This is a genomic window from Pseudonocardia sp. MH-G8 (assembly GCF_002262885.1).
GTDB lineage: Bacteria > Actinomycetota > Actinomycetes > Mycobacteriales > Pseudonocardiaceae > Pseudonocardia.
The window spans coordinates 167995-218388 of sequence record NZ_NKYF01000014.1 but is presented as its reverse complement, the minus strand read 5'-3'; the positions used below and the strand labels follow the sequence as shown (position 1 = coordinate 218388).

General features: G+C 70.2%; 53 protein-coding genes and 1 tRNA gene (1 of these 54 only partly in view). 14 read left to right on the top strand and 40 right to left on the bottom strand.

The features are described 5' to 3' along the window. Together CFP66_RS28060 and CFP66_RS28055 are read right to left on the bottom strand one after the other, a co-directional pair. A partial coding sequence (locus tag CFP66_RS28060) for a Gfo/Idh/MocA family oxidoreductase (protein ID WP_158228239.1) occupies positions 1-266 on the bottom strand: 266 nt, incomplete at its 3' end. Continuing rightward, on the bottom strand, positions 263-460 hold the full coding sequence (locus tag CFP66_RS28055; protein WP_143517404.1) for a hypothetical protein: 198 nt from the start codon (positions 458-460) through the stop codon (positions 263-265). The genes CFP66_RS28060 and CFP66_RS28055, both read right to left, overlap by 4 nt. 442 nt (positions 461-902) lie before the next feature. Here CFP66_RS28055 and CFP66_RS50415 point away from each other — a divergent pair, with 442 nt between their 5' ends. From CFP66_RS50415 to CFP66_RS28045, 3 genes are all read left to right on the top strand, one after another. Beyond that, complete coding sequence (locus tag CFP66_RS50415) at positions 903-1250, top strand: aldo/keto reductase (protein ID WP_369805180.1); 348 nt, start codon at positions 903-905, stop codon at positions 1248-1250. Further along, positions 1148-1825: an aldo/keto reductase gene (locus CFP66_RS28050; protein WP_369805182.1), complete on the top strand. Its 678-nt coding sequence runs from the start codon at positions 1148-1150 to the stop codon at positions 1823-1825. Before CFP66_RS50415 ends, CFP66_RS28050 begins: the two co-directional genes overlap by 103 nt. Before the next feature lie 342 nt (positions 1826-2167). After that, on the top strand, positions 2168-2869 hold the full coding sequence (locus tag CFP66_RS28045; protein WP_094928172.1) for an alpha/beta hydrolase: 702 nt from the start codon (positions 2168-2170) through the stop codon (positions 2867-2869). Between the two features lie 30 nt (positions 2870-2899). On the opposite strand, the gene CFP66_RS28040 is transcribed toward CFP66_RS28045, so the two are convergent. From CFP66_RS28040 to CFP66_RS28010, 8 genes are all read right to left on the bottom strand, one after another. Beyond that, a complete protein-coding gene (locus CFP66_RS28040) occupies positions 2900-3097 on the bottom strand; it encodes a hypothetical protein (RefSeq protein WP_094928171.1) in 198 nt (65 codons plus the stop codon). Between the two features lie 922 nt (positions 3098-4019). Next, positions 4020-5384 carry a PIN-like domain-containing protein gene (locus CFP66_RS28035; RefSeq protein ID WP_255413900.1) on the bottom strand — a complete coding sequence of 455 codons (1365 nt, stop codon included), beginning with the start codon at positions 5382-5384 and terminating at the stop codon, positions 4020-4022. A gap of 158 nt (positions 5385-5542) precedes the next feature. Continuing rightward, positions 5543-6982 (bottom strand): hypothetical protein, encoded by a 1440-nt coding sequence (locus CFP66_RS28030; RefSeq protein WP_198961704.1) that lies wholly within the window; start codon positions 6980-6982, stop codon positions 5543-5545. A 2113-nt stretch (positions 6983-9095) separates the two neighbouring features. Beyond that, the gene (locus CFP66_RS28025) at positions 9096-9923 is read right to left on the bottom strand and encodes a helix-turn-helix transcriptional regulator (protein ID WP_158228238.1); all 828 of its coding nucleotides are present in this window, start codon (positions 9921-9923) and stop codon (positions 9096-9098) included. 16 nt (positions 9924-9939) lie between these two features. Further along, positions 9940-10500: a DUF6879 family protein gene (locus CFP66_RS48045; RefSeq protein WP_158228237.1), complete on the bottom strand. Its 561-nt coding sequence runs from the start codon at positions 10498-10500 to the stop codon at positions 9940-9942. 2 nt (positions 10501-10502) lie between these two features. Further along, positions 10503-10724 carry a hypothetical protein gene (locus tag CFP66_RS28020; RefSeq protein WP_094928167.1) on the bottom strand — a complete coding sequence of 74 codons (222 nt, stop codon included), beginning with the start codon at positions 10722-10724 and terminating at the stop codon, positions 10503-10505. A 733-nt stretch (positions 10725-11457) separates the two neighbouring features. Then, positions 11458-11530 (bottom strand) — tRNA-Asn (locus CFP66_RS28015). An 81-nt stretch (positions 11531-11611) separates the two neighbouring features. Next, the gene (locus tag CFP66_RS28010; RefSeq protein WP_094928166.1) at positions 11612-11809 is read right to left on the bottom strand and encodes a hypothetical protein; all 198 of its coding nucleotides are present in this window, start codon (positions 11807-11809) and stop codon (positions 11612-11614) included. 228 nt (positions 11810-12037) lie between these two features. On the opposite strand from CFP66_RS28010, the gene CFP66_RS28005 reads away from it, so the two are divergent. The 4 genes from CFP66_RS28005 to galK are packed head-to-tail and all read left to right on the top strand — an operon-like array spanning position 12038 to position 17017. Continuing rightward, a complete protein-coding gene (locus CFP66_RS28005) occupies positions 12038-14035 on the top strand; it encodes a beta-galactosidase (protein WP_094928165.1) in 1998 nt (665 codons plus the stop codon). Beyond that, positions 14035-14799, top strand: coding sequence for a DeoR/GlpR family DNA-binding transcription regulator (locus tag CFP66_RS28000; protein WP_094928164.1), 765 nt, complete (start codon positions 14035-14037; stop codon positions 14797-14799). Before CFP66_RS28005 ends, CFP66_RS28000 begins: the two co-directional genes overlap by 1 nt. Next, positions 14796-15890, top strand: a complete 1095-nt coding sequence (gene galT / locus CFP66_RS27995) for a galactose-1-phosphate uridylyltransferase (RefSeq protein ID WP_094928163.1) — start codon at positions 14796-14798, stop codon at positions 15888-15890. Before CFP66_RS28000 ends, galT begins: the two co-directional genes overlap by 4 nt. Beyond that, entirely contained in the window at positions 15887-17017 is a 1131-nt protein-coding gene (galK, locus tag CFP66_RS27990) for a galactokinase (protein WP_233159770.1), read from the top strand. Before galT ends, galK begins: the two co-directional genes overlap by 4 nt. Before the next feature lie 68 nt (positions 17018-17085). Here galK and CFP66_RS27985 read toward each other — a convergent pair whose 3' ends face one another. The 12 genes from CFP66_RS27985 to CFP66_RS27930 form a co-directional block, all read right to left on the bottom strand. Further along, the gene (locus CFP66_RS27985; RefSeq protein ID WP_094928162.1) at positions 17086-17490 is read right to left on the bottom strand and encodes a type II toxin-antitoxin system VapC family toxin; all 405 of its coding nucleotides are present in this window, start codon (positions 17488-17490) and stop codon (positions 17086-17088) included. Continuing rightward, the gene (locus CFP66_RS27980) at positions 17487-17714 is read right to left on the bottom strand and encodes a hypothetical protein (RefSeq protein ID WP_094928161.1); all 228 of its coding nucleotides are present in this window, start codon (positions 17712-17714) and stop codon (positions 17487-17489) included. Before CFP66_RS27980 ends, CFP66_RS27985 begins: the two co-directional genes overlap by 4 nt. Before the next feature lie 438 nt (positions 17715-18152). Then, positions 18153-18758, bottom strand: coding sequence for a hypothetical protein (locus CFP66_RS27975; protein WP_094928160.1), 606 nt, complete (start codon positions 18756-18758; stop codon positions 18153-18155). 22 nt (positions 18759-18780) lie between these two features. Further along, positions 18781-19026 carry a hypothetical protein gene (locus CFP66_RS27970; RefSeq protein ID WP_094928159.1) on the bottom strand — a complete coding sequence of 82 codons (246 nt, stop codon included), beginning with the start codon at positions 19024-19026 and terminating at the stop codon, positions 18781-18783. A 2-nt stretch (positions 19027-19028) separates the two neighbouring features. After that, complete coding sequence (locus CFP66_RS27965; protein ID WP_233159769.1) at positions 19029-19739, bottom strand: iron-sulfur cluster assembly protein; 711 nt, start codon at positions 19737-19739, stop codon at positions 19029-19031. Then, the gene (locus CFP66_RS27960) at positions 19736-20785 is read right to left on the bottom strand and encodes an amidohydrolase family protein (RefSeq protein ID WP_094928202.1); all 1050 of its coding nucleotides are present in this window, start codon (positions 20783-20785) and stop codon (positions 19736-19738) included. The genes CFP66_RS27965 and CFP66_RS27960 overlap by 4 nt, the downstream gene beginning before the upstream one ends. A gap of 16 nt (positions 20786-20801) precedes the next feature. Continuing rightward, entirely contained in the window at positions 20802-21830 is a 1029-nt protein-coding gene (locus tag CFP66_RS27955; RefSeq protein ID WP_094928158.1) for an NAD(P)-dependent alcohol dehydrogenase, read from the bottom strand. A gap of 42 nt (positions 21831-21872) precedes the next feature. Next, entirely contained in the window at positions 21873-23561 is a 1689-nt protein-coding gene (groL, locus tag CFP66_RS27950) for a chaperonin GroEL (RefSeq protein ID WP_094928157.1), read from the bottom strand. 114 nt (positions 23562-23675) lie between these two features. Then, a complete protein-coding gene (mimD, locus tag CFP66_RS27945; RefSeq protein WP_094928156.1) occupies positions 23676-24047 on the bottom strand; it encodes a propane 2-monooxygenase effector subunit MimD in 372 nt (123 codons plus the stop codon). Beyond that, complete coding sequence (locus tag CFP66_RS27940; RefSeq protein WP_094928155.1) at positions 24044-25234, bottom strand: toluene hydroxylase; 1191 nt, start codon at positions 25232-25234, stop codon at positions 24044-24046. Before CFP66_RS27940 ends, mimD begins: the two co-directional genes overlap by 4 nt. 21 nt (positions 25235-25255) lie before the next feature. Then, positions 25256-26299 carry an FAD-binding oxidoreductase gene (locus tag CFP66_RS27935; protein ID WP_094928154.1) on the bottom strand — a complete coding sequence of 348 codons (1044 nt, stop codon included), beginning with the start codon at positions 26297-26299 and terminating at the stop codon, positions 25256-25258. Positions 26300-26400: 101 nt separating this feature from the next. After that, positions 26401-28038, bottom strand: coding sequence for a methane monooxygenase (locus CFP66_RS27930; RefSeq protein WP_198961710.1), 1638 nt, complete (start codon positions 28036-28038; stop codon positions 26401-26403). Positions 28039-28329: 291 nt separating this feature from the next. Here CFP66_RS27930 and CFP66_RS27925 point away from each other — a divergent pair, with 291 nt between their 5' ends. Beyond that, positions 28330-30204: a sigma-54-dependent Fis family transcriptional regulator gene (locus CFP66_RS27925; RefSeq protein ID WP_233159768.1), complete on the top strand. Its 1875-nt coding sequence runs from the start codon at positions 28330-28332 to the stop codon at positions 30202-30204. Here the strand turns inward: CFP66_RS27925 and CFP66_RS27920 are convergent, their stop codons facing one another. The 16 genes from CFP66_RS27920 to CFP66_RS27845 all read right to left on the bottom strand — a co-directional run bounded on the left by CFP66_RS27920 (position 30205) and on the right by CFP66_RS27845 (position 41888). Continuing rightward, entirely contained in the window at positions 30205-30489 is a 285-nt protein-coding gene (locus CFP66_RS27920) for a gas vesicle protein K (RefSeq protein WP_369805181.1), read from the bottom strand. It lies immediately after the preceding gene. A 5-nt stretch (positions 30490-30494) separates the two neighbouring features. Continuing rightward, the gene (locus tag CFP66_RS27915; RefSeq protein WP_094928151.1) at positions 30495-30677 is read right to left on the bottom strand and encodes a gas vesicle protein; all 183 of its coding nucleotides are present in this window, start codon (positions 30675-30677) and stop codon (positions 30495-30497) included. Further along, positions 30674-31432, bottom strand: coding sequence for a GvpL/GvpF family gas vesicle protein (locus CFP66_RS27910; protein ID WP_094928150.1), 759 nt, complete (start codon positions 31430-31432; stop codon positions 30674-30676). Before CFP66_RS27910 ends, CFP66_RS27915 begins: the two co-directional genes overlap by 4 nt. Beyond that, the gene (locus CFP66_RS27905; RefSeq protein WP_094928149.1) at positions 31425-31769 is read right to left on the bottom strand and encodes a gas vesicle protein; all 345 of its coding nucleotides are present in this window, start codon (positions 31767-31769) and stop codon (positions 31425-31427) included. Before CFP66_RS27905 ends, CFP66_RS27910 begins: the two co-directional genes overlap by 8 nt. An 11-nt stretch (positions 31770-31780) precedes the next feature. Beyond that, entirely contained in the window at positions 31781-32137 is a 357-nt protein-coding gene (locus tag CFP66_RS27900) for a gas vesicle protein (RefSeq protein WP_094928148.1), read from the bottom strand. Positions 32138-32152: 15 nt separating this feature from the next. After that, entirely contained in the window at positions 32153-32386 is a 234-nt protein-coding gene (locus CFP66_RS27895; protein WP_094928147.1) for a gas vesicle protein GvpG, read from the bottom strand. Next, positions 32386-33123 (bottom strand): GvpL/GvpF family gas vesicle protein, encoded by a 738-nt coding sequence (locus CFP66_RS27890; protein WP_094928146.1) that lies wholly within the window; start codon positions 33121-33123, stop codon positions 32386-32388. Before CFP66_RS27890 ends, CFP66_RS27895 begins: the two co-directional genes overlap by 1 nt. Next, on the bottom strand, positions 33120-33566 hold the full coding sequence (gene gvpJ, locus CFP66_RS27885) for a gas vesicle protein GvpJ (RefSeq protein ID WP_094928145.1): 447 nt from the start codon (positions 33564-33566) through the stop codon (positions 33120-33122). Before gvpJ ends, CFP66_RS27890 begins: the two co-directional genes overlap by 4 nt. Next, positions 33563-34795 (bottom strand): SRPBCC family protein, encoded by a 1233-nt coding sequence (locus tag CFP66_RS27880; RefSeq protein WP_094928144.1) that lies wholly within the window; start codon positions 34793-34795, stop codon positions 33563-33565. The genes gvpJ and CFP66_RS27880 overlap by 4 nt, the downstream gene beginning before the upstream one ends. Continuing rightward, positions 34788-35456 (bottom strand): hypothetical protein, encoded by a 669-nt coding sequence (locus tag CFP66_RS27875; RefSeq protein ID WP_143517402.1) that lies wholly within the window; start codon positions 35454-35456, stop codon positions 34788-34790. Before CFP66_RS27875 ends, CFP66_RS27880 begins: the two co-directional genes overlap by 8 nt. 221 nt (positions 35457-35677) lie before the next feature. Then, the gene (locus CFP66_RS27870) at positions 35678-36115 is read right to left on the bottom strand and encodes a hypothetical protein (RefSeq protein WP_094928142.1); all 438 of its coding nucleotides are present in this window, start codon (positions 36113-36115) and stop codon (positions 35678-35680) included. Positions 36116-36483: 368 nt separating this feature from the next. Next, positions 36484-37389, bottom strand: coding sequence for a hypothetical protein (locus CFP66_RS27865; RefSeq protein WP_094928141.1), 906 nt, complete (start codon positions 37387-37389; stop codon positions 36484-36486). Between the two features lie 82 nt (positions 37390-37471). After that, positions 37472-38284, bottom strand: coding sequence for a class I SAM-dependent methyltransferase (locus tag CFP66_RS27860; protein WP_094928140.1), 813 nt, complete (start codon positions 38282-38284; stop codon positions 37472-37474). 78 nt (positions 38285-38362) lie between these two features. Further along, positions 38363-38779, bottom strand: coding sequence for an OsmC family protein (locus CFP66_RS27855; protein ID WP_094928139.1), 417 nt, complete (start codon positions 38777-38779; stop codon positions 38363-38365). Then, positions 38776-40218 (bottom strand): ATP-binding protein, encoded by a 1443-nt coding sequence (locus CFP66_RS27850; protein ID WP_094928138.1) that lies wholly within the window; start codon positions 40216-40218, stop codon positions 38776-38778. The genes CFP66_RS27855 and CFP66_RS27850 overlap by 4 nt, the downstream gene beginning before the upstream one ends. Next, positions 40215-41888 carry an FAD-dependent oxidoreductase gene (locus CFP66_RS27845; RefSeq protein WP_094928137.1) on the bottom strand — a complete coding sequence of 558 codons (1674 nt, stop codon included), beginning with the start codon at positions 41886-41888 and terminating at the stop codon, positions 40215-40217. The genes CFP66_RS27850 and CFP66_RS27845 overlap by 4 nt, the downstream gene beginning before the upstream one ends. A gap of 167 nt (positions 41889-42055) precedes the next feature. Here CFP66_RS27845 and CFP66_RS27840 point away from each other — a divergent pair, with 167 nt between their 5' ends. The 4 genes from CFP66_RS27840 (at position 42056) to CFP66_RS27825 (ending at position 46088) form a co-directional block, all read left to right on the top strand. Further along, a complete protein-coding gene (locus tag CFP66_RS27840) occupies positions 42056-42718 on the top strand; it encodes a FadR/GntR family transcriptional regulator (protein WP_094928136.1) in 663 nt (220 codons plus the stop codon). After that, positions 42715-43479 carry a creatininase family protein gene (locus tag CFP66_RS27835; protein WP_094928135.1) on the top strand — a complete coding sequence of 255 codons (765 nt, stop codon included), beginning with the start codon at positions 42715-42717 and terminating at the stop codon, positions 43477-43479. The genes CFP66_RS27840 and CFP66_RS27835 overlap by 4 nt, the downstream gene beginning before the upstream one ends. A 111-nt stretch (positions 43480-43590) precedes the next feature. Then, positions 43591-44553, top strand: a complete 963-nt coding sequence (locus CFP66_RS27830; protein ID WP_094928134.1) for a PHB depolymerase family esterase — start codon at positions 43591-43593, stop codon at positions 44551-44553. Beyond that, positions 44550-46088 (top strand): AbgT family transporter, encoded by a 1539-nt coding sequence (locus CFP66_RS27825; RefSeq protein ID WP_094928133.1) that lies wholly within the window; start codon positions 44550-44552, stop codon positions 46086-46088. The genes CFP66_RS27830 and CFP66_RS27825 overlap by 4 nt, the downstream gene beginning before the upstream one ends. A 70-nt stretch (positions 46089-46158) precedes the next feature. Here the strand turns inward: CFP66_RS27825 and CFP66_RS27820 are convergent, their stop codons facing one another. Further along, entirely contained in the window at positions 46159-47622 is a 1464-nt protein-coding gene (locus tag CFP66_RS27820) for an aldehyde dehydrogenase (NADP(+)) (protein ID WP_094928132.1), read from the bottom strand. Next, a complete protein-coding gene (locus CFP66_RS27815; RefSeq protein WP_094928131.1) occupies positions 47619-48524 on the bottom strand; it encodes a fumarylacetoacetate hydrolase family protein in 906 nt (301 codons plus the stop codon). Before CFP66_RS27815 ends, CFP66_RS27820 begins: the two co-directional genes overlap by 4 nt. Before the next feature lie 61 nt (positions 48525-48585). Here CFP66_RS27815 and CFP66_RS27810 point away from each other — a divergent pair, with 61 nt between their 5' ends. After that, entirely contained in the window at positions 48586-49251 is a 666-nt protein-coding gene (locus CFP66_RS27810) for a GntR family transcriptional regulator (RefSeq protein WP_198961703.1), read from the top strand. Between the two features lie 303 nt (positions 49252-49554). Continuing rightward, positions 49555-50394: the 5' portion of an FAD-binding oxidoreductase gene (locus CFP66_RS27805; protein ID WP_094928129.1), read on the top strand. 534 nt of this gene lie beyond the right edge of the window; 840 of the gene's 1374 nt are visible here — the first part of the coding sequence; the start codon lies at positions 49555-49557; its stop codon lies beyond the right edge, outside the window.

The following is a 50394-nucleotide window of genomic DNA, read 5'->3' as shown; positions in this document are numbered from 1 at the left end:
TGCCGAGGCACCTTGACCGCAACGACGACCAGATCGACACCCCGATCCCTCGCGAGCTGCTCGACCGAGGCGTACCCGGGCACCCCGTAGACCTCGCTCGCGGCGCGCGCCGACGCAGCAGAACCCGTCGCCAACGCTCGAAGTTCGATCCCGTCCACGGCCGACAGCGCAGGCACGTGCCCTCCGGCCGCCCAACCGCCCGACGCACTCAGACCCACGATGCCGACACCGATCCGACGACTTGCGCCCAGGTTGTCGGTTGTCATTGCTTCTTCCTCCGTCTGACAGATCGGACCGGACCGATCTGCGGATGCTGCTTGCCGCTGGACTGCTCCTGGGTCAGCCGGCCAGCTGCCGCTGTGGTCTCGTCGTTGATGAACTCGTCCACGCGGTCGAACTCATGGGCGTTGAGCGCCTCGATGTAGCGCCGGTAGAACTCGCGCACGTCGACGTCGGACACGATGGTCTCCGTGCCGCCCCGGAGCCGGGACTGCACTCGGCTGCGATGAACCGGGCGACACACTGCGACCTCTCATCGCGGAGCCGCCCTGGCGCGAGCAACCCCGACCGCACGATTTCCATTCCGATCGGTACAGAAAAGAGGTCTGGATCGATCGAGCCGCGGCCACCGCCTACGCCGCGGGGTCGTGCAACGCGACGGCACGAAGAATTGCAGGTTGACAGGGTGTCAGCCCACCGAACAAGGGTGGCATCGAAAGTACCTGTACCAGGAGGGACTCCCTGCCGCCCGCAAGGCGGACCTAACCTGCCGTGACCGGTTCCGGCTGAACAGCGGGAGCAATGGGCGCAGATGACCTTTACCGAAGGAGCCTTTTCCAGTGCAGAAACGCAGACTCGGACAGCACCTCGAAGTTTCAGCCCTCGGACTCGGCTGCATGGGCATGAGCTTCTTCTACGGTTCACCCCCGGACCCGGTCGAGATGACGAAGCTGCTGCGGGCCACGGTTGACCGCGGCGTGACCTTCTTCGACACGGCCGAAGTCTATGGCCCTTTTACCAATGAAGAGCTGGTCGGTCAGGCGCTGGCGCCGGTCCGCGACCGGGTGGTGATCGCCACCAAGTTCGGCTCAAGCACGGAGAGCACGGGCCGACCCCGACGTCGGGGCTCGATAGCCGACCCGAGCAGATCCGTCGAGCGACCGAGGCCTCGCTCCAGCGCCTGCAAACGGATTGCATCGACCTTCTTTACCAACACCGCGTCGATCCCGACGTGCCCATCGAAGACGTAGCAGGCACGGTCAAGGAGCTGATCACCGAAGGTAAGGTCAAGCACTTCGGTTTATCGGAGGCCGGCGCGACGACGATCAGCCGCGCCCACGGCGTGCAGCCTGTGACGGCGCTGCAAAGTGAATACTCGCTCTGGACGCGAGACCACGAAGCCGAGATCATTCCGACCCTGGAGAAGCTGGGCATCGGTCTGGTTCCATACAGCCCACTGGGCAAGGGCTATCTGACCGGCACAATCGACTCCCGCACATCGCTGGCCGACAACGCCCTCCGCCGCATGCTGCCGCGCTTCACCCCTGAAGCACGGCAGGCCAATCAAGCACTGGTCGATTTGCTGAAGGAGATTGCCGACGACAGGGGAGCCACGCCAGCCCAGATCGCCCTCGCCTGGGTGCTGGCGCAGAAGCCGTGGTTCGTGCCGATCCCCGGCACAACCAAGCTGCATCGTCTGGAAGAGAACCTGGGAGCGCTCGATGTCGAATTGACGTTGGTCGACCTGCAACGCATCGAGGCGGCCGCGACCCAAATCCAGGGTGAGCGCGTCCCCGAGCGGTTGAAGTCTGTGTTCGGCCGCTGAGAGCGACCGGCGATAGAGGGGCCGGTGGAGTGGGAACCGCACTGATCATGGAGTCCTCCACGGTTCCGGACGACACCCACCGCCCGTCGACACGTTGCGTGTATTGCGATGCCGGTAGTGAGCTGTCAGGCTGTATCGGCGGGCGATCCTGGGAGTGCTGGTGGCCGACCCACCCACCGTCGGAAGACTGCACCCGGACCTCGTCCGCGTCGATCGCCTCGGCCACCGACGGTCAAGAGGAGGACCAGGTGGGACCCAGTGACCGCCTGGCTCCGGAGTAACGCCTCGGGCGATGTGTCACCCCTGAACGCTGGACACCGGCCGGAGCACTAGTGTCGAAGAGTGTCGAAACCCACGCTGGTCCTCGTCCATGGCTCCTGGCACGGGCCATGGGTGTGGGACGCGGTGATTCGTGAGCTGCCAGATCTGAATATTCGGACGGTGGCGTTGCCGTCGTCCGGGCCCGATCCGACAGCGCTGGGCGACATGTACGCCGACGCCACGGCGATCCGGGATGTGGTCGCCGAGATCGAAGACCCGGTTCTGGTCGTGGCGCATTCTTACGGCGGGGTACCTGCGACCGAGGGGCTCAGCGGTCTTTCGCAAATCTCCCGACTGATCTACCTGGCCGCGTTCCAGCTCGATGTCGGTGAGTCGCTCCTCGGGGCGGCAGGAGGCGAGCGGCCGGATTGGTGGGACGTCCACGAGGCTGAGGGCTATTTGAATGCCTTGCGCCCCGAGGAGGTGTTCTACGGCGACGTCGACGAGGCGACAGCACGATCGGCGATCGCGCTTCTGGGCCATCAGTCCTTGCCCTCGACGGGCCAACCCCTCACCAGTGCGGCATGGCACACGATCCCGAGCACCTACGTGGTCTGCGAGCAGGACGCCGCGATCCCGATGCACGCTCAGGAAGCGATGGCGCAGCGAGCCGGTCGGGTGGAGCGGCTTCCGACCTCACACTCGCCGTTCCTCTCCCGCCCGGCGGAGCTGGCATCCATCCTGCGAGCCGAGATCACGGCGGTCGTGGAGGGGCACCGCTGAGGGTCGGCGTGTAGACGCGCCGGACTCAGGTCATCCGAGGACCATCGCAGCATGGCTCGAACGGCCGGGGATCGGCTCCGGCCTGATGCGCAGGCGCTGTGCCGGCTCCGGATCGTCGAGGACCCAGCGCAGCGCGTCGCCGAGCAGGTTCACCGTTGTCACCTGCCCGGTGAGGACCGGCAGGGTCACCTCCTGCCACTGCAGCGCGGGCTCCGTTGCGTCGGCCACCCGTCTCAGCACGACCAGGTGCTCGACGTCTCCTCCCGGACTTCGAACCGGGCCCCGCAGCGGCGAGTACGACGACGATCAGGGGCTGCACCGTCGGCAACTGTTCCCGACTTCCACGGCCGGGGACCCCGCAGCGACTGGGCAGGCTGGCGCGACCCGTCGAACACCTCGCGCGACCTCCGCGAAGCACGCCTCACGAGTCGCCGCACGGCCGACGCGTTGCAGCTCGCAGTCGGCAGGGCCGCCCGGAATTCTTGATGGGCGAGTGATGTGTTGATCGTGAGCGCTTCCGCAGCCAACCTTGTGACCTGCGGGTGAGCTCCTCCGACTGGACTCGAACCAGTAACCCTGCGAAACAAGATCCACTACTGCGGTCGATGCCGATCGGCTGCCATCACCTGCTGTGAGCTGCGCCGATCTCCGTGACACACCTACCGTTCTCGGGCATCGCCTACGGACCTCTGCCGCTGAAATGTGGGGGTAAGACGGGGGCGCTGCCGACCGCCCTGCCTACCGGCCCGCTGCCCACCTCGGGGCTCGTGCGGCATCCCGTCGACCTGGCGAAGCCCGACCACGCGCCGAGCCGGGGGCAGCTTTCGACGCTACCGCCACCAGTATTCGACATGCTCTGCCCCCGGCTCGGCGTGTGGTAGCCCTCTGGGGGGTCGACGGGATGCCGCACCCCGCCTCCCCCACCTTGCCCGCGGGTCTGCACGGCCGGCCATCCCGGAGACCTGCCCGCCCGGCGAGGGCGTTCTTGCTCCTGGCCCCTTGACTGCCAGGCACTTACTAGCGGCGCCTATGCTTATCCTGCACCGCTCTCTCGCTTGTCGAGATCCCTAGACTCGTCGACACCGCCGACCGGCGATGAGCAGGGGCAGGTCCAGTCCCCACCCTCGCCAAACACCCGGGACGTCGAGATTCACGTATCGCCAGTAGGGCGCTTCCTTCGCTCAGGAATGATAGCTTCAATACCCAAGTGTTCACGAAGAAGCGCCAGCAGTTCCGTTCCTTCAACGAGTGTCAAGCTCTTACCCTGGGCAAATACCTTCGAGCTGCTCGCAAACCAACTTGTTGTGATGATCATTGCCTGATCGGCGTTTTCATCCTGCAAAGTGCCGTACAGCGCACGCACCGTCTCAGGAGACACGACAGACCGATAGCGCTTGACTTCGACCAGAGTTCGCTCCCTCTCCGAACCCGAGGTCGGACGGATGGCGTCAATGTCGAAGCCACTGTCGTGAGTCGCCCTCGTAATAAAGGCTTCATATCCCATTGCTTCAAGTAATTGGCGGACCAGATGCTCCAAGACGGTGGGGCTGAGCTTCATCAAGTCGAGCCTAGAGTCCAAAGAACTGGCTGATATCTCTGCATCAATTTGAGCTGCAAGTTCCGATTCGCGGACCTGACTAACAGTGTCCGGTGAAATCTGATCGGGATAATACTCGGCGACCTGCTCGAGGAAGTTCGAGAGCATCATTTGCGCCATCACAGCGCCGCTGCAATCGAACAGTTCCTGCTTTAGCTCTGGGCGACCACTTTTCGGCCGACCTTTATCGTCGAGAATCCACCAGTCTTCCTTCGCGTCGTTGGTGACCAGTACTAGCAACTGTCCACGAGCGTACGCCTTGGCGTGATCTAGCACCTGCCGCCACAGAATGTAGTCACCTGCAGCTCGATACGGGTTCTCTTTAGAATCGGTGTCCCTGTATCCCGGTGGAATTTCACTTGGGAACCTATAGAGGATCGCTTCCTCAACTAGCTTCTGTAACCGCTCACTACTATATGGCTGGCCAACCCGACCAGCAGTGATTGCATCTAATCGCCCTAAGACCGGGTCATCTCGACGGATATCATCGGGGCCGAGGTCATGTTCAGCTTCGATCCGCGCCAGTTCGGCCAGCGCACCATCCATCACTCCATCAATTCGCCTATGGATCGACAACTCGTCCAGACCGTTAGCGTCAGGATCCCAATCTCTCCCGGTCATGCTCGATTGCTGCAACGTCCTGAAACGTACGACTGCTTTACGTATTTCGGCAACGGCATTATTGGTTGCCTGCTTCAAGCTTTGCCGCACTTCGCGGAAGGTTCCCAGTCTTGCGCGCACCACACTAGTCCTGTTGCGGTGGAACTCAACCGCCGCCTGATGCGGAATCCAAATTCGACCCTGAACCTCGAGCAATGTTGCGAGTATTTGTTCACGTGCGGCCGGTGTCACTCGATATAGATGCAGGAGCACATTCGCATCTAGAACTATTTGGCCAGTACGAATGAATGGTCCCACATCCTCTGATAGAGCCCACCATGCTCGAAACCCTCTCGCTAAACCAACGGGTTCCTTTGGACTATCCGACGGTTGGTCTGTCACCGGCAACAACCTCCGATAGGAAAATTCCGGACCCGGCTCAACTCAGCCTCAGCGCCACGTGATGCGCGCGGAACCTACGCCTTCGAGCCTGACGGCTTATTGTCGCGACGCGCATCAACTACTACGATATTCTCCGCAGTCTCCAAGTCAAGCTTCGCCAACACTCTCTTTACCTTGCTCTGATCGTGCGCCGTGTAGCACACTATCAGCTTTATAGAGTTCTCGGTACTGTTCGCGGCCTCATACACCGCGACCTGGTTCCGCAAGTTCCGTTCCAGGCTAGTGTTCGAAGCTAGCTTTAGCTCAATCAAAGATTTATCGCTAGCACCGAACGAGGTCTTGAAATCTACCGGCCCCCTTCCGTTATTCACCTCCCTGTTGACGTCGAACGGTGAGCCGAACCACACCAGCCCGAAAAACAACTGGACATCCTTTTCGGTGCCGAGCCGACCCGACTTCGGATTGATCAGGAGGTATCCATCCTGATTTTCTACGTATTGTTTGAAAAATTGGACCCGGCGAAGTGCATCGGCGTATGAATTTAGAGGAGTTTCGTAGAACTCAGTAGAGCTCGCGAGTCCGAGAGATGCCGCCTCTGCTGCAACCCTGAAGGTTTTTTCGGCGTCCCTCACGCGTAGAAGACTTTGCTCGGCTGCAAGGTCCCCCTGCTCTTCCTTCAAGCGAATATAGTAGTCAATCAGTTCAGGAAATTCGCGGAGAGTTTTCTCGATCGCCTCGGACCGATCTTGTTTCGTCGGCCTCCTGCCTAGAGCCTTCGCAAAGTAGGCATTCACCCGACTGCGCAGCTCGCCATCTGTTATCGACTCAGGGATCGCTTCGAATTTTGAGCGCAGCTCGGCCGAGCTGATCCACAAGTTCTCGCGGGTCAACATGTCAGTGGGGGTAAGCAGCACGTAATCATGCTTCCCGTTCTTGATGAATACAGGAAGCCTGTATGTCGCTTCCGCCCATGACTCTGTCTGGAAATTGAAATACGCCTTCGGGACGCGGACGTCAGCCGTGAAGCGCTCATCAATATGCAGCTTCGCAAAAGCCTCTGTGTATTCAAGAAGGAATTTCTTGATCAGGTTGGTCGTGAAGTCGCTCATGTTGTCGCGGCCAACGTGGCCACGAATCAAGGAAACCTTCTCAAGATGGCTCCCATGTGTTATCTGCTCATTTCCAAAGTTGCTGAAAATGTCCTGTAGGCTTTCATTGAGCGCACGCGCGAATGCCATCCCTAGGCCGCTTCCACCGTTCCCCATGAATGTGAATCCTAGCCAGTTCTGCCGTACCTCACTGAAGCAGTACAGGTTGCGCAGAGTTCCATCGTCTACGTTACCCCGAATAGAAAGATCGCGCAGATGCATGAGATATTTGAGGATCTCTTGGTGAAGGTCCTGATACTCGGCCTTCGGACTATTAAACAGCAGGAACGGGTCAATGAATACCGGCAGATCACTCTCCAAGGAGAGGTCGAATGCGCCACACTTCTCTAGGTCGTCCGACGTCACGCTGAAATAATCAGTGAACGATAAGGCCATGAGTCGGCATGCTACCGCACTTCCACCGCAGAGGCGAGAAGTCTGCACGACATTTACTCAATGCTGGTGACAATGTCGCCAGCGGTAGACTCCAGCACATCCGACCATCGTCGACTGAGCCAGGTGTAGGCCTCACCGGGGTGCGCGAGTTGAGGTTGGCGTTGCCGCGCTAGCCCCAGTACTGACTAGCGTGTCGCTGTGGCTACCGGTCAATCGCGTGATGAGCGTGAGCAGCAGCTCCTACGGGCACGGACGAAACACTGCCATTCCGCGGGCCGCAGCTTTGGCGGTGAAGCGCTCGCAGCACGACGCCCGCGACTCCGCCTGAGGCACCTCGTACTACCGGACTTACTACTTGGACGACGGCCCTCAGGACGATGACCTTGGGGCGGTTTTCGGTGATAGCGGGGGTATGATTCGAACCGACGGCATCGGAGTGATGAGTCGGGTGTAGATCGTCTCCATGCCTCTAAGGTAGCGCCGTGAAGTGCCTCCGACCTCGATACCCTCGCCCGCCTGGTCTCATCCGATGCACGCCGTCCCCGACCCGTGCCGACGCCTCGCGGTCACAGATCTGGTCACACCGGCTGCCCGCCGGGTGCTCCCCCGCGCCTAGTGCCATCCCGTCGACCTGGCGCAGCCCGACCGCGCGGCCGCCCGCGGGCAGCCCTCATCACCACCGCCGGCCGACGTCACGAAGCTCTGCCCGCGGGTGGTCGTGTGGTAGCCCTCCGGGAGGTCGACGGGATGGCACGCCCCCATCCCGGAGACCTGCCCGCCCGGCGAGGGCTTCTGCTGTTACATTCGACCAATGCGGCGGAAACCGGACGCACGCCTACCAGCTCGATTCGTCCTGGCATTTAACAGGGTTTGGCGCAGGCACGAGACGAAGGTTCGCAACTTTCGACCGTCGTACCTCACACTGTCCACCTATCTGCTCGACGCAGCAGATGCGCCCTTTACAGGCATTCGATGGTCGCGGAAAGATATTTTGGACTGCCTGACAATGATTCGCGGTCTGCACAATCTACTGGACCGCAAGGAGGGGCTTCTCCTCCGGCGCGCGCGTGATCAAGGAGTTTCTTTCCAGGAGATGGCCGATGCGCTCGGGGTCTCTAGTCGCCAGGCAGCGGAACAGCGCCTTCTGAAGCTTCAGGCGGGCCGTGACGAGCAAGAGACGGCCTGGTTGGACGCTCGTCGACGCCAGCGTCTAGGGATGGACTGGTCGCCGACCGACGTTGACTCCTGGTGGACAGCAACAGTCCTGCTAGGAATTTTTGATGCTTCCTTAGAGGAGTCGGACGACCCTGAAGCTCGGTCGGCAACGGAGCCGGGACGCGGACAACCAGATAGATGATGCAGTCCCGCAAATAGCCGCAACGGCGCCCATCTCCAGTGGAAACGTTATGGCGAGTAGGACGAGAAGTGCCGTGACAAGCAGCAAGATGGCTTGATACCGGCTCGCGCGACAGAAACGCCTTGCCGCCTGCACTGCCACTGACGATTGCCTTGGGCGACGAATCTCTCTCATGCGGCAACTATGGCATGCATCAAAGTCTCCGAAGCACGCTCGAAGAAGTTATCGCACGGTATCCGGGGTCAGCCGTCCAGTGACAAGTGCGCAAGCAGCACGGACGCTGCGACCCCAAGTCCCAGATAGGCAGAATCTGTCAATTACCTGTTGACGTCGCGCTGTCAGACGCTCTGTCGATACGGCGGCAGCTTGCGGCCATGCGCCGCGCGGGGACCGGCCGGAGGCCGCATGCCCCGCGCGAGCGCTTGCGGCTGCATCGGATACAGCGCCGCGCGCCGCCGTCAGGCGGCGCCTTGAACAAGGAAGGAAGGTCTGAACACGTCCGGCAACCGCTCCGGCAACGTCGTCCGAGCCCGGCCGATGCTGACGTGCCGGCCTGATCGGCCCCTTACCCCGTCCGGTTGGGCTGGGTGGGACGCCGGGAATGTCCTGGTGGACATGATCGTGGTCGAGCAGCGCTACCGCGGCTGGGCCTCGCCGCAGAGCACAGTCAACTAAAGGCTGGGTGACGGAGCCACGCCGGGCAAGTACGGCCCGCCGGACCGTGCACTACCTGGCATCAGCGACGTACCCGTCGCGCACCTCGGCCAGTGCCGCGCGTCCACCGTCTCCGAAGTCGGCCGCCTCGCTCAGCGCCGTGAACATGTCGACGTGCAGGCGGACGTCGGCCGACTCGGTGATGACGGCGGTGGTCGCGAGCGTGCCGACGATGACCGCACGCTCGTCGTAGAGGTCGAATCCGTGGAGCGGGAAGACCGTCATCGGTCGGCGGGCCGGGATCACGCCGATCCGAACCCCGTCGAGGCGACTGATCTCGATGATGCGGTCGATCTGCTCGACCATCGTCGCCGCCGAGCCTGCGCACCACAGCAGGGCACCTGCGGTGACGAGCTGGGTCCAGCGGTGGCCTGACTGCCCGAGCAGCTTCTGGCGTTCGAGGCGGGCGGCGATGACCCCGTCCGCGACTTCGCGGTCGGCACTTGCGGTCAGGACCCGCATGTAGGCCTCGGTCTGCAGGATGCCGGGGATCACGGCGGGCTGGAACGTGGCAACGTGTTCCGAGGTCGCTTCGATGTCGCGGATGCGGCGCTGGAAGGCAGGTGCGTTCTTGCGGTGGACGACGACGCGGCGGTTCTCCGCCCGCAGATCGTCGACCATCGCCCGCAGCCGCTCGGCGACCTCCTCGGGAGCGCGGTAGGCGGCCAGCAGGGCTTCGAGGCGTGCCCGAGTGGGCACGAATCGGCCGTTCTCGTAGCGCGAGAGCGCGGCCTGGCCGATCCCGGCGGCCTCGGCGGCGGCGATGCTGGTCAGGCCGGCGGTCTGGCGGAGGTCGCGGAGGCGGCGGGACAGCTCGTCGCCGGTCTGGCTGGTGCTCACCGCCTCAGTGTCGCGGTTACCGCGCAGCGGCGGCTCGGTGGTGCTCGGGGTGTCGCGGCCACCATTCGTCGAAGAGCTCGGAGATCGCCCACCCGGCCCGGGCCGCAGCGCGGTAGATCTCCACGAATGGCTCGTCGACGATCTCTGCCCGCACGAACGCCCCCGCAGCGTCGTAGTGCATCGCCGCGACATGGCTGTCGTCGAGGAGGTAGAAGTCGCCGACGGCCGCCAGCACGTGGGCGCCACCCGGCGCATCCGCCAGGTCGAGCACGCGGACCTGCTCGCCCGCGGCGGTGTTGTCGGTGTAGCCCCACTCGCAGGCGTAGCGGACGTAATCGGTGATCGGCACCGGGACCAGCCGGAGCCGGCGCCAGACCCGGCCGCCAGCGGTGTCGGAGCCGATGCGGTCCAACCAGCCGGCCTTGGCGGCGCGGTCCGGCTCGGGCTCACCGGCGAGGTAGCGGTCGAGCTCGACGCCGTCGCTCGCCGAGACGTACCTGCCGAGGGTCTCCACCCGGATCAGGTCTCGGCGGTGGTGTTCGGCGATGTATCCGGCGAGTCCGGCGAGGTCGAGCACGCTCAGCCCCCGATCGGCGAGTCGGTGAGCTCGGGCAGCAGATGACGGGCGATGAGCACGATCCCCTCGCCCTGTGGCAGCGCTGTCACGCCGAGGGCTGCCAGCTCTGCGGGGTCGGAGACGAGCCTGCCCTGCACCGCGAGGTCCGAGCCGTCGGTGTCGTGGATGCGGTCGCAGTCGATGCCCGACGGGCAGTCCGACCGAAGCACTCGGGTGATCTTCATGGGGACGTCCTGTTCGTCGCAGGGCTCAGGCGTATCAGTGTCGCGCGCGGCACGCGTCTCAGTCAATCTGAGAGTGGATGGAACGAGTGATGCACGCTAGTCTCATCCACTATGACAGCGGATGGCACGAGAGAGGCGTGATGCGCCCCAGAAGTCACGGCGGCGGCGCCCGCGGTGAGGACCACGCAGATCGGCGGCAGCGCCGGGCGCGAATCGATGTCAGATACCCGAGAGTCGGAGGGAGCACCGTCGGATGAGCGGTCACGGAGCCGTCGATGACTGCATCGAGGCGGCCGCGCGGTATCTCGCGCACGAACCGGCCGCAGTGGCCCGCGCGCTGAGCGTTCACACCCCTACGAGTGACGGACGTTGCCGTGGTTGCGGCTTCCGGAGGATCGCCTGGCCGTGCGCTGTCGCGAGCAGCGCGGAGCGAGCGCTTCTGCTCCTGTCCGAGCGAGCCGAGCCCGACGACCGGCCCGACGAGGCAGTCAGGACCGAACCGGGGCCGAACAGGGCGGACTCACGCAGGCCTGTCGCTCGCCCGGCGAGACGACCCGCGGCCACCCCAGCAGCGTGTTCGTTCAGGAGACCATCCTGAGCCGACGACGGGCTCACAGGCGCCGCTCAGGTGCTGTCGATCTTCGGCTCGAACTCAGTCGCGCCCAAAGATGGGGGTAAAGCGGGGGTGGATCTTGAGCAGGAGTCCCGGTCAGGCCGCTGACCTGGGATTGTGCTCCTCCGACTGGACTCGAACCAGTAACCCTGCGATTAACAGTCGCATGCTCTGCCAATTGAGCTACGGAGGACCGTACGGGCGCGGGGCTGGGCCCCGCTGGCAGGGAGAACTCTAGCGCACGGCCTCGTCCCGCCCTGCGGGCCCCCTCCCGTCAGCGGGCGCCGGTGTCGGCGTGCTTGCCGCCGTTCATCCGCTCCTCCACACGGGCACGGACGACGCCGGCGGCACCCTGGACGGCGGGGTGGTCGGCGACGCGCTGGTAGGTGCGGCGCAGCTGTTCGTAGCGCTCGTGGCCGGCTCGGGCGCCCAGCACGTACCCGACAGCCGCGCCCAGCAGGAACATCAGCATGAGGTCTCCCCGTCCGTGATCCACCCCCGACGGGCCATCCTGCCCCACCTCCGGGCCGCGGGACGGATGGGCGCCCCGGATGGGTGCCTTCGGCGCAGTGGCACTGCGGCCGTCCGCCCGCGGCCCCGGGTGACCGGCGTCCTATCATCGGGCTTGCGGTTCTGTTCGAACTTGTCGTCTTCTGTTCGCACTGCCCGCCGTCCCGTCCATCGCGTCGAAGGAGACGACATGCCGGCCCGCCCCAAGGCTTTCGAGTTCCCGTTCTCCGGTGTCGCGATGGGTTGCGACTACAACCCCGAGCAGTGGGATCCCGACGTCTGGCGCGAGGACGTGGCGCTCATGCGGGAGGCCCGCGTCGGGTTCGTGACGCTCGGGGTGTTCTCGTGGGCGCTGCTCGAGCCGACGGAGGACGAGTACGACTTCGCCTGGTTCGACGAGGTGCTCGGGCTGCTGCACGAGGGCGGGATCGCCGTCGACCTGGCCACGGCCACCGCGTCGCCGCCCCCGTGGCTGACGAAGGCGCACCCGGAGATCCTCCCGGTCGACGCCGAGGGGCGCACGCTCTGGCCGGGCAGCCGCCAGTCCTGGTGCCCGAGCTCGCCGGTGTTCCGCGAGCACGCCCTGCAGCTCGTCGGCGAGATGGCCCGCCGCTACGGCAGCCATCCCGCCGTGCGGATGTGGCACGTCAGCAACGAGCTGGGCTGCCACATCGTGCGCTGCTACTGCGACGAGAGCGCGGCCGCGTTCCGGCGCTGGCTCACCGGGCGCTACGGCGCGATCGCGAACCTGAACGAGGCGTGGGGCACGGCGTTCTGGTCGCAGCGCTACTCCTCGTTCGACGAGGTGCTGCCGCCGCGGCTCACACCGTCGTTCTCGAACCCGACCCACGAGCTGGACTTCTCCCGGTTCTCCTCCGAGGCCCTGCTCGACTACTACCGCGCCGAGCGCACGGTGCTGCGCACCCTCACCCCGGACCTGCCGGTCACCACGAACCTGATGGTCAACCCGCGCCAGTCCGGGCAGGACTACTTCCGCTGGGCCCCGGAGCTCGACCTCGTGGCGCAGGACCACTACCTCGACGCGCGGCTGCCGCGTCCGCGCGCGGAGCAGGCGTTCAGCGACGACCTCACCCGCGGCGTCGCCGGTGGGAAGCCGTGGATGCTGATGGAGTCGGCGACGAGCGCCGTCAACTGGCAGCCGGTCAACCCGGCGAAGAAGCCCGGTGAGCTACTGCTCGACTCCCTGCGCCACGTCGCCCGCGGCGCCGACACCGTCGGGTTCTTCCAGTGGCGGGCGTCGAAGGCGGGCGCGGAGAAGTACCACTCGGCGCTGGTGCCCCACGCCGGGCCGGATTCGGCGCGCTTCCGCGAGGTCGCCGCCCTCGGCGATGCGCTCCTGAAGATCGGCGAGGTGGCCGGGAGCCCGGTCGAGGCGGACGTGGCGCTGCTCGTCGACTGGGAGTCCTGGTGGGCGTGCGACCTGGGCTCGCACCCCAGCTGCCAGGTCCGGGCCATGGACGCCGCGCTGCGCTGGCACCGCGCGGTCACCGAGCTGGGCGCCACCGCCGACGTCGTGCACCCCTCGGCCGACCTGTCGGGCTACCGGCTCGTCGTCGTGCCGACCCTCTACCTCTGCACGGACGCGGCCGCCGAGGCGCTGGAGGCCTACGTCCGCGGCGGTGGACACGTCCTCGTCACGTACTTCTCCGGGATCGTCGACGAGCGCGACCACGTCCGGCTCGGCGGCTACCCGGGGGCGTTCCGGGAGCTGTTGGGGGTGCGCACCGAGGAGTTCGCGCCGCTGCGCGCGGGCGAGACCGTCACGCTCGACGACGGCAGCACCGCCGACGTCTGGACCGAGGTGCTCGAGGCGCGCGACGCCGAGGTCATCGCCCGCTACACCGACGGCCCGCTGCCCGGCACGCCCGCGCTCACCCGCCGCGCCGTCGGCGACGGGGTGGCCTGGTACCTCGCCACCTGGCTGGACGACGACGCGACCGCCGCACTCGCCGAGCGCCTCACGCGCGAGGCCGGCGTCAGCCGACTGGACGCGCCGCAGCCAGGGCTGGAGGTCGTGCGCCGCGGCCGGTACCTGTTCGTGCTCAACCGCGGCGACCAGGCTGCCACCGTGCCCGCCCGGGGCACCGACCTGCTGAGCGGGGACGTGCTGGACGGCGAGGTCGAGGTGGCGGCGGGTACGGCGGCCGTGGTGCGGACCGAGGACTGATGCTCGCCCGCCAGCGCCAGGAGCTGATCCTCGACGCCGTGCGCACCACGGGCGGCGTCCGGGTGTCGGAACTGGTGGAGCGGCTGGGCGTGTCGGACATGACGGTGCGCCGCGACATCGACGAGCTCGCGCGCCGCGGTCTCGTCACCCGGGTGCACGGCGGTGCGACGGCGGCGGGCAGCAGCGTCGAGGAGCCCGGCTTCGCGGCGAAGGCGGCGCTGCACACGGCGGCGAAGCAGGCGATCGCCGAGGCGGCTGCCGCGCTCGTCGAGCCGGGTGCGTCGGTGGCGCTGTCGGCGGGTACGACGACGCATGCGGTCGCGTCCGTCCTGCTCGGGATCCCGCGGCTCACCGTCGTGACGAACTCGCTGCGCGTCGGCGAGGTGCTGCACGCGGCGGCGCGCGACGACCTCACGGTGGTCCTCACCGGCGGGGAGCGCACGCCGTCGGACGCGCTGGTCGGGCCGGTCGCGGTGGCCACCCTGCGGGGGCTGCACGTCGACTGGTTGCTGATGGGCGTGCACGGGATGGACGCCGAGGCGGGGTTCACCACGCCCAACCTCGTGGAGGCGGAGACGAACCGGGCGCTGGTGGCCAGCGCCCGGCAGGTGGCCGTGGTGGCCGACAACTCGAAATGGGGAGTGGTGGGGTTGAGCACGATCGCGGCCCTCGACGAGGTGGACGTCGTCGTCAGCGACGACGCCCTCGCGCCCGAGGCGCGCCAGGTCCTTCAGCGCAGCTGCGGACGGCTGGTGCTCGCATGAGGCGCACGACGGCCCGGATGGCCGACGGGCGCGAGCTGATCTACTTCGACGACGTCACGCCCGAGCGCGTGCCGCCGCCGGACACCCGGGACCTGCCGCAGGTGCAGACGGGCTCGGTCATGCGCTACGACGTGCTCACCGGCGAGTGGGTGGCGATCGCGGCGCACCGCCAGGACCGCACGTTCCTGCCGCCGGCCGACGCCTGCCCGCTGTGCCCGACGCGCCCGGGGCGTCCGGCGTCGGAGATCCCGGCCTCGGACTACGACGTGGTGGTGTTCGAGAACCGGTTCCCCTCGTTCGCGCAGGGCATCGCGGACGTGCCGGCCGAGGTGGACGGCATCCCGCTGTGGCCGCAGCGGCCGGCGACCGGACGCTGCGAGGTCGTCTGTTTCACCAGCGACCACAACTCGTCGTTCGGCGCCCTGCCGGTCTCGCGCGTCCGCACCGTGATCGAGGCGTGGGCCGACCGCACGGCGGCGCTGTCGGCGCTGCCGGGCGTGAAGCAGGTGTTCCCGTTCGAGAACCGCGGCACCGAGATCGGGGTGACCCTCGAGCACCCGCACGGGCAGATCTACGCCTACCCGTTCGTCACGCCCCGCACGGGGCAGCTGTTGGAGCAGGCCGCGGAGCACCGCCAGCGCACGGGTCGCGACCTGCTCGGCGACGTCGTCGACGCCGAGCGCAAGGCCGGCACGCGCGTCGTCCGGGAGGGCGAGCACTTCACGGTGTTCGTGCCCGCCGCGGCGCGCTGGCCCGTCGAGGCGCACCTGGTGCCGCACCGGCCCGTGCCCGACTTCCCCGCCCTCACCGACGAGGAGCGCACGGAGCTCGCGGAGCTCTACCGCGACCTGCTGCACCGCTTCGAGGTCTACTTCGAGGACGCGGGGCCGCCGCCCTACATCGCGGGGTGGCACCAGGCGCCGGTCCACGCCGGCCGGGACCTGACCCGGCTGCACCTGCGGTTGTTCTCGCTCCGCCGGGCGCCCGGCAAGCTCAAGTACCTCGCCGGCTCCGAGTCCGGGGCCGGTGCCTGGATCAACGACGCGCTGCCGGAGCGGATCGCCCAGCGGCTTCGGGAGGTCGGACCGTGACGACGTTCGCAGAGCTTTTCGGGCGCGAGCCGGACGGGCGCTGGGCCGGCCCGGGGCGGGTCAACCTGATCGGCGAGCACGTCGACTACGCCGACGGGCTGTGCCTGCCGTTCGCGATCGCGCAGCGCACCGTCGTCGAGGTCGCGCGGCGCGACGACACCCGGCTGCGGCTGCGCAGCCGCTCCGAGGAGGGCGGCTTCGACGGCGACCTCGCCGACGTCGGCCCCGGCCACCCCGAGGGCTGGGCGGGCTACGTCGCCGGGGTGCTGTGGGCGCTGCGCGAAGCCGGGCACGCGGTCGGCGGGATCGACCTGCTCGTGACGGACACCGTGCCGCTCGGCTCGGGGCTCTCGTCGTCCGCGGCGCTGGAGTGCGGGGCCGCGCTGGCCGTCGACGACCTGTTCGGGCTCGGGCTCGGCGGCTCGGCCGAGGGCCGCCGGACCCTCGTGGCGGCGTGCCGGCGGGCGGAGAACGACGTGGTCGGCGCGCAGACCGGCGGCATGGACCAGGCCGCGTCGCTACTCGGCACGGCCGGGCACGCGCTGCTGCTCGACACCCACGACGACTCGACGCGCCAGGTCCCGTTCGCCCCCGCCGACGCCGGCCTCACCCTGCTCGTGATCGACACGAAGGTGCGCCACAGCCACGCCGACAACCAGTACGGCGCACGCCGGGCGTCCGTGGAGAAGGCGGCGGCCACGCTCGGACGTGCCAGCCTGCGCGACGCAGAGCTCGACGACCTGGCGGTGCTCGATTCCGACCTGCTCCCCCGGGCGCGGCACATCGTCACCGAGATCGCCCGCGTCCGGGACACCGTCGCGCTGCTCGACGCCGGCCGGCTCCCCGAGATCGGCCCGCTGCTCGACGCCTCGCACGCCTCGCTGGCGGGCGACTACGAGGTCTCCTGCCTCGAGCTGGACCTGGCCTGCGAGTCGGCCCGCGCCGCCGGCGCCCTCGGGGCGCGGATGACCGGCGGCGGGTTCGGCGGCTCGGCGATCGCCCTGGTGCCGGTCGACCTCGCCGGCGCGGTGGCCGACGCCGTGCGTGCCGCGTTCGCGGACGGCGGGCACCGGGAGCCCGACATCCGGGCCACCGAGCCGTCCGCGGGGGCCGAACGGGTCGCCTGACCCGCGAAGATCTCGAGTATCGGTTGCTCATTGTCGTGATCACGACAATGAGCAACCGATACTCGCGGTCATGGGACGGGGTCGGCGGGGAGCGCGACGCAGATGCCCGGGACTGCACGGACCAGGCGCCGATCGGTGGTGAGCAGCCGACCGCGCAGGCGGCGGGCGAGGGCGACGTACAGGGCATCGCGGGCGGTGATGTTGTTCCGCAGCGCCCACGCCTCCTGCAGGAGCGCACCGGTGATCGGCAGTCGGAGGACGTCCATCCGTGAAAGCGCGCGCAGCCGGGCGTCGACGGCCTCGGCCGACAGCGCACCGTCCCGGTGCAGCCGCGCGAGCGCCGAGAACACCTCGGCGTCGAGGTGAGCGACCGTGTGCAGGTCCGCGCCGGTGAGGTGCCCCCGCACCGCGTCGCCGTTGCGGTTGCGCAGCAGCAGGTCGACGACGGCGGAGGCGTCGAGGACGAGCGTCACGGCAGCTCGTCACGCGCCGCGCGCACGGCCTCGGCACCGCTCGAGACGTCCACCGGTATGAGCTCGTCCAGCTCCGCCAGCCAGTCCGCCATGGAGGGTCGGGCGGTGTGCGCCTCGAGCAACCCGGCCACGTAGCCCTGCAGGCTCTGGCCCGCGCGCTCGGCGCGGCGCTTCAGCTCCCGGTGGGTCTCCGGGTCGAGACCGCGGATCAGCAGATCTGCCATCCGACTATCATACTGCTATCAAGCGCAGCGCGAAGATCTCGAGTATCGGTTGCACATGGCTGTGATCACGACAATGGGCAACCGATACTCGAGATCATGGCGCGGGAGGTCGGGCCGTTGCAGCGACTCGGCCACGACGTGCGGCGGCGCGGGTTGGGCGCGCCTGCGCGTGCCGGCGACGAGCATCGACACAACCTAGACGGGCGGCCCGCGAACGTGTCCCGGAAGATCCACTGCAACCGGCGATCCCGAGATCACTACGACCCGCACGCCGGGACGGAACGCACCGCGCTGGTGTACGACTCCCCACGATCGCGGCTCGCAGATCGCGCCGAGCCGCACACCAGGCTCCTCCGCGCAGCGTTGACGTGCTTCTGGGCGCGATCTTGCAATGGGCACCGCGTCCAGGGGATCGATCGTCGCGCCACCCGGCGGTGATCAGCCCTCGCTGAGGTGCACCACCGGCAGCCGTGCGAGCTCCCCCGGGGTCAGGGCTGCGGCCGCGGCGAGCACCCGGTTCTGGCACTCCTGCATCCGCCCGTCCACCAGCCCCGAGAGGCCGTAGGCGAGGCGGCCGAGCATGCGCACGGTCGCCTCGTCGACCGGTGGCCGTGGGCTGGAGACGACCGCGACGCCCGTCGGGGTGCCGTCGTTCGACTGCGCCACCCCGATCGTGAACGCCTCCCGCGGGTTGGTGTGCCGGGACGCGAGGTGGTCGCGCGCCTTCTTCAGCATCCCGTGGACCTGCGTGACCTCGCCCTCGATCCCCAGCTCCCCGACGTCGGCCTCGGCGAGCACGGCCGCGCGGGACGAGAAGCACCGCGCGTACCCGATGAGGGCGCCGGTCCACAGCGCCTCCACGAGTGCCGGGTCGGGCTCGCCGCGGCCGCCGAGCGCGGAGACGAGGTGCTCGCAGCAGCGCAGCACGTACTGCAGGTCTTCGAACACCGCGGCCAGGCCCGCGAGCTCGGTGGCCGCCGGGAGGTCGAGGCGGCGAACGGTCCGGGGTGCTGTGGTCACGGTGTCCTGCTCGTCGATCGTCACAAGAGGCTCCTCATGGGTCTCCTCATGGCTCGTTGCCGACGTCCGGGAACATCCGCGCCCGCATCTCGGCGAGCGTCGCCTGGACCGACTCCGCCGCCGGCCCCTCACGCTCGCGCCCCGGCTCGATGCCGAGCGCGCGCAGCAGCGCCGTCGCCGGCTCGGCCGGGTCACCCGTCTCCCCGAGCACCGGGTGCAGGCCGTCGGCGGCGAGGTGGTCGAACACGACGTGCACGATCGTCCACGGGTTGTAGGTCTCGGGCGCCTGCATCGCTACCCCTCGTCGCCGTACCGGGTGGCGAGCAGGCCGCGGCAGAAGATCCCGTTGCCTTCGATGCTGACCCGGGTGGTGCGGGCGAGCCGCAGTTTGAGCGGAAGCCCGTCGGCGGTCATCGGCGTCCCGTCGGGGTCGAGCAGCAGCGGCGCGGACGGCCCGGCAGGGAGCCGGAGGTCGGCGCGGCGGCGGCGCAGCCGGTCGAGGGCGGGGCCCTCGGGCGCCTGTCCGAGGGTGGTGCCGAGCAGGTCGTCGAGGGTGTGCCCGGCCCGCAGCAGCCCGTCGGCGACGAGCTCCTGCGCGGCCGAGTGGGCCTTGCGCTGGAACGTCACCCGCAGGTCGGCCAGGTCGACCGCGTCGGGATCGGCCAGGCCCGGGAAGGACGCGGAGAACCCGCCGCCCGCCGCCACGCCGGCGTTGATCTCGTCGGAGGCGAAGTGCTCGGCCAGCGTGACGTGCGCGGCACGCACGCCGGGCAGCCCTCGGACGGCGTCGGCGGCGTCGGCCACCATCAGGTAGGCGAAGTTCGGGGCGCAGAAGTAGGTGGGCAGGCGCAGCACGACGGTGACCTCGTCGCCGGACACCGTGCACTCCTGCACGAACTTCAGGTCCGTGATCGACTCGTCGAGCTCCGGGTCGCGCACCGTGCCCAGCGCCCGCCACACGGCGGGCGCCAGGCCGGAGCGGGCGGCCGGAGCCTCGACCGTCACCCGCCCGCCACGGGGACGGGCCCCGCACCGACGGTCTCGCCGGCGACCGGCTCGGCGGGCACCGACAGGCCGCAGGCCTCGGGCACGTCGATGTCGTAGAGCCGGGCGGCGTTGAGGCCGAGGATCTTCTTCTTGATGTCGGTGGTGAGCACCCCGTACTCGGACTGCATGTCCTCGGGGATCTGGAAGTCGACGAACTTCTCCACCAGCCACTTCGGGTGCCAGATGGCGTAGTCGCTGGAGAAGGTGAGCCGGTTGTCGTCGAGCCAGTAGAGCAGCTCACCGATGATCTGGGCGAAGTAGCGCGGCCGCGAGTGGATGAACGGCATCGCCACGGCGAGCCCGCCGTACACGTTGGGCTCCTGGGTGGCGATCCAGCAGAAGTCCTCCAGCCGCGGCAGCCCGACGTGCTCGATGATGAACCGCAGTTGCGGGAACGCCGTGGCCGCCTCGTCGACGTCGGCCACGTCGAACGCGTCGCGGTTGAGCGGGTAGATCGTCGGGCCCTTGTGCACGTGGACGTTGCGGATGCCCAGTTCCTGGCACTTCTCCAGGTACCGGTAGGCCCACGGGTCCGACAGCTTCCAGCCCTTCGACTCGCCCTTCCACTCCGCGGTGTAGAGCTTCACGCCCTGGAGGTTCCACCGGGCGTGCAGCTGTTCGAGCTTCTCCAGCCCGCCCTCACCGTCTCGCGGGTCGAACGCGCCGTTGACGATCAGCTTGTCCGGGTGCTTCTCGACCAGGGCACCGTTGCGCTCGGTGGTGTTGAACCCGTTGACGTAGAAGTCGGTGAGATAGGTCGGCTGGAAGATGGCCTTGTCGACGTACCCGTCCTGGAACAGGTCCGTCATGAGGTCCTGCTCGCTGTAGTCGCCGAACTTCTCGAGCGACCACACGTACTCCTCCGGCGAGAGGTTGCGGTGGTAGTCGTAGAAGCAGTTCGTGAAACCCTCGCCGTAGCGGTTGCGCTGGTTCGCCGGGCCACCGTCCCAGAAGTGGATGTGGCTGTCGACGATGAAGTAGTTGTCGCCGTCCTTGCTGTACATGTGGTGGGCCTCCGCGTCAGGGAACGAGGATCGCCCGGCCGCGAACACGGCCGGCGTCGAGGTCGTGCAGCGCGTCCAGCGCCGCATCGAGCGGGTACTGCTTGGTGTGCAGGGTGACCTTCCCGGCCTGTGCGAGCACCATGAGCTCGGCGAGCTCGTTGTAGGTGCCGACGATGTTGCCGATCACGTTCTTCTCGTTCGCCACGAAATCCAGCGTCGGCGCGGTGAACTGCCCGCCGTAGCCGATGACGAACTGGGCACCATCGGGCGCGGTCATCTGCCAGGCGTCGTTCTCCGCGCCCTGCTCGGCCACGAAGTCGAACACCACCTCGGCGCCCTCGCCGCCGGTGAGGTCCTTCACGGCGTCGATGTGGGTGCCATCGGCCAGCACGGTCTCGTCGGCGCCGATCCGGCGCGCCAGCTCCAGCGCGTCCGGGTTCTTGTCGACCACGACGATCCGGGTCGCCGTGAGCGCGGCCAGGCACTGGATCCCGATGTGCCCCAGCCCGCCCGCGCCCTGCACCACGGCGGTGGTTCCCGGCCACAGCACCGGCACCGCCTTGCGCACGGCGTGGTAGGCGGTGATCCCGGCGTCGGCCAGCGCCGCGACGTCGGCCGGGTTCGTGGACGGTTCGAGCTTCACGCACGCCCGCGCCGTCGTGCGCAGGTACTCCGCCATCCCCCCGTCGTTGTTCGACAGGCCGGGGAAGAACGCGTTGACGCAATGCATGTCCTTGCCCGCGCGGCAGGCCCGGCACAGGCCGCAGCTGGGCTGCGGGTGCAGGATCACCGTGTCACCGGGCGCCACATTGGTGACGCCCTCGCCCACCTCCTGCACCCAGCCGGCGTTCTCGTGCCCGATCACGTACGGCAGCTCAGGGCCCATCGCCTCGGCCCACTGCCCCTCCATGATGTGCAGGTCGGTCCGGCACACCCCGGCCCCACCGACCTTCACGAGCACGTCCAGCGGACCCTGGAGCGTGGGCTCGGGAACATCGTCGATCTGCGGATCGGCGTGGTACTTGTGCACACGCACTGCCTTCACGCGATCACCTCCTCGGGATTCGATTCGAACCGGCGGACCGGGTCATCCGACCGACGGACCCAGACCGAGCGACTGCGGGGTGCTGGAATCCGGCGACGGCTGTGGGATACCCCCGTCGAGCTGCCCGAACTCGGTCATCAGCGACTTGTTCCACGGGGTGACCTCCTCGGCCACCAGCGAGTTGGTGGTGAGGATGAGGCCGGCCACCGAGGCGCCGTTCTGGAGTGCGGAGCGCACCACCCGCAGGGGGTCGATGATCCCCATCTCGACCATGTTCCCGAAGCGGCCCTCCAGGGCGTCGAAACCGTCGTCGACGCTCATCGCGGTGACCTGTTTGACCACGTCGTCGCCGTCGTAGCCCGCGTTCGAGGCGATGAGGTGCAGCGGCTCGGTCAGGGCCTGACGCACGATCTCCACGCCGATGCGGTAGTCGCCGTCGACGTCGAGGCCGTCGAGCACGGGCTCGGCGTGCAGCAGCGCGGCGCCGCCCCCGGCGACGATGCCCTCGGCGATGGCCGCCCGGGTGGCCTGCAGCGAGTCGTCGACCCGGTGGCGGACCTCCTTCGCCTCGGCGTTGGTCGGCGCACCCACGCTGATGATCGCGGCCTTGCCCGACAGCCGGGCGATGCGGTCGGACAGGAAGTCCTCGTCGCTGCCGATCGTGGCGCGCGCGAGCTCGGCCCGCAGCTGGGTGAGCCGCATCTCGAGGGCGCCCCGGTCGCCACCACCGCCGATGATCGTCGTGCTGTCGCTGGTGACGCGCACCTGCGAGGCCCGGCCGAGGTGCTCGACGGTGATCTGCTCCAGCGCGAACGCCGAGCTCCTGCTGTGCACCTTGCCGCCACACAGCGCGGCCATGTCCTCCAGCAGGTGGATGCGCTTCTCGCCGAAGCCCGGCGCCTTGATCGCCACCGCCTGGAAGGTGCGGTTGACGTGGTTGTGCACCAGCATCTGCAGCGCCGTGCCCTCGACGGTCTCGGCCACGACCACCAGCGGGCGCCGCTCGCCGCGCATGATCGCGTCGAGCACCGGCATCAGGGACCGGACGTCCTTGATCTTCTCGGCCGAGAACAGGATGTACGGGTCGTCGACGACCGCCTCGAGGGTGCCGGGGTTGGTGACCATGTACGGCGTGACGTAGCCGTTGTCGAACTCGAAGTCCTCCACGAACGACACCGACAGCCCCAGCACCGGGGTGTCGGCCACCGTCACGACGCCGTCGTCGCCGACCGTGTGCAGCGCCTTCCCGACCGCGTGGCCGATCACGTCGTCGTCGTTCGCCGAGATCGCGGCCACCCGGGAGTAGTCCTGCTCGGTCGAGACCGGGTGCGCCGCCGTCGTGAGGCGTTGCACGAGCGCGGCCACAGCGAGGTCGACGCCCCGCTTGACCAGGACGGGGTTGCCGCCCGCCGCGATGGACTTCATCCCCTCCCGCACGATCGCCTGGGCCAGCACGGTGGCGGTGGTGGTGCCGTCGCCGACGGTGTCGTTGGTCGTGACGGCGGCTTCCTTGACCAGCTGGGCGCCCATGTTCTCGAACGGGTCGCGCAGGTGGATCTCCCGCGCGATCGTGACGCCGTCGTTGGTGACCTCGGGTGAGCCGGTGATCTTCTCCAGGATGACGTTGCGACCCTTCGGGCCGAGCGTGCTCTTCACGGCCTCGGCCAGCTGGTCGACGCCGGCCTGGAGCAGCCGCCGTCCCTCCTCGCCGAATCGCAGTTCCTTCGCCATCGTGTGGTCCTCCTGGGTGTAGCGGGATACGTCGGTCTGCTGCGCGGGGGCGGATCAACGGGCCGGGCCGCCGCCCGGATGTGAGGGGCGGGCGGCGACCCGGAGCAGGTGGAGCTACGAGACCGGCTTCAGGTCGAAATCGAGGTGCTCGGCGGCGTCCTCGGGATTGGCGAACATGATCGTGCGGTCGTCGAGGTGGACCATGCGCCCGTAGTGGGTGGACATGTTCTCCTCGAGCTCGGCCGCGTCGAACCAGCCCTCCTCCTCGCCGGCCTCCTCGTCCAGGTCGGCGTAGACGACGTCGAAGCGGCCCTGACCGTCGACGCGGACCATCGAGGGCAGCTGGGTGACGGCGACGTTGTCGAGCCGGGACAGCACGTTGGCGATCACTGCCCCGACCTGGTTGTTCATCAGCGTGAACCCGCACATGTTGGACGCGGTGTTGTCCGACTTGAATGGGCTCTCGGCGGTCTTGAACGCGGTCACTGCTTCAGCTCCTCAGGGGTCTCGAGGCCGAGATCGCGGCAGATCCCGGCGAACCGGTTCTTGGCCTTGTCGAGGCTGTCCTCGAACCGCGGGGGCTTGGCGTCGGGCTGCGACCACAGCGGCTGCATCTGGCGGGCCGCCTCGAGGGCCTGCGGCACCCAGTGCGACATCCAGCCCTGCATGAGCGCCTTGTTGTGCGCGGCGAACTCGCGGTCCTCGGTGAGCGGCGCGAAGCACGCGACCGTCCAGCGCAGGTCCCGCTGGGAGTAGTCGGTCTCGCCCGCACCCATCACCGTCGGAGTGACGAAATCGCCGTGCCCGGCCGCGGACTGCATCACCAGGTTGCTGCGGAACAGCTCCCCGAGCAGCGGCTCGAACACGATGTTCGCTGCGAAGACCGCCTCACCCCAGTCGTCCTGCACCGCGGTGAGGGCCTCGCACACCTTCCGGGCGCCCTGCCACTCGGCGTCGGAGTTCCACGCCTCGAGGTGCGCGGAGCCGTCGAAGTCCTCGATCTCCTCGCTCAGCGTGAGGTTGTACAGCGCCAGGTCCTGCGCGAACCGGATCTTGCGGGTGCTGTTCGCCGCGAGGGCGGTGTTGTGCATGTTCGTCGGCGCGGAGCGCTCGTTGGCCGCAAACACGTAGAGCCCGAGGATGTGCTCGATGTGCATCCACGCGCCGACGTTGCGCTCGACGAACCGCACCCAGTTCATCGACCACTGCTCGAACGCCTTGGAATGGCGCGCGTTGTCGACGTTCTGGGTCAGCTGCCGCACGACGTTGGCGTTGTAGCGGTAGAGGCTCTGCTCCCATTCCTCGTTCGGGTCGCGGAACTCGTGCCAGCCGTGCGCCGGCCACGTGAAGTCCTTGGCCATGCCGCCGGTGCCCACGCCGCGGACGGGCTCGGGCTTGTCCACCCCCCAGGCCTTCAGCTTCGTCCAGTGCAGCGGGTAGCCGGCGTCGCCGTTGGCGAAGCCGTAGATCCAACCCTGCGTCAGGTAGTGCCGCGGGTCGGGCTGCACCTCGACGGTGACGTCCTCGTAGTGGGTCTGCTTGCGCTTCGCCGGTGTGAAGTAGTTGTAGCGCCGGGCACTCGCACCGGAGTCGGGGAACTCGCGCGCCCCGGCCTCCGCGTCGGTGAAGACGGGCTTCGGGACGCTCCGTTCGGGGCGTTCGGTGGTGGTCATGACTCGTCCTTGTCTGGCGGATCAGCCTTCCGGCTCGCCGGTGGTCGTGAACTTGTCGTAGAAGATGTGGCCCTCCGAGCAGCCGAGCCGGGTCAAGGTCACGATCGCGGCGTCGACCATCGGCGGAGGGCCACAGACGTAGGCGTCCCGGCCCGCCAGCGACGGCTCCCGCCGGGCGACGACGTCGGTGATCAGGCCGGTCTCCCCCGTCCAGTCGTCGTCATCGGAGGGTTCTGACAGCGCCGGCACGAACGTGAAGTCCGCCAGCTGCTCGGACAGGGCCACGAGCTCCTTCTCGAAGCACAGGTCGCGCCGCGTCCGTGCCCCGTAGTAGAAGGTGACCTTGCGCTCGACCCCGCGGTCGGCCATCGACCGCAGGAGCCCGAGCATCGGGGCCATCCCGGCTCCGCCGCCGACGAACACGAGGTCGCACGTGCGGCTCTCGCGCAGGGTGAAGGTCCCGAACGGCGCCTCGACCGCCAACCGGTCACCCACCTGCAGCCGCGTGGCCAGGTGCTGCGAGAACAACCCGTCGGGATAGACCTTGATGACGAACTCGAAGTGTCCGTCCCGGTTGGGCGTGTTCGCCATCGAGAACGAGCGCGTGTCGTCCGTGCCCGGCACCTGGAAGTCCATGTACTGCCCCGGGAAGAACTTGATCTCCTCGGGCTCGATGAGCTTGACGACCAGGTGGCGCATGTCGTGGGTCACCGGCTCGATCGCCACGACCTCGACGGTCCCGGTCCGCAGCGGGAGGCCGGACCGGATGATCTCCTCGTCGTAGTTGAGGAGCTCGATGGTGAGGTCCTCGAAGGGGTGCGCGCGGCAGAGCAGGGTCTGCCCCTCCTCCTTCTCGTAGTCCGGCAGCGCGAACGTCGAGTAGCTGTCCAGCTCGATGTCCTCGCCCTCGAGGACGAAGGACTTGCAGGCCGCGCACTGGCCTTCCTTGCACCCGTGCATGAGCTGGACGCCCTGCTCGGCGGCGGCGCGCAGGATCGTCTGGTCGGAGTCGACCTCGATCTCGATGCCGACCGGTTCGAACCGGACGACGTGCTTCTCACCCATGCTTCTCACCCAATGGATCTCGCCCTTCGGCTCGTGAGGACGGCCGGGCCGGCAGGGAGAGGACCGGCGGCACCGGTCCTCCCCCTTCGCCTGACCCGCACTCAGGCGTCGGTGGGCGCCGGGCGGCCGGCCGGTCCCTGGCGGACGTAGTCGGCGGCGAACGCCGCGCGCTCGGCGTCGCTCATCTCGTTGAGCAGCACGTTCGGGCTCTGCAGCGGTGGCATCCGCCGCATGTGGTCGAGCGTCCACATCTTCTGCGGGTTCAGGTCCAGGTGCGGCTGCGCCGTCATGGTCTTGCCGTCGTCGCGGACGAAGCCCATGTCGGACACGACGTCGGCCCAGTTCCAGCCGTGGTAGAGGGTCTCCCACTCCCGGTGCCCGACGAGGCGCCCCATGTTCGGGGTCTCGCGGCCCTGGTAGGTCGGCCGGAACGCGACCTTGTCGGTCCAGTGGCACATCTCGTGGCAGTAGGTGCGCCACTGGCCGTCGACCTCGTCCATGACCATGTCCTCACGGACCAGGCACGGCACCATGCACGTCCAGCAGCGGTGCGGATAGACGTAGTCGACGTTCTCGGCCACGATCGCGTGGTGCCCGTTGGGCGTGGCGAGGCGGGAGTAGTTCTCCCACCACTTGCCGTACTTGTCGTACCAGCCCGGGTACTTGTACTCGAACCACTCGAAGTCCTCGTCGGTCATCGCGTCGATGCGCCAGTAGTTGGCGAGCCACCCGGTGGCGAAGAACTGGGCAACCTCGTGGACGTAGCCGTTCTCCCAGATCTGCTTCCACGACTCCTCGACGAGGTCGTGCGGGATCGTCAGGCCGTACTTCTCCAGCGGCACGAGGTAGGAGCGGTAGTAGTCGTCGTAGATCCAGCGGCGCCACATCTCCGCGTAGGAGTCGCGGTCCTTGCGGCGGTCCTTCGTGCCGTACTCGATGAAGGTGCCGATGGCCGCGTCCACCACCCGGTGGTTGTTCCACCACGCGTAGCGCAGGTCGCGCTCGAGCAGCTGCCGGTTGTCCTCGTCCGACAGCACCATCAGGAGCGTGGCGTAGCCGTTGGAGATGTGGCGCGACTCGTCGGACTGCACGGAGTGGAACACCGTGGGCAGCAGGTAGTCGCCGTTGGCCGCGGCCTCGGCGGGCATCGCCACGAACAGCGTGTTCGTGAACGCCGTCTCGGCGATGATCGTCAGGTAGATGCTGGCCGCGGTGATCGCATCACCGGTGATGAACCCCTCGGCGAACTGCCGGCCGATCGTGCCGCAGTAGTCGTTCTGGAAGTTCCGCAGGCTGTTGTTGAAGCCCGCCGGGTCGATGTAGTTGTTCATGTACAGGCGCTTGAGGTTCTGCTGGATCGTGGAGTGCCGGACCTCGTCGATCATCTGGATCGCCTGGCCGTTGTGCAGCTCCGGGTTGGGAACCACGTTGAACAGCATCGGCATCGAGCGCGCCGCCGAGATCTCCGGCAGCGGGATGATCGACAGGAACAGCTTCTGCCACTCCAGCCAGCGCTCCTGCACCTGGCGGAACATGTTGCCGCGGATCGCGCCGTCCTGGGCGCCGTACACGCGGTGGTCCTTCTCCTCCTCCATCGGGAAGTAGGACCGCAGGACCTGCTTGAGCGGGTCCTTCTTCGCCGCCTTCCGGAAGGTGTAGTCGGTGCCGTACTTCATGTACGGCTCGTGGTACTGCGGCTCCCAGGCCAGTTCCTGGATCTTCTGATGAGCCTTGGCCAGACTCTGCCGACTCACGTCATCTCCTCACGGGTGGTGGGTGGCCGTGAGCCTTCGACGGTGCGGGCATCGTCGACTCCGGAGGTGGGCTCGAGGCGGCGGGCTCGGAGCAGCCCCCGGGCCGTCGCCTCGTGCTCGGGATCACACCCCTCGCCACTGGCGCATGCGGTCTCAATATGAGAAATGAGCTGGTTGCCCTCCGCGAGGAAACCCCTACGCTGGGGATCCATCCCGGCGCCGCCGCCGGTTCTCATCGCCAGGACGGATCGCTGACGCTCCGAAGGAGGCACTGGTGTGGCCGCGTTGACCGACGACGAGCAGGGCCCCGTGTCGGGGCGCCACGCGCGGGTTCCCGCCCAGCCTGCCGCGGAGGAGCTCGCCCGCGCGCGGGTCTCCTTCCTCCACGCCGAGCCGGTGCAACCCGGCGTGGTCCGGGAGCCGATCCTCGCCTCCTGGTCGCGGTCGCAGTCCTGGCAGGTGCCCGTCGACCACTTCGAGCTGCCCTACGCCGACGACCTCGACCCCGAGTCGCTGCTCACCCGCGCCGCGCAACCGGTGCTCCGCGACGTCGCCGACCAGTTCGCCACCGAACCGGTCAGCGTGATCCTCTGCGACGCGGGCGGTGTGGTCCTGGAACGCCGCAGCGGCGACTCCACGCTCGACCGGCACCTGGATCGCGTGTTCCTCGCCCCCGGCTTCAGCTACGCCGAGCGCTACGTCGGCACCAACGGCATCGGCAGTGCTCTGGAGGGGGGCGGGCCGACGCAGGTCTTCGGGCACGAGCACTACGTGGACAACCTCGAGAACCTCGCGTGCGCCGGGGTTCCCGTCCGCCATCCGGTCACCGGCCGGGTGTTCGGGGTCGTCGACATCACCTGCTGGCGATCCAACGCGGGCGCCATGATGGCCGCGGCCGTAGCCGCGATCGCCCACCGCATCGAGGAGTCGCTGCTGGAGCACTCCGGGCGCCGCGAGCACTCCCTGATGCAGGACTACCTGCGGGCCTGCCGGCGCAACCGCGGGGCGGTGTTCGCGCTCGGCGAGGACCTGCTGATGATGAACGACCGGGCACGGGAGCTGTTCGACCCCGGGGACCAGACACCGCTGCTGGCCGAAGCGGCGGAAGCCCTCGGCTCCGGACGGGCCCGGCAGCTGATGGTCGACCTGCCCAGCGGGCTCACCGTGCGCGTGCAGTGCCGGCCGAGCTTCAGCGAGGGCGGCGTGAGCGGCGGCGTCCTGCAGGTGCACGCGGTGCCGCGGATCGGCCCCGCGGAGCGGGACGGCGCCGGCCCGGTGCTCGCGCCCGCGCTGCCCACCGCCGTCGGGTCCGGCGCGCTGTGGAACAGGTGCGGGCAGGCCGTCGACCGGCACTTCCGCTCCCGCGAGTGGCTGATCCTCGAGGGCGAGCCCGGGGCCGGCAAGGCGACGCTTGCCCGCGCGGCGCACCGCAACCGCACGCCGGCGGCCCACCTGCGCGTGCTCGACGCCGACGGCTACGGGCCGCAGTGGATCTCCGAGGTGGCCGGCGAGCTCGGCAACGGCGCCGGCACGCTCGTCCTCGCCCACGTCGACCGGCTTCCCGCCGACGGCGTGGCGGCCCTGGTCGACACGCTCGAGCCGTTCCGCGAGTCGACCGACGCGGACCGGCCGTGGGTGGCTGCCACCGTGACGCGCGGGGGCCGCCGGCGCGGCGCCGACCTCACCGACCTGCTGTCGTGCTTCCCCCGCACCGTGGAGGTGCCGCCGCTGCGCCACCACATCGAGGACGTCGCCGAGCTGGTGCCGCACCTGCTCGCGCGCCTCGGCCGCGGCGCCACGCTCTCCTGCTCCGCCGAGGTCATGCGCGTGCTGACGCGCAACCGGTGGCCCGGCAACGTCGAGCAGCTCTACCAGGTCCTGCGCAAGGTCGTGGCCAAGCGCAGGTCCGGCGTGGTGGAGCTCGCCGACCTGCCACCGGAGTGCCGGTCCACCACGCGCCGCGTGCTCACCCCGCTGGAAGCCATCGAGTGCGACGCCATCATCGACGCGCTGGTCTACACCGACGGCAACAAGCTCGAGGCGGCCCGCCACCTCGGCACGTCCCGCGCCACGATCTACCGCAAGATCCGCGAGTACGGCATCTCGGTGCCCGACCCGGGCACCGAACGCACCGCCGTACGCGGCGGGTGATCAGCGCCCGGGGTCGTGGGGCAGCAGGTCTCCCAGCGGGCCGAGGTCGATGTTCAGGTCCTCGGGCCGCAGGCCGAAGTGCTCCCGCAGCTCGGTCATGGCCTCCTCCAGGCGCATCAGCCCGAGCCCGAGCTCCTCGACCTTCTCCTCGGGCAGGTCGCCGGCCTCCACCCGGCGCAGGGCCTGGCGCTCCATGAGCTGGCGGATCAGCTCGACGAGCGTGAGGACGAGCCTGCCCAGCCCGCGGCCCACCGAGTCGGGATCGAGCTCGAGCCGCTCCGGCACCTCGGTCACGGCTCCACCAGCGTCTGCACGGAGCTGATCAGGGCGCGCAGCGAGACGTGCACCAGGTCGACCTCGGCCAGCGAGATCGTGACCTCCCCGGTGATGACGACGCCGCCGGCCAGCAGCCGGTCCAGCAGGTCCACCAGCGCCACCTCGCGGTCAGGGGCGCGGTCGGGGGCGAGCGTCACGGCTGCTCCTCCAGGGTCGCGAACGAGTACGGCGCCCAGGGGCCGGTGAGCTCGAGGCGCACCCCGGCGCCGGACCGCTCCTCGACGGTGCGGTGCAGGTCCGCGGCGCCATCGGCGTCGACGAGGTAGGCGGCGTTGAGCACCATCTCCTCCTCGCGCCCGGTCAGGCGCGGGTCCTGCGGCGGGTACCGGCGGGCGGCCCGCGTGACGGCCGCGAGCGCGCGGTGCACCGCCTCGGCCGCGGCGAGCGCCTCCTCCTGGCCACGCGCGGCCCGGTTGCGCTCCGCGAGCCGGCGCGCGAGGTAGGACCGCCCCGGCCCACCGCCGTCGGCGGGCTCGGGCTCCACCGGCGCGTCCGAGGGCACGGCGTAGCCCTTCACCCCCCACTCGACGCGTCCGCGGATCCGGTCGAGCGCCGCCGCGAACGCCGTCGCGCGCTCGTCGAGCAGGCCGCGCACGCGCTCGTCGTCGAGGTAGATGGTGGCGAGCCGGACCGGCGCCACCGGACCGGCCTGCGCGGCCGCGTCCACCACGGCGTGGTGCGCCCGCGCGGTGGCCTCCAGCCACTGCAGGTCCTCCAGGCTGCGGCGCAACGCCTCCTCGCCGAACCGCACGGCGTCGACCGATGCGACGACCGCGGCGTGCGGCCCGGCGACGATCCGGCGGACGGGGGCGCCGTCGACGCCCGTACCGACGGACGACTCGGGGGCGTCGGCGTCGGTGACCGCGTAGACGTACACGACGGTGTCAGCCACCTGGTTCCTCCCGCTCTGCCTGCTCCACGGCCGGAGCACCGCCCGACTCCAGCGCGTCGATGCGTTCACGCAGCTGCCGGTTCTCCTCGGCAAGGTCGCGCTGCCCGGAGCTGAGCGTGGGGTCGTGCTCCCACCAGTCGATGCCCATCTCCCGCGCCTTGTCCACCGACGCGACGAGCAGCCTGATCTTGATCGTCAGCAGCTCGATGTCGAGCAGGTTCACCCGGATGTCGCCGGCGATCACGACACCCTTGTCCAGGACGCGTTCCAGGATGTCGGCGAGGTTCGTCGACTCCTGGCGGTGGTCGGGCGTGCGGGAACGGCCGGGCACGGGCATTCCACCTGATGTCATCGGCACCTCTCGTCGAGCTGGCCACGGGCGTAGCGGCGGGTGCGGCGGTAGGAGACGAGGTCGCCGTGGCGGTCGACGGACACCTCGTAGATCGCGAGCACGTCCTGGGTGTCGGGGATGCGGGTGGACTCCACGACCTCCACGCCGACCTGCCAGCCCTCGTCGGCCCGCTCGATCGAGATCACGCACTCGGGGCTGCGCCCGGTGAAGTCCGCGACCTGCTGCGCGGCCCGGCGCGCCGCGACCGCGGCCGGCACCAGCCCGTCGGACCCCGTGCCTGCGCTGGGGCGCGCCCGCCGCGGACGGCGGGGTTTCTCCTGCTCCTGGTCGGCCACCTGCTCCTCGTCAGCCATCCGGCTCCTTCCCGGTCACTGCTGCCGACGCACCATCAGCCGCTGCAGCAACTCGTTCTCCAGCTCGGCCGCCTCCTCCTCGGAGACCTCGCCCGCCCGCCGCGCCTCGTCGACCCGTTCCAGGTGCGCGCGGATGCGCACCGGGTCGTAGTACTGCTCCTCGGCGTGGTCGTGGATCTGCTCGGCCAGCCACATCACGCCCCGCACGGGGGCGAGCGGCAGGCCGAGCAGACCCGAGAGCAAGCCCACTACTGCTCGTCCCCGGGGACGAAGTCGTACGGCGCGAGCGGACCGAGCAGCCGCAGCCGCGCCCGCCCGTGCAGCTGTTCTCCCTGCTCCTCGACCGCGTCCTCGAACTCCTGCGCGCGCTCGCGCTCCACCAGGAAGGCCGCGTGCACGACGTCGTCGGGTTGGCCCGGATGGTGCTCGACGACCCCGACCGCGTACGGCTCCAGCCGCGTCACCAGCTGCTCCGCCTCGGTGTCGCGCCGCTCCTCGAGCGCCCCGACCACGAGCTCGCCCAGCCGGAGCCGCTGGTGGTAGGTGGCGTCCTCGGGCAGGTCGCGGACCTCCGCCTGCAGCTGCCGGATCTCCGGGTCGGCCTCGAGCACCTCGCGCAGCACCACGTCCTGCTCGTAGCGGCCCTTGAGCGTGTACTGCACGCGCCCCTCGAGCTCGCCCAGCGCGGTCACGAAGCGGTCGTGGTGGGGCGCGAGCAGCTCCTCCACCACACCCTCCTCCTCGACCACGGCCGGGAAGCGCATCGGGAGCACCGCGGTGCTCGACGCGACGGTGTCCACCACGGCCTCGTGGGCGAGCAGGTCGTCGCGGGTGCCCAGCGGCCGGTCGGCCGGCACGTCGCCGACGATCGCCGCGACGTCGCGGTGGACGATCGTGGACACCTTCCCCGACGGGCCCAGGCCGGTCAGGTCGTCGGGCAGCTGCGCGCCCGCGCCGACCAGCCCGTAGACGTAGGTGGCGGTCATTCCTCGCGCTCCCGCTCCCGGCGCTGCGGACGACGGCGCGGCGCCTCCTCGCGCTCCCGGCCCTCCCGGCCCTTGGTCAGCACCTCGTCGACCTTGTCGACGGCCGCGTCGAGCATGCCCGACGTCTTGCCCTTGGCGCCGCCCTCGGTCATCCCCTGCATGAGCCCGGGCAGGTCCGTTCCGCCCTTGCCCTTCCCGTACAGGTCCAGGCGGTTGGTCGCCTCCGCGAAGCGCAGGAACGTGTCGACGCTCGCCACCACGATCCGCGCGTCGATGGTCAGGATCTCGATCCCGACCAGGGAGACCCGCACGAAGACGTCGATGACCAGGCCCTTGTCCAGGATGAGCTCGACGACGTCGGCGAGGCTCCCGGAGCCACCACCACCGCCACGTTCGACGTACCCTCCGCCGCCGCCGCCCTGTCGCTGGGTTGCCACTGTCATGCGTCACCGCCCCGTCGTGATCTCGACGCCGTCACCGGTTCCCGGTCCTCGGGCTCGGCATCGGCTTCCTCGTCCGCCTCGTCGGCGTAGTCCTCGTCCGCGTAGTCCTCGTCCGCGTAGTCCTCGTCCGCGTAGTCCTCGTCGGTATCGGCCTCGTCGGTATCGGCCTCGTCGGTATCGGCCTCGTCGGTATCGGCCTCGTCGGTATCGGCCTCGTCGGCGTAGTCCTCGTCGACCGGGTCCTCGTCGACCGGCTCGCCCTCCTCCGCGGCGTACTCGTCGTCGTCCTCGAACCCGTCCTGGTCCTGGTCCTCGTCCTGGTCCTCGCCGTAGGCCTCCTCACCGGACTCGTCCTCGGACTCCTGCTGGGCGCGCTGCTCCTCCTCGAGGGCCTCCTCGTGGGTCTTCACGACCTCGCTGTCGTGGATCTCGCCGCGCCAGCCCTCGACCTCGTCCTGGTGCATGAGCACGTTGCTCATCGCGTGCCGGCGGAAGTGCTGGAACTCCAGCCGAGCGCGCCTGCCCTGCGCGCGCCAGAGGTTGCCGGTGCGCTCGAACAGGCCCTGCGGGTGGTACTCGAGGACCAGCAGCACGCGGGTGAGGTTGGGTCCGAGACCGGTGAAGGTCACCGCCCCGTCCACGTGCCCCTTGGCGCCCTTCGACCGCCACACGATGTGCGAGTCGGGCACCTGCTCGACGATCGTGGCCTCCCAGGTGCGGTGCGACCACACGACCTGGGCCTTCCAGTTCAGCTTCTCGTCGCTGGCCTGTTCGACGCTCCCGACCTTCTTCATGAAGGTGGGGAAGTCGGAGAACTGCGTCCACAGGTCGTAGGTGGTGCGCAGCGGCAGCCCCACGTCGAGGTCCTCGCTGATGACGGTGACCTTCAGCTTCTTGCCGCCGCCGGAGCCACCACCGCCTCCGCCGCCTCCGAACACGTCCTTCACCTTGTCCTTGACGGCGCCGAACCCGCGGCTCAGCAGGCCTGGCGACGAGTCGCCGTCGTCGTCCCCGTCCCGCCGGTCACCATCGGGGTTCAGCGCCTCCCGCAGGCCCTCGCCCCCGTTCTCGGCCACGCCGGTGAGCCGGTCGGACAGCGAGGTGACCCGGTCCGTCGCGGCCTCGGCGGCCCGCTGGACGAGCAGCCCCAGCAGCCGCTGGCCCGCATCGCGCAGCGCGTCGGTGGGCACCGCGTCCTTGAGCTTCTCCGTCGCTCCTCCGTCAGCCATTGCCCTCACCCCTGCGGGTGCGCGTGGCGCGAGCGGGCTTGCGGGCCGCAGCGGTCTTTCCCGCCGTGCCCGCCGCGGCCTTGCCCGCGGTACGCCCCCCGCCACCCGCCGCCGTGCCGGCCCGCCGGACGGTCGCGGTGGCCGAGGCGTTCTTGCCCCCACCGCCCTTGGCCCCACCGCCGGACGGCGCCTTCGCGGCCGGTGCACGCGCCGCACGCCGGGTCGGTGCCGGCTCCTCGTCGTCGGCGTCCACGTCGCCCGCGTCCTCGGCCCCCGCAGTGTCCTCTTCGGGCTCCTCGGCGCGGTCGTCGGCCGGAGCGCGCTCGTCGTCCGCGGGCTCGCGACGCGACGTGCCGAGGTCGCCCAGCGACTCCACCCGCTTGCCGACCCGGTCGGTGAGCGATTCGACCTGCCGGGTGGCCACCGCCATCGCGGCTCCCTTGCCCGCCTCCAGCAGCCGGCCACGCACCACGTCGGTGAGCTTCGCGAGCTCGGGCGAGGAGCTCAGCAGCTTTGTGCCACCCTTCAACAGCTCACCCGGCCCGCCGGCCTTCTGGCCTGCCGCCATGCCGGCGAACATCAGGGCGAGCTTCATCTTCTTGGTCCGTCCGAGGAAGTAGCCGCCGGCTACGCCGAGGGCTACCCGCGCTCCACATTTCACTGCTGCTCCTCCGTCTCGCCGATGTGCGCAATCCACTTCTCGGGAGCGCTCCAGCGACTACCCCGCGTGCAGATCCCGAACACTCCACCGCAGCCCGGCCGCGATTTTTGCGCCGTTCGGAGCAGACGATGCCCGCAGCCGTCCCCGGCTACTGGGCAGTCGGGGGAATTGCAGGGCCAATGGGCTGAGAGCGTCCACAGACGGACGCAGAGCAACAACGATCAACGCCCGGCGGTGCGGATCGCCGCTACGACCGCCGCCACGATCAGCACCAGCAGCAACAGGACGACCGTCACCGGCAGCAGGACCAGCGCCAGCACGAGCGCGAGGATCAGCGCGACCTTGGCCCCGGTACCCATGCGACCCACGGCTCCCAGCAGCGCACCCCACACCGGGTTGCGCCCGCCGAGCGCGGCACGCGCGCCGCCGAGCAGGGCGTTCACCCGGATCCCGCCGCGCGCGGCCACGTCGTCGCACCACGCGGCGAGCCCCTCCACCCCGTCCAGCGCGAGGCCGAACGCGCGTTCCAGCAGCGTGGCGAGCAACCTGCGCAGGCTCGCCCGCAACTCCTCCAGCGGCGACGGCCCGCCCGGCCCCGACCCGTTCCCGCCGGGTACCCGCAGCACTGCGGGCGCCACCGCTTCGTTCGTCGAGGCCATACCTGGTTCCTTCCGTCGAATCACGCCGCCGGAACGACAGCCGCCTCCTCGCGTACCCCTGCCTGCGCCGCACCCACACTTTCCGGCATTGCGCCGAAAGGGGCTTCCCTCATCTCGCCCAGCGGATGGGGCCAAACGTCCGGGCGCTACTCCGGAAGCGAGGATTGCGACGTCCAGCTCGACGTACGTGGGCACCGATCCCGGCCCGACTGGCCATGATCAGTAAGTCGGCGCGAAAACGGGCGAAATCCACCCGCGAACGCGCCGACTTACTGATCATGGAGTCGGGAACCCGGGTCCTCTCGCAACACGCTCACGGTGGGTGCCACTACGGGTGGTCCCGCTCGCCCGGCGAATGGCGCCGGACGTCAGCGCGCCACTCCGGAGGCGGCGAGCGCCTCGTCCAGTTCTGCGTACGTGGGTGCGAGATCGCGCAGCAGCGCCACGGCTTCTGCGTCGTGGCCGGCCATGAGCGGGTACTGCAGGCCGCCGACCAGATGCGCCTGGCGCTGCGACACCGCGGAAGCGGTGTCGAGGCCGAGCCGACCGAGCCACACGGCCGCGTCGGTGAGCCGCCGCGCGCCGACCCGGACGGCGAAGTGCACCAAGTGCCCGGTCTGCGCGGCGGTCAGCCCGCCGGCCACGTCTGCGGCGAACCGTCCGACCGCGGCCGCCGGGCTCTCGACGTCCGGGGTGAGCCGGCGCCGCGCAGTGGGGAGCGAGGCCCGCAGTGCGTCCCGCAGGTCGACGGAGCGCACCCGGCGGAACGCGCTGCGCATCGTGAACGGCTCCGCCCGGTAGCTGAATGCCACCGACTCCCACGCGGCGGCGAATTCATCGACCGGCAGGGTGGCGAACGGGAATCCGTGCGGGTCGTGCAGGTGCACCACCTCGTCGGCCACCGCGGTGACGACCACGAAATGATCGGCCCCGATCGCGGTGCCCGACCCCGGTTGGTACCCGAGCAGGCCCATCTCCAGCGGGCCGACGAGCACCGGTCCGCCGGCGTCCCGCAGTCGCTGGACGGCACCGGTCGCCGACCCGCCCGCCGTGCGCTCGCACGTCCATCCCAGCAGGTCGAGGGCCTCGTCCAGGCCGAGACCCGGGTCCCAGCCCAACGGGTCGAACCACGCCAGCCCGTCCTCGTACCGGAAGCCGAACGGGGAGCCGGTCAGCACCTCGATCGCGGACGGCTCGGGCGCGCCGGACCCGAGGACCATGGCGAGCGAATTGGCGTAGCAATACGGCCCGGATCCGATGTAGGACAATCGCATGACCCGATCCTGGCATTTTGCCGCCGAATTCACATCCCCGATCTCGCATCCCCGAATTCACATCACCGATGCGCCCGGCTCGTCACACCGTGGTCCAAGCCCCGTACAGACACGGCCCGATCACGACCCCCTGTTCCGCGTGGACCTCGGCGAGCAGGCGATCGGTGAGCGTGTCGAGCTGCACCTCGTCCGCGGTGGCGATGCCGAAGCGCTCCATGAGCGGCATGGCGCTCCGAGCGACGTTCGCCCACCCGGCCGCGTACGCGCGGTCGCCACCGCCCACCGCCGCTTCCATGGCCATCTCCGGGTCCCGCAGCCCGGCGGCGCGGAACGTCGCGAACAGCGACGGACCCATCCGCGGGTTCGCGTCGATCCTCGCCAACGCCTCCACGATCCAGGACTTGAGCTGCTGCCAGGTCGGCGTGTCGGCGCTCGACCACAGGTAGCCGAAGTCGGCTTCGTGCATGCAGACCAGGCCGCCGGGATGCAGGAGTGACGCAGCCCGCCGCAACGTGGCGGCCGGGTCGCCCAGGTACATCAGCACCAGCCGTCCGACGACCGCGTCGAACCGGCCGTCGACTCCGGCGAGCGTCTCGACGTCACCCTGGCGGAACTCCACGTTGCTCAAGCCGGCGTCCTGCGCCGACCGCGCCGCGCTCCGCACCGCGTCCGGGTCCCGCTCGACGCCCACGACGCCGCCGTCCGGCCCGACGATCTCAACGGCGAGGCGTGCCACGTTGCCGGCGCCGCTGCCGAGGTCGAGGACCCGCATCCCGCGGGACAGCCCTGCCGAAGCGAGGACCCGCCGGGTGAGTGGGTCGATCAGTCTCGCCTGCGCACGCAGGCGGTCCTCCTCGACCTGCCGGTCCGTCGCCAGGTACTCCCGTTGTCCCATGCGGTCCCCCCGCGCCGACGAGGGGAGCACGTTAGGCCCTTCGGCCGGCACCGCGATAGACCCACGGAGCTCAGATCATCAGATCAGCGGTTCCCCGGCGTGCTCGATCTGCGTGCGGATCGCGAAGGCGGGCCGCAGCATCATCGTCACCTCGGTGCGCTCCAGCGCCTCGGCGAGGCGGTGCGCATCGGCGGGGTCGGGCCGGAACGCGAGCAGCACCCGCCGGTACAGCAGGGTGGGCGGGCCCGCGTCGAGGGTGACCGTGACCTCGATGTCGCCCGGCTCGCCGTCGCGCTCCAGGTGGCTGCGCGCCGACATCGCGCTGCACGCCGCGAGCGCGCCGGTCATGAGCTCGAGCGGGCTGGGCCCGGCGCCGTCGCCGTTCTCGGCGTGGTCGACCGTGACGGCGTGCGGGCCCAGCCGGACGTCGACGGCGCGGCCCGCGCCCGTGGCCAGCCGCGCGTCGGCCGAGGCCATCGGCATCTGCATCGTCATGCGCCGGGCTCCTCGGTGATCGGCAGGCGCACCCGGAAGCGGGTGTCGCCGGGTTCGGAGGTGACCGAGAGGTCGCCCCGGTGGCGGGTGACGACGACCCGGTAGCTGACGTCGAGCCCGAGGCCGGTGCCGCGCCCGACCGGCTTGGTGGTGAAGAACGGCTCGAAGATCCGCTGCCGGACCTCGGGCGCGATGCCGGAGCCGGTGTCGCCGATCTCCACGACCACGCAGTCCTCGGCGCGGCTGGTGCGCACGGTCAGCGTGCCGGAACCGTCCATCGCGTCGAGCGCGTTGTCGATGAGGTTGGTCCAGACCTGGTTGAGCTCGGCGGAGTAGGCGGGGATCAGCGGCAGCGTCCGGTCGTACTCCTTGACGATGCCGATGCCCGCCTCCTCCCCCAGCTTGCGCCCGAACATGACGAGGGTGGCGTCGAGGCCCTCGTGCACGTCGATGAAGCGGTGCGGGGCGCGGTCCATCTGCGAGTACTGCTTGGCCGCGAGCACCAGGTCGGAGATCCGGGTCGTGGCATCGAGGATCTCGCGCAGCAGGCTCTCGGTCTCCACCGTGTAGGCCAGCCAGCGGATCGCGCCCTCGAGCGTGGTCCCGTTGGCCGCGGCGTCGACCGCATCCAGGTCCTCCACCCCGAGCCCACCGGCGACGAACACCGGGGCCAGGTCCCAGCTGCCCTCGATGCCGCGGCCGTCGAGCCAGTCGGACAGCTCGTCCTCGCGGTCGGTGGCCTCGAGCGGGGAGAGCGCGGGCGCGTGGCGGACCTTCTTGACGAACTCGTCCTGCGCCATCACCAGCTTCTTCAGCTGCGCTCCGGCGATCTTCCCGTCGGCGATCATGGCGAGCTTCGCGCGCATCCCGGCGACCTTGTCGCGCAGGGTGTCCGCGGCCCGGCCCGCCGCGGCGGCGGGGTTGTTCAGCTCGTGCGTCAGGCCCGCGGAGAGCTTGCCCAGCGCGAGCAGCCGCTCCCGCTCCGCCACCTGCGAGTTGCTGCGGCGCATCCCCAGCATCATGCCTTCGAGCAGGTGTACCGCCATCGGGAACCACTGGGCGAACGCGCGCGCGAACTCGGCGGCCGGGAGGGCGAGCACGCGGCAGTCGGTGATCGCCCGGACGGACGCCCCGTAGAGCTGCGCCGACTCGTCGTCGAGGTAGAACTGGGTGGCGCCGAAGTACACACCCCGCTGGTCGGTGCGGGTGGTCTCCACCGGGTCGCCGCCCACCATCCTGCTCATCGCGATCGTGCCCGACAGCAGCACGTAGAAGCAGCGCGACGGCTCGCCCTCGGTGACGATGTCCTGGCCGGCGGGCATCGCGACGACGTCGGAGTTCTCGACGATCCAGCTGACCTGCTCGTCGGTGAGGTCGGCGAACAGGAACAGCGTGCGCAGCTCGTCGGGGGCGAGGCGCGCCGCCTCCGCCGCGCTCATTGCTCCGCCAGGTAACGGTGCACGAGCGTCACCGCCATGGCGCCCTCCCCGACGGCGGAGGCGACCCGCTTCACCGAGTCGGCCCGCACGTCCCCTGCCACGAAGACGCCGGGCACGCTGGCCTCCAGGTGGTAGGGGTCGCGGTCGAGCGTCCAGCCCGGTGGTCGCTGCCCGTCGACGACGAGGTCGGGGCCGGTGGGGATGAAGCCGCGCGCGTCGCGCCGGACGAACCCGTCGAGCCACTCGGTGCGCGGGGCAGCGCCGATGAACACGAACATCGAGCCCGCCTTCACCGACTCGGTGACGTCGCCCTCGCAGAGGCTGACCGACTGCAGGTGCCCGTCGCCCGACGCCTCCACCACCTGGCACCCCGTGCGGACGGTGATGTTGTCGATCGCCTCGATCTGCTTGATCAGGTAGCTGGACATCGACGCCTCCAGGCTGGGCCCGCGCACCACCAGCGTGACGGTGGCGGCGTGCTTGGCGAAGAACACCGCCGCCTGGCCGGCCGAGTTGGCGCCCCCGACGATGTAGACGTCCTCGCCCCGGCAGGCCGGGGCCTCGGTGGCCGCCGAGCCGTAGAAGACCCCGCGTCCGGTCAGGTCGGCGACGCCCGGCGCGTCGAGGCTGCGGTAGGACACCCCGGTGGCCAGCACCACGGAGTGCGCGGAGATCTCGCTGCCGTCGCCGAACTTCACCACCCGTGCGGAGCCGCGGGCCTCCAGCCCGACGACGTCGCGCGCGGTGAGCACCTCGGCGCCGAACTTCGCGGCCTGGCGCCGGGCGCGGTCGGTGAGCTGCGCACCCGAGACACCGTCCGGGAAGCCGAGGTAGTTCTCGATGCGCGAGCTCTGCCCCGCCTGTCCGCCGGTGGCCTGGCGCTCGACGAGCACGGTGCGCAGGCCCTCGGACGCGCCGTAGACGGCCGAGCCCAGGCCTGCGGGGCCGCCGCCGATCACGACCAGATCGTAGAAGTCGGTGGCCGGGTCGGTGGTGAGCCCGACGGCGGCCGCGATCTCGGCGTCCGTGGGCGCACGCAGCGCGGTGCCGTCGGTGGTGATCAGCACCGGCACGTCGTCCGGCGAGGCGCCCGCGGCCTCCAGCAGCCGCGCGCCCTCGGGCTCGTCCACGGAGTAGTAGCGGTAGGGCACCGCGTTGCGGGCGAGGAAGTCGCGCGCGGCGAAGCACTCGGCCGACCAGCGGTGGCCGACGACGCGGATCTCGTCGACCGGCCGCACCCCCACCGCGCGCCAGGTCTCCACGAGCGCGTCGACGACCGGGTAGAGCTTCTCCTCCGGCGGGTCCCACGGCTTGAGCAGGTAGTGGTCGACGTCGACCACGTTGATCGCCTGGATGGCCGCGTCGGTGTCGGCGTAGGCGGTGAGCAGCGCCCGGCGCGCGTGCGGCGCGATGTCCATGGCCTGCTCGAGGAACTCGATGCCGTTCATCTCCGGCATCCGGTAGTCGGCCAGGATCGCGGCCACGGGCTCGCCGCGCAGGGTGAGCTCGCGCAGCGCGTCGAGCGCGTCGCGGCCCGACTCCGCGCGGACGATCCGGTGGTCGGCGCCGTAGCGGCGGCGCAGGTCGCGGGCGACGGAACGGCTCACGCCCGGGTCGTCGTCCACGGTCATCAGGACGGGCTTGGTCGAGCGGGGCTCGGTCGTGGTCATGCAGGCTCCTGCGGGACGCGCGGTCCCGCCCAGGTGGGGGCGGGCTCCACGCCCGAACCTAGCGCCGCGGGCGAGGGGGTGAGCAGCCCCTCGCGACGAACGGCACTCTCGTCGGCCGGGCCGGTCCGGGGTTGACCGTCCCGGTCGCTAAGTGATTTAGTCACTTGGTGACCCGAGGTGAGACGCTCTCCGAGCGATTGGCGGACCAGATCGTGGAGATCATCCGGAGCGAGCGGCTGGCGCCGGGAGACGTGCTCGCGTCCTCGCGCGACCTGGCCCGGCGCTTCGAGGTCACGACCCCGACCGTGCGCGAGGCCCTGCGCCGGCTGGAGGCCACGGGCGCCGTCGAGTTCCGGCACGGCTCGGGCACCTATGTCGGCCCCGGGGTCGACCGGCGGCTGCTCGCCAACCCGCACCGCCCGGGCACCTCCCCCGACGCCGTGCTCGAGCTGGTCGAGGCCCGGCTCGTCCTGGAGCCCTCGATCGCCGCCACCGCCGCCCGCACCCGGGACGCCGGCGGGCTGGCGCAGCTCGAGGACAGCGTCACCAACGCCCTGCACCCGCCGCGGGGCGACCTGCGTCCCGCGGTGCACTTCCACGCCGCGCTGGCCGCCACCACCGGCAACGCGCTGCTGCGCGAGACCGTCGAGGCCCTGCTGCACGTGCGCGTGCGGGAGCAGATCGAGATCCGCCACCGCTACGACGACCGCGAGCGCGACCACGCCGAGCACGTCCGCATCCTCGACGCCGTGCGCGGCGGCGACGCCGACCTCGCGCACCGCCTGACCGCGGAGCACCTGGCGTCGATCCGCGAGGCGGTGCGGACGTGAACGCGCACCGACTGGGCGAGATGACCACCACCGAGGCGGCCGGCGCCGTGCTCGCGAGCCCCGTGGTGCTGCTGCCCGCGGGCGCCTTCGAGCAGCACGGGCCGGGCCTGCCGCTGGCCACCGACCTCGTCCGGGCCGAACACGTCGCCGAGCGCGTGGCCGCGCAGCTCGACGGGAGCGCGGTGATCGGGCCGTCCGTGCCCGTCGGCGTCTCGCCGCACCACATGGCCTTCGCCGGGACGGTCACGCTCACCACCACGACGCTGGCCGCGGTGCTGCGCGAGTACACCGACGCGCTGTACCGGCACGGCTGGCGGAAGGTCCTGGTGATCACCGGGCACGGCGGCAACAACGCCACCCTCGGGACCGTCGCGCAGGACCTGCTCACCACGCACCCGGACCTGCAGTTCGCCTGGACCCCGCTCACCACGCTCGCGGCCGACGTCGTCGCAGGCATGGACGTCAGCGAGGTGCACGGGCACAGCGGCGAGGCCGAGACCGCGCAGATGCTCGAGATCGCCCCGCACCTGGTGCGGCGCGGGGACCTCGAGCCCGGCACCACGCGGCTCGCCGAGCTCGACGCGCTCGGTGCCGTGACGCGCCGGGCGGGCGGGCCGCGCCTCACCGCCCGCTACGACCGCCTTTCGGCCAACGGCGTGCTCGGCGACCCCCGCCGGGCCACGCCCGAGGACGGCGCCGCGCTCGTCGACGCGATCGTCGCGCGCATCACCGACTTCGTCACGGAGTGGCTGAAGGCCTGATCGACACCTGAACACCGCATCCCGACGGCACCCCACCGGTTCCGCCGTCGATCCCCCGCGCCCTGATGCAGCGCTCCGCCGGCCGTCGAGGACGCCGACCGAAGGGACACCATGACCACCACCCGCAGGTGGGGGCGCATCGCCGCCACCGCCGCGATCGCACTGGTCGCGACGGTGTGCGCGGCGCCGCCCGCCCTCGCCCAACCCGAGCGCCGCTCCGCAGGCTGCGGGCAGGCGGCGCCCCAGGACCCGGGCACCAGCGTGCTGCAGACCGTCCGCAGCGGCGACCGCGACCGCACCTACCAGCTACACCTCCCACCCGGCTACGACCCCGCCCGGGCCTGGCCGGTGGTGCTGGTGTTCCACGGCCGCGGCAACTCCGGCGCGCGCACCGAGGAGTTCTCGAAGCTCTCCACACTGCCCGCGATCGTCGCGTACCCGAACGGCGTGGTCGGGCAGGGCGACGGCGAGCGCCAGGCCTGGCAGGGCGCGCCCTACTCCGCGCCCGGCGTGGACGACCTGGCCTTCACCTCCGACCTGCTCGACCGGCTGGAGTCCGGCCTCTGCGTGGACGAGCGCCGGGTCTACGCCACCGGCAAGTCGAACGGGGCCGGCTTCACCGGCATCCTCGCCTGCCGCGCCTCGGAGCGGATCACCGCGATCGCGCCCGTCGCCGGGGCCTTCTACGGCACCGGCGAGCCGCCCTGCGAGCCCGCACGCGCCGTGCCGGTCATCGAGTTCCACGGGACCGGCGATGCCACGATCCCCTACACCGGCGACACCGAACGGGGGCTGCCCGCCATCGCCGACTGGGCCGCGGCCTGGGCGCAGCGCGACGGCTGCCACGCCGGTCCGCAGCACGAGACGGTGGGCGCGGACGTCACCGTCAGCCGCTGGACCGGCTGCGAGGGCGGGGCACAGGTCCGGCACGTCGCCGTCGAGGGCGGCGGGCACACCTGGCCCGGCTCCGACAGCTACTCCGGCGGCGGCCACACGACCCAGACGATCGAGGCGCACGAGGTGGCGTGGGAGTTCCTGCGCCACCACCGGTTGCCCGTGAAGGAGGCGTCATGACGACCACGAGCACGCCGGAGCGGCAGGACCTGCCGCGCATCGTCCGGGCGATGGCCGTCGTGGAGCGCGTCGGCAACGCCCTCCCCCACCCGTTCTGGCTGTTCTGGGTGCTCTCGGGGATCCTCGCGGTCGTCAGCGCCGCGCTCGCGACGGCCGGGGTCTCGGTCGTCTCGCCCAGCGACGGCGAGACCGTCACGGTGCGGAACCTGCTGTCGGGCGACGGCCTCGCCATGGCCGTCTCCACGATGGTCGACAACTTCGCGTCGTTCCCGCCGATGGCCACGATCGTCGTGGTGATCATGGGCGTGGCGGTGGCCGAACGCACCGGCTTCCTCGCCGCCGTGATGCGGGTGAGCGTCTCGCGGGTACCCGCCTCGCTGGTCGTGTTCGCCGTGGCCTTCGCGGGCACGGCCGCCCACGTCGCGTCCGCGGCGGCGTACATCATCCTCGTGCCGCTGGGCGGGCTCGCCTTCCGCGCCGTGGGCCGCTCGCCGATCCTGGGCATCGTCGTGGCCTACACCTCGATCGCGTCCGGCTACGACGCGAGCCCGATCCCCACCCCGAACGACGCGATCTTCGCGGGGATCACGACCGCGGCCGCCCAGATCATCGACCCCGGCGCCTACGTCTCACCGATCAGCAACTGGTTCTTCAACATCGCCTCGTCGGTGGTGCTGGCACTGGTGATCACCGCGATGACCCGCCTGGTGCTGAGCAAGCGGCCCGACCTGGACGCCGACCCGGACGCACCCGACGACGACCTGGGGCAGCTGCAGCTCAGCAGCCGCGAGCGCTCGGCGGTGCGGCTGGCCGGGCTCGCCCTCCTGGTGGCGCTGATCGTGCTGGTCGCCGTCGTGGCGCCGGCGTCGTCACCGCTGCGGGGCGAGGGCGGCAGCATCGTGGAGTCGCCGCTGCTCGAGGGCGTGGCCGCGCTCGTCGCGCTCCTGTTCGGCCTGGTCGGCATCGTCTACGGCACCCGCGTCGGCACGATCACCACGGCCGCCGACGTGCCGAAGCTGATGGTCGAGGGCCTCAAGCAGATGGCGCCCGTGCTGGTGCTGTTCTTCGCGATCGCCCAGTTCCTCGCCTACTTCGACTGGTCGCACGTCGGCGACGTGCTCGCCGTGGTCGCGGCCGAGGCGCTGCAGACCACCGGCACGCCGATCGTGGTGATCTTCCTGCTGGTGCTCGTACTGCTCACCCTGGTGAACATCATGGTGACCAGCGGCTCGGCGATGTGGTCGATCGCGGCGCCGGTGATCGTGCCGATGCTGATGCTCGTGGACGTTCCGCCGGAGACCACGCAGGCCTTGTTCCGCATCGCCGACTCCGGCTCCACCGCGATCACGCCGATGAGCCCGTACTTCATCATGGCGCTGGGCTTCCTGCAGCGGTACCGCAAGGACGCCGGCATCGGCACCCTCGCGTCCTACACCCTGCCGCTGGCCATCGCGATGACGACGGTCTGGACCCTGCTGTTCCTGGCGTGGTGGGCCCTGGGCATCCCGCTGGGGCCGGGTGCCCCGGTGCGCTGAGCCACACCCCCTGCAACCAACGGCACTCTCGTCGCTGCCTAGCAGACGAGAGTGCCGTTGGTCGCGTGGGTCAGGCTCCGGTGAGCACCCCGTCGAGGCGGCGCGGGAGGCCCAGGGGGTTGCTGTCCTGCAGCGCCTCGGGCAGCAGGGCCTGCGGGGTGTTCTGGTAGCAGACCGGGCGCAGGAAGCGGCGCAGCGCCGTGACGCCGACGCTCGTGTGGATCGACGCCGTGGTGGACGGGAACGGGCCGCCGTGGTGCATCGCCCACGACACGGCCACACCGGTGGGCCAGCCGTTGTAGACCAGCCGGCCCGCGCGGTCGCGCAGCGCGTCGAGCAGCGGCGCCAAGGTGGCGGCGTCGGAGTCCTCCGCCTGCACGGTGGCGGTCAGGTTGCCGCCGAACGCCTCCGCGGCGGCCAGCATCTCGTCGGGGTCGCTGTACTCGACGACGATCGAGGTGGGCCCGAAGCACTCCTGCAGCAGCGAGTCCGGGTCGGCGAGCAGCTCCTTGGCGGTGGTGGCCAGCAGCGTGGGCGCGACGCCCGCGTCGGTGTCGGCGCCGTGCACCAGCGTGCGCACCGGGCCCAGGCCCTCCAGCCGGTCCCGCTCGTGGGCGTGCCCCTCGCGGATCCGGTCGTTGAGCATGCCGGCGGGCGCCGCGTTCCGCACGGCCTCGGTGAGCCGCTCCTCCAGGCCGTGGCCCGCGGGCAGGAACAGCAGGCCCGGCTTGGTGCAGAACTGACCGGTGCCGAGGGTGAACGAGCCGACGTAACCGTCGGCGAGGTCGTTGCCACGGGCGGCGATCGCGGCCGGCGTGACGAACACGGGGTTCAGGCTGCCCAGCTCGCCGTAGAACGGGATCGGCTCGGCGCGCTTGGTCGCGATCTCCAGCAGCGCCATGCCGCCCTTGACCGAGCCGGTGAACGCGCCGGCCTTGATCCGCGGGTCGGTGAGCACCGTGGCGCCCGCGTCCATGCCGTGCACCACGGCGAACGTGCCGTCGGGGGCGCCTGCGGCACGCAGTGCCTCGACGAGCACCTCGCCGGTGCGCACCGACAGCCGCGGGTGGCCGGGATGGGCCTTGAGCACGACGGGGCAGCCGGCCGCGAGCGCGGACGCGGTGTCGCCGCCGGGCACGCTGAACGCGAACGGGAAGTTGCTGGCCGCGAAGACGGCGACCGGGCCGAGCGGCAGCAGCATCCGGCGCAGGTCCGGACGCGGCACCGGGGAGGCGTTCGCGTCGGCCGAGTCGAGGGTCACCTCGAGGTAGGAGCCCTCGTCGAGCGCGTCGGCGAACAGCCGCAGCTGGCCGCTGGAACGGGCGACCTCACCGGTCAGCCGGCCCTCGGGCAGGGACGACTCCTCGATCGCGATCGGCACGAGCTCGCCGGCCGCGGCGTCGAGGGCGTCGGCGGCCGCGCGCAGCAGCCGGGCGCGCTCGGCCGGGCGCAGCGCCGCGAACGGTCCGGCGGCCTGCGCGGCGGCCGCGAGGATGCGCTCGATCTCCTCGGGCGTGGTGTCGGGAACGGTCACTGCTGTCCCTTCCGCCTGGCGGCCGGACGCTCGCAGGCGTCCACCAGCCAGGCCAACGGTTCGCGACCCCGTACGACGGGGTTGGTCAGGGTGCCCACCTCGGCGATGTCGATCTCCACGACATCGCCCTCGGCGAGCGAGAAGCTCAGCTCCGGGACGATACCCGTGCCGGTGGACAGGATCGCCCCGTCGGGGAAGTCGGTGGGCGCGTAGAGCACCTCCACCAGCTCCTCCAGCGTGCGGTGCAGACGGGCCGTGCTGGTCTCGCCCTCGAAGGCGGTGGCGCCGTCGCGCACCACCTTCATGGTGATCGCCAGGTCGGCCGTGTCGACCTCCCACGCCGGGCGGATACCCGTGGCCAGCGCGCAGCAACCGCTGAAGATCTTCGCCTGCGGGATGTAGAGCGGGTTCTCGCCCTCGATGGAGCGCGAGCTCACGTCGTTGCAGACGGTGTAACCGACGATCTCCCCGGCGCTGTTGGTCACGACCGCGAGCTCGGGCTCCGGGACGTCGACCTCGGAGTCGGCGCGCACGGCCACCGGCTCGCCGTCGGTGACCACGCGCCAGGCCACCGACTTGAGGAACAGCTCGGGACGCGGCGCGTCATAGACGAGCTCGTACACCGACGCCTGGACGCTCTCCTCCACCCGGCCGGCGCGGGAGCGTTCGTAGGTGACGCCGGAGGCCCACACCTCGGTGCGCCCGTCGACGGGCGGCAGGTAGGTGACCGTGGCGGCGTCCACCTCCGGCCCGGTGGGCTCCAGGCCGGCGCGCAGGGCGTCCTGCGACTCCTGGAGCAGCTCGGCGACCGAGCCGTAGCGCACCGGGGCGATCTTGCCCTCGCGGCGCACCCCCACCCGGGGCTGCGTCCCACCCTGCTCGACGTAGCGGACGATCTCCATACTCCACGGCTCCTGTCCGTTCGCGGCACACGCTGCGCGTGGATCCTATAGGATCTTCCCGGTGACGCCAGGGCCCCGCGCACCGCGGCCGGGAAGCCGGCCCGTGCTCGTCGACGACGTGCACGAGGCGATCAAGGCCATGATCATGGATCACGGGATCGCCCCGGGCGCCCGCGTCTCGATCGACGGCCTCGCCCGCGAGCTGGGCGTCTCCCCCACGCCGGTGCGCGAGGCGCTCGCCCGGCTGGAGTCGGCGCAGCTCGTCGTCAAGGAACCGCTGCGCGGCTACCGCACCACACCGCTGCTGACCCCCGATCAGCTCGCCGACCTCTACCGGTTCCGGCTGCTCATCGAGCCGTGGGCGGCGGGCCGGGCCGCGGAGCGGGCGGACGACGCCGGCCGGGCCCGACTGGTGGCCGAGCTCACGGCGGCCGACGCGCCGGAGGCCGACACCTACGCGGCGTACCGCGCCTTCAGCGCGCACGACGCGCGCTTCCACCTGCTGGTCGCCGAGCTCGCCGGCAGCGACCAGGTGCGCGAGGCGTTCGAGCGCACGAACTGGCACCTGCACATCTACCGGCAGTACTACGACCGGGGCATCGGCCCGCAGGCCCTCGCCGAACACCGCCGCATCACCGACGCCGTCCAGGCCCGCGACCCGACCCGCGCCGCGGCGGCGATGCGCGCGCACCTGGAGTCGAGCCACGCCCGCCTCCGCCCGACATGACGCTCACACACCGACTGCCGCACTCACACACCGACTGCAGTCGGTGTGGCAGCACCACAATCGGTGTGCGACGACCCGGGCGCCGCGGCCGCCCCGCGCGCACACCGACTTCCTCGCTCGCGCACCGACTTCATGGCTCACGCACCGACTTCCTCGCTGGCACACCGACTGCAGTCGGTGTGCCGGCACCACGATCGATGTGCGACCAGCGCGAGCCGCCCCGGAAGCCAACAGACCCAGCGGCGCTTGAAGGCCCGTGAGCCGCCGCAGCGACGCGGAGGCCATCAGACACAGGGGGACCCCATGACCGTTCTCGACGAACTCGCCGCCGGACTGCCTGCCGACGCGCTGCTCACCGATCCGGTCAGCACCGAGGCCTACCGGCACGACGAGGCGAACTTCTGCGCCGCGGGCGCCCCGCTCGCCGTGGTGCGCCCGACGGAGACCGCGCAGGTGCAGCACGTGCTGCGGGTGGCGTCGGCGCACCGGGTGCCGGTGGTGCCGCAGGGCGCGCGGTCGGGGCTGTCGGGCGCGGCCAACGCCGTCGACGGCGGCATCGTGGTCTCCCTCACCCGGATGGACCGGATCCTGGAGATCGACCCGGTCGACCAGGTGGCCGTGGTCGAGCCCGGTGTGCTGAACGCCGTGCTCTCGCGCGCCGTACTCGAGCAGGACCTCTACTACCCGCCGGACCCCTCGTCGTGGGAGCTGTCGACGATCGGCGGCAACCTCGCCACCAACGCGGGCGGGCTGTGCTGCGTGAAGTACGGCGTGACCACCGACTTCGTCCGCGGGCTCGAGGTCGTCACCGCGAGCGGCGAGCTGCTGCGCACCGGGCGGCGCACCGCGAAGGGCGTGGCCGGCTACGACCTCACGAAGCTGCTCGTCGGCTCCGAGGGCACCCTCGGCGTGATCACGCAGGCCACGCTCGGGCTGAAGCCCGCGCCGGAGGCCGCCCTGACGATGGCCGCGGCGTTCGGCTCGGCCGCCGACGCCCTCTCGGCCGTCACCCGGATCATGGCCGCGGGCCTGGCGCCGTCGATGTGCGAGTTCCTCGACGGCGTCACGGTGCGGGCGATCCAGGACTACCGCGACATGGGCCTGCCGACCGGTGCCGGCGCGCTGCTGCTCACCCAGTCCGAC

Bases quoted from the DNA above. Each gene is read 5' to 3' on its own strand.
- CFP66_RS27960 (WP_094928202.1), bottom strand. From the start codon at position 20,785: ATGTACAGCAAGGACGGCGACAACTACTTCATCGTCGACAGCCACATC.
- CFP66_RS28010 (WP_094928166.1), bottom strand. From the start codon at position 11,809: ATGCTGATGTTCCTGCTGGGCGCGGCTGTCGGGTACGTGCTGGGCGCC.
- CFP66_RS27980 (WP_094928161.1), bottom strand. From the start codon at position 17,714: ATGGCAGATCTGCTGATCCGCGGTCTCGACCCGGAGACCCACCGGGAG.
- CFP66_RS27900 (WP_094928148.1), bottom strand. From the start codon at position 32,137: ATGGCTGACGAGGAGCAGGTGGCCGACCAGGAGCAGGAGAAACCCCGC.
- CFP66_RS28005 (WP_094928165.1), top strand. From the start codon at position 12,038: ATGCCGGCCCGCCCCAAGGCTTTCGAGTTCCCGTTCTCCGGTGTCGCG.
- CFP66_RS27890 (WP_094928146.1), bottom strand. From the start codon at position 33,123: ATGACCGCCACCTACGTCTACGGGCTGGTCGGCGCGGGCGCGCAGCTG.
- CFP66_RS50415 (WP_369805180.1), top strand. From the start codon at position 903: ATGAGCTTCTTCTACGGTTCACCCCCGGACCCGGTCGAGATGACGAAG.
- CFP66_RS27850 (WP_094928138.1), bottom strand. From the start codon at position 40,218: ATGAGCGCGGCGGAGGCGGCGCGCCTCGCCCCCGACGAGCTGCGCACG.
- CFP66_RS27940 (WP_094928155.1), bottom strand. From the start codon at position 25,234: ATGACCACCACCGAACGCCCCGAACGGAGCGTCCCGAAGCCCGTCTTC.
- CFP66_RS27845 (WP_094928137.1), bottom strand. From the start codon at position 41,888: ATGACCACGACCGAGCCCCGCTCGACCAAGCCCGTCCTGATGACCGTG.
- CFP66_RS27855 (WP_094928139.1), bottom strand. From the start codon at position 38,779: ATGACGATGCAGATGCCGATGGCCTCGGCCGACGCGCGGCTGGCCACG.
- CFP66_RS27870 (WP_094928142.1), bottom strand. From the start codon at position 36,115: ATGGCCTCGACGAACGAAGCGGTGGCGCCCGCAGTGCTGCGGGTACCC.
- CFP66_RS27860 (WP_094928140.1), bottom strand. From the start codon at position 38,284: ATGGGACAACGGGAGTACCTGGCGACGGACCGGCAGGTCGAGGAGGAC.
- CFP66_RS27815 (WP_094928131.1), bottom strand. From the start codon at position 48,524: ATGGAGATCGTCCGCTACGTCGAGCAGGGTGGGACGCAGCCCCGGGTG.
- CFP66_RS28000 (WP_094928164.1), top strand. From the start codon at position 14,035: ATGCTCGCCCGCCAGCGCCAGGAGCTGATCCTCGACGCCGTGCGCACC.
- CFP66_RS27935 (WP_094928154.1), bottom strand. From the start codon at position 26,299: ATGGGTGAGAAGCACGTCGTCCGGTTCGAACCGGTCGGCATCGAGATC.
- CFP66_RS27825 (WP_094928133.1), top strand. From the start codon at position 44,550: ATGACGACCACGAGCACGCCGGAGCGGCAGGACCTGCCGCGCATCGTC.
- CFP66_RS27830 (WP_094928134.1), top strand. From the start codon at position 43,591: ATGACCACCACCCGCAGGTGGGGGCGCATCGCCGCCACCGCCGCGATC.
- CFP66_RS27970 (WP_094928159.1), bottom strand. From the start codon at position 19,026: ATGCAGGCGCCCGAGACCTACAACCCGTGGACGATCGTGCACGTCGTG.
- CFP66_RS28020 (WP_094928167.1), bottom strand. From the start codon at position 10,724: ATGAAGATCACCCGAGTGCTTCGGTCGGACTGCCCGTCGGGCATCGAC.
- CFP66_RS27880 (WP_094928144.1), bottom strand. From the start codon at position 34,795: ATGGCTGACGGAGGAGCGACGGAGAAGCTCAAGGACGCGGTGCCCACC.
- CFP66_RS27865 (WP_094928141.1), bottom strand. From the start codon at position 37,389: ATGCGATTGTCCTACATCGGATCCGGGCCGTATTGCTACGCCAATTCG.
- groL (WP_094928157.1), bottom strand. From the start codon at position 23,561: ATGGCGAAGGAACTGCGATTCGGCGAGGAGGGACGGCGGCTGCTCCAG.
- CFP66_RS27905 (WP_094928149.1), bottom strand. From the start codon at position 31,769: ATGCCCGTGCCCGGCCGTTCCCGCACGCCCGACCACCGCCAGGAGTCG.
- galT (WP_094928163.1), top strand. From the start codon at position 14,796: ATGAGGCGCACGACGGCCCGGATGGCCGACGGGCGCGAGCTGATCTAC.
- gvpJ (WP_094928145.1), bottom strand. From the start codon at position 33,566: ATGACAGTGGCAACCCAGCGACAGGGCGGCGGCGGCGGAGGGTACGTC.